Raw genomic sequence first — 42,847 nt, forward strand, 5'->3', positions numbered from 1 at the left:
GGCTGTTTCAGGCTAATTCCGGTGGAAAAAAGCCTGATGCCGCAATATGTTTAATTCGAGGTCCTGAATGATGACTTGTTCAGGGCTTCCTTAGCTGCTTTATCGCGTAACCCAACAAACCTAATTTTCCTTGAAAATATTGGTTTCGCCTGGAGGCGCCTACTTTTGGTGAAGCTTGGGTTTGTTGGGTTACGGCGCAAAAAACCGCGCCTAACCCAACCTACATTTCAGGACTTATTTCCCTCGCCCCTCGCCCCACAAGTGTTTATGCAGCTGGATTTGCAGCCGAACCGGCAAGTTGTCACGCAGTATCCAGTCCGCCAGCCTGGCTGGCTCGAGTTGGCCTTGGGAGACTGAAAGCAGCACCGGACAGCGGTCAGCGACACGCTTCTCACTCAGCACTTGTTTCGCCCACCGATAATCTTCTTCGCCGCATAGCACGAATTTGACTTCGTCCTGCGGTGTCAGCAGTTCCAGATTTTTCCAGCGATTTTTTTCAGCCTCACCTGAATCTGGTGTTTTGATATCCAGGATCCGGGAAACACGGGCATCGACTTTGGAAATATCCATCGCCCCCCCGGTTTCCAGCGACACCGAATAGCCCACATCGCAAAGCTGCTGCAATAGCGGCAGGCAATTCTTCTGGGCCAGCGGTTCGCCACCGGTCACGGTGACATAGCGGGTGTGAAACTGCGCCACCTTGTCGAGGATTTCCGGCAGTGTCAGGGTTTCCCCTTCATGAAAAGCGTAAGAGGTATCGCAGTAGGTACAGCGTAGCGGACAGCCGGTCAGCCGGATGAATACCGTAGGCAATCCGGCGCGACTGGTTTCGCCTTGAAGAGAATGGAATATCTCATTGATCCGCAGGCTGAGCTGCGGTACTGCGCTATTTGGTACTGGCAAGACGCTTCTTCGCCAGCTCTGCGGCATTACTGAGCGGATATTTCGACACGATATTTTTGAGTGTCTTTTTCGCTTCAGATGCATCGCCCAAGCCTTGCTGGCAACTGGCGATATTCAACATAGCATCCGGCACCTTGGTGCTGCCTGGATACTGGCTGACCAGTTTCTGTTGATTAGCGATGGCGCTCTTGTAATCGCGCAGATTAAAGTAGGAATTACCGATCCAGTAGTAGGCACTGGGGGCAAGCTGACTGTTGGGGTGCACGCCGACAAAGCTCTGAAAGCTGTCGATGGCCCCTTGATAATTGCCCGACTTGAATAAACCCAAGGCGGCGTCATACGCACTGGATTCATCAGCAGTAACCGTGCCAACCGGTGCCGGGTCGGAGGAAGCCGGCTTGGCGGAATCCACCTGTCCCGGAGCATCCGCGGCAACTCCGCCAACATTCTCCAGCTTGCGCAGGCGGCTGTCGAGATCGACATAAAGATCGCGCTGCCGCTTTTGTGTGGTTTCAATATCGTGGGTATGGACCTCGATCTGCCCGCGCAATGCGGCCAAGTCGGACTTGAGCGCGTCCAGTTGGGACAGCACCCCCACCCCTTGAGAGCGCGTGGTGTTTTCCATTTGCGCGACGCGCTCCTCCATTCCCTGAATTTGCTGCTGCAGCGCCGCAATTTTATGGTGGGCTTCGTCGTCCGAAAACAGACCAGCGGTACTCAACGAAGCCCACCCCAAAGACAAGGTCAGGAAAAGCGCAATTCGAAGCATTATTACTCGCCCTGGTAAACGATATCTGAGCGACGGTTTTCCTTCCAGCAGGATTCGTCATGGCAGGTAGTGCGGGGTTTCTCTTCGCCAAAGCTGATGACCTCGATCTGGCTGTCGGACGCGCCCATCACATTCATCACTTTCCTTACGCTGTCGGCACGACGATTGCCCAGGGCAATGTTGTACTCGCGGCTGCCGCGTTCGTCGCAATTGCCCTGTACTGCAACCTTGGCGGCCTTATTGCCGGTCAAATACTTGGCATGCGCCTCGACCATCGGCTTGTATTCATCCTTCACGTCAGACTTATCGAAATCGTAATACACGCTGCGCTTGGAGAGGATGTTGTTGGGATCTTTCAGGGGATTGGCCGCCACCGTCTGCTGACCAGCAGGCTTGGTATCCGCACCCGCCTGAGTCGCCGTTCTGTCCTCGACCGCCGCCTTGGGCTGGTCCTTCACGTCCTGGCCGGCGCAGCCTGCCAACAAGCTAACCAACAAAGTGCTGAACAATATCTTTTTCATCTTTTCTACTCTCCCGATTTAGTCAACTTAACTTGAGAAATTTACTGATTCTTCAACAACGGGCCCCACTCTGGCTCGCGCACATCGCCAGCCTGGGTGGACAGCCTCTGCTTCACCCGACCATCGCTCGAAACCGCAGCAAGTATCCCGCGCCCTCCAATTTCAGTGGCGTATAGTAGCATTTTGCCGTTCGGCGCGAAACTGGGGGATTCGTCCATGCGCGTATCCGTCAGCAATTGCATCTGTCCAGACGCCAAGTCCTGCAGGGCCACATGAAAGGAAGAACCGCTGACGCGCTGGATAAAGGTGAAACTCTTGCCATCCGGGCTGAAGTGGGGAGAAACATTGTAATTGCCCTCGAAAGTCAGGCGCTGCGCACCGCTGCCGCTAACCGACATGCGGTAGATCTGCGGGCTGCCGCCCCGGTCCGAAGTGAATATGATAGAGGTGCCGTCCGGCGAAAATGACGGCTCGGTATCGATGCCTGAGCTGTAGCTCACGCGTTTAACACCGCTACCGTCGGCATTGATCAGATAAATCTGCGAACTGCCTTCCTTGGTCAGCACAATGGCAAGCTGCTTGCCGTCCGGCGACCATGCCGGCGCACTGTTGTTGCCCTTGAATTGGGCTAGCACCTGACGTTGGCCGCTGACCAGCGATTGAACGTAAATGATCGGTTTTTTCCGCTCGAACGAAACATAAGCCAGCTTGGTGCCGTCCGGCGACCATGAGGGGGAAATAATCGGCTCTTTGGAAGCCAGCACCGTCTGCGCGCCGTAGCCGTCAGCATCCGCCACTTGCAACTCGTAACGCGGGCCACTCTTGACAATATAGGCAATACGGGTGCTGAACACACCGACATCACCGGTGAGTTTCTCGTAAATCAGGTCGGCAATCTTGTGCGCAGTGGCGCGCACCAGGGTGCGATCAATCACATAGCTGTAAGCGTCGAGCTGCGCCTGTTTCACCGCATCGAGCAGGCGGAAGCGCACCTCCAGTTTGCCGTCGGGTCGCGACAATACGCTGCCGATCGCCAATGCATCAGCGCCGCGCGTGCGCCAGTCCGGGTAATTCACCTCCGCCAGTTCGTGCGGCTCGGGCTTCACCCCGGCGGCATCGACAATTTTGAACAGACCGCTACGCTGCAAATCCGCTGCAATCACAGCAGTAATGCCCTGCGGCAGGGCGCTTTCGCCGGCAAATGGCACGACCGAAATCGGTATCTGGTTGGCACCGCTGCCGACGATTTCGATGGTAAGAGCCGCATGGGCGAATGGTGCAAGCAACAGCCACGCTGCGCCTATCAGTAACTTTCTTAATATCATTCCAATTCCCTTAAATTCGGTGAGGGGTAAGAAGGTGAAGTGAGAGGCGGAAGGTAAAAACCTTCATGCTCTACGCCTCACGCCTCACCATTTTTTATTCGTTCGGTCGAAATTTTAACTTCAACTCCCTGAACCGCCCGATCAGCGAAGGATCGGTGGGCAGAGGCAAAGGCGAAGCTTTGCGTATGGCTCGCTCCACTGCGTTATCGTAGGCCGGGTTGCCGCTGCTACGCGTCAACTTCACATTTAACACCTCGCCCGTCGGTATCAAAGAGACTTCGAACTCGGCCTGCGGGTTCCCAACTATATCCGGCGGCATCACAATGAAGCGCCGGATATGACTGCTGATCCGGCCAATCGCGTCGTTCATCAGGCGCTGGGATGCTGCCTGGGCAGCCGCCTGCTGGCGCGCCGCCTCTGCTGCCTCCCGCTGCTTGTTCAATGTTATCTGTTCGGCTTCGAGCATGGCATGTTGTACCTTCAGCGCCTGCTCTTTCAGCTTTTTCTCTGCTTCGGCCTTTTTTTTCTCTGCTTCGGCCTTTTTCTTCTCTTCTTCCTTACGCTTTTTTTCCTTCTCTTTTTCTTTATCTTTAAGCTCGATGTCGGCCTTGACCGGCTTGGGTTGCTCCAACTTGGGAACAGGCTTGGGTTGAGGCTTAGGCTCCGGCCGCGTTACAGGTTCGGGTTCGGGTTTGGGCACCACTTTGGGGGCGGGAGCAGACACGCTGCTCCACAGCTCGGCCATCACCGGAGAGGCCTCCTTCGTCTGCCAGTTAACGCCGAACACCAGCACAGCGGCAAATATCAGATGCACCAGGACAGCCAGTGCAATCGCCCATTTCCGGCCTGGATCCTTACGTTCGGCTGGTGGCATTATCCCGCCCTGGGCTTGGCCAGGAGCCCGACTTTTTTCACCTGATTACTCTGCAGCACGTCCATCACCTTCAGCACTTCCTCGTAACGTACACTTTTATCCGCCGAGATCACCACCGCCTGCTCGGGATTGCGCCCCTGCTGTTCCCGAACCGCATCGACCAGATCTTCCCGACTGATTTTGTGCGCTGTATTCGATTTTTCCAGGTCGCGCAGGTACAGGCTGTTGTCCTTGCGAATCTCCACTTCCAGCGGCGCCACCGGGGGCTTGAGCGACTGCCCGACCGAGGGCAGTTCGATCTGCCCCGGATTGATCAGGGGCGCCGTGACCATAAAAATGATCAGCAGCACCAGCATCACGTCGATGTAAGGCACGACGTTGATCTGGTTCATGAAACGGCGGGGGCGGCGGCTCATCAAGGGTTGGGCTGCCTTTGCAGGATATTGGAGAATTCCTCCATGAAGCTGTCGTAACGGGTCGCCAGCCGATCCACGTCATGGGAATAGCTATTGTAGGCGAGCACCGCCGGAATCGCCGCAAACAGGCCCATCGCCGTGGCGACCAGCGCTTCGGCGATGCCTGGCGCAACGTGCGCCAGAGTCGCCTGCACCACGTTAGAGAGGCCGCGGAAGGCATTCATGATGCCCCACACCGTACCGAACAGCCCGATGTAGGGGCTGACCGAACCGACCGAGGCAAGGAAGGCGAGGTGCCGTTCCAGCGCATCCAGCTCGCGCTGGCAGGCCGCGCGCATGGCGCGACGCGTGCCCTCCATGACGACGCTGATATCCATCCGCCCCTGGCGCTTGAGCTTGAGAAATTCTCTGTAGCCCGCCTCGAAGATTTTCTCCATGCCCACCACCGGCGTCCTGCCGGAATTGCTGCGCTGGTACAGGTTGTTGATGTCCGATCCGCTCCAGAAATCGTTCTCGAAATTATCCGCCTCACGGATTGCGGCTCGAATGGCAAACATTTTGCCGAAAATAAAATACCAGGATAAGCCCGAAGCCAGCAGCAGGATCAACAGAACCAGCTGCACCACGATACTGGCGTTGGTAATCAGACTCAAAAAAGACAGGTCTTGCGTAACGTTCACGATATCCTTTCAATTCTCTCTCTGACCGGGGCGGGAATTTGCACCGGCTTGAATGTTTGCCCATTGACGCAAACCACCTTGACGCGCGCCTTGACCAGCACGCCGTTTTCCGGATGCTCAGCCGTCTGATCAAGCTCGATCCAGCTGCGGCCTGCCTGATGAAAATTCACTGTCACCGTCAGCAGATCGTTAAACATCGCGGGGCGCAGGTATTCTATATGCACTTCGCGCACCACAAAAATGATTGAATGGTCACGCAACAACTCCGTCTGCTCAAAACCCTGGTCCCGCAACCATTCGGTACGGGCACGCTCCATGAACTTGAGGTAATTGGCGTAATACACCACGCCACCGGAATCGGTATCCTCGTAATAGACGCGCACCGGCCAGCGGAACATCACTGCTCCCACAGCTCGCCGTTCGGGTTCTTTGACGGCACCGCCAGCCCGAAATGCAGATAGGCTATCTGCGTTGCCACCCGACCGCGCGGCGTGCGCATCAAATAGCCCTGCTGAATCAGGTAGGGTTCGAGCACATCCTCGATGGTGTCGCGCTCCTCGCCGATGGCTGCCGCCAGGTTTTCCACCCCGACCGGGCCACCGCCGAACTTCTCCAGCACGGCCTGCAGCAGCTTGCGATCCATCATATCGAGACCAGCTTTGTCCACATCCAGCATAAAAAGCGCGGCATCAGCCACATCCCGCGTCACCTTGCCATCCGCCTTGACCTCGGCAAAATCGCGCACCCGGCGCAACAGGCGGTTGGCGATGCGCGGCGTACCACGTGAGCGCTTCGCGACTTCTACCGCACCATCGTCGGAAAGCTCGACATTCATCAACCGTGCTGAACGAGCCACGATCTGTTTCAGCTCGCCGTGAGTATAAAATTCCAGCCGCGCCACAATGCCGAAACGGTCGCGCAACGGGTTGGTCAGCATGCCGGCACGAGTCGTGGCGCCGACCAGCGTAAAGGGAGGAAGATCCAGCTTGACCGACCTCGCCGCCGGACCTTCGCCGATCATGATATCGAGCTGGAAGTCCTCCAGCGCCGGGTAGAGGATTTCCTCCACCACCGGGGAAAGCCGGTGAATTTCATCGATGAATAAAACATCGTGGGGTTCGAGATTGGTCAGCAGCGCAGCCAGATCGCCTGGCCGCTCCAGCACCGGACCGCTGGTCTGGCGCAGGTTGACGCCCATTTCACGGGCGATGATGTGCGCCAGGGTGGTCTTGCCCAGACCAGGCGGTCCGAACAGCAGCACGTGGTCGAGTGATTCGCTGCGACCGCGCGCCGCCTGGATAAAAATTTCCAGTTGCTCGCGTGCCTTCTCCTGACCAACGTATTCTTCCAGCAGCTTGGGGCGCAAGGCTCGCTCGGCCGCTTCTTCATGGGAAGAAATCGGCGCAGCGGAAATAATGCGGTTGCCAGCCTTGAGGTTGTCGGTTTCGATCATGCCTTGGATAGGAATTTAAGAGCCTGACGGATGCTGTCGGACACGTCCAGGTTGGCGGGCAGTTGCTTCACTGCCCAGTTCGCTTCGCGCTCATTATAACCCAGCGCCAGTAACGCATCCAAAACGTCGTTGCGAATGGCTGGGCCGGGTTCGGTTCCGGAAGTCAGCAAAGCCGCCGCCGCGCCCGGCAGTTTATCGCGCAGCTCCAGTAGCAGGCGCTCGGCGGTTTTCTTGCCGATACCCGGAATCTTGGTCAGCCGGCCCACTTCCTGGGCGGCGACGACATGGGACAACTCCGCGACCGACATACCACTCAGAATAGTCAGCGCCAACTTCGGTCCGACTCCACTAATTTTAAGCAGCTGCCTGAAAGCGGCGCGCTCGTCGTGGGTGGAGAATCCATAGAGCTGATGGGCATCCTCGCGTACGATCAGCTGGGTGTGCAGTGCGATTTTTTCGCCGATGGCGGGAAGATTGTAGAAGGTGCTCATTGGCACGTCGATTTCATAACCGACCCCGCCCACATCCACCAGAACCAGAGGGGGATGCTTTTCGAGCAGGATGCCTGCGATTCTGCCTATCATTAGACCAGCCTTCCATTCTTCATCCGGAAACCGGCGGTTGCCAGCTTGCCCAACCCCTGTCCGCCATGGGCGTGGCAGATGGCACAAGCCAATGCGTCCGCCGCATCGGCCTGGGGGTCACCCTCGAGTTTCAACAAGCGTCTGACCATATCCTGCACCTGCTCCTTGGCCGCATGGCCGTTGCCGACCACGGCTTGCTTCACCTGCAGGGCGGTGTATTCCGCCACCGGCAAATCCTTGAGAATTGCGGCGCAGATCGCGGCACCGCGAGCTTGTCCCAGTAGCAGAGTGGACTGGGGATTGACGTTGACGAAGACTTTTTCCACCACCACCTGCTCAGGATTGTAAGAAGCGATCACTTCGCCCAGGCCATCAATAATCGATTTCAGCCGTTGCGGCAACTCCCCGGTCGGTGTACGTATGCAACCGCTGGCAACGTAAACCAGCTGCTGGCCAAGCTTGTCGATCACCCCAAATCCTGTCACGCGCAAACCGGGATCGATACCGAGGATACGGATGATTTATTCCTCGTCCATGACGGCAGTGGTATACACCTCCTGCACGTCATCGAGGCTCTCCAGGGCGTCGAGCAGTTTCTGCATTTTTACCGCATCGTCACCGGTGAGCTCGTTTTCGCTGGCAGGTTTCATGGTGACCTCGCCCACTTCGGGCTGCAGGCCTGCCTTGACCAGTGCTTCCTTGACGGCGGCGAACTCGTAGGGATCGGTGACCACCTCGATACTGCCATCTTCATTCGTAACCACGTCCTCGGCGCCCGCTTCCAGCGCCGCTTCCATCAGCTTGTCCTCGTCCGTACCGGGTGCGAAAAGCATCTGCCCGCAATGCTTGAACAGAAACGCTACCGAGCCGTCCGTACCGAGATTGCCGCCGTGCTTGGAGAAAGCGTGACGCACGTCAGCCACGGTGCGGGTCTTGTTGTCGGTCAGACATTCCACCATCACCGCCACGCCAGCCGGGCCATAACCCTCGTAGCGCAGTTCCTCGTAGTTCACGCCCTCGAGGTCGCCGGTGCCGCGCTTGATGGCGCGCTCGACGTTGTCCTTGGGCATGTTGTTCTCATAGGCCTTGTCCACCGCCAGGCGCAGGCGCGGATTGCAACTGATGTCGCCGCCGCCCATCTTGGCGGCAACGGTGATTTCCTTGATAAGGCGGGTGAAAATCTTGCCGCGCTTGGCGTCCGTCGCGGCTTTCTTGTGCTTGATGTTCGCCCACTTACTGTGACCGGCCATAAATCCCTCGGCATTCTTTGCAAAACACGAATATTAGCATTTCCAGCCCGCCTTTATAAAGGCATCAGGCTTCTTCATAGCGACGCGCATAGCCGGCCATGCCCATCAGGAAGCGTACCATGCCGTAGCTCACCCACGCCATGAAGCGCTGGTAATACGGCTGCTGCTTCCAGTGATCGGCCATGATCTGCTGCGCACCCTCGCTGATCGCCTGCAGCAAACTGTCCCGCAGCGTTCCGGCGAAGTCGGCGTCGAGCGCTACAACATTGGCTTCCCGCGCCAGCATCAGGCTGAAAGGGTCAATGTTCGACGAGCCCACCGTAGCCCAGCGGCCGTCGATCACCGCCACCTTGGCATGGAGAAAGCTCTTGTGATAGCTGTAGATTTCGATGCCTGCACCGAGCAGCATGCCGTACAGGGCACGCGAGGCGTAATGCAGCAGAACGTATTCCACCCGCCCCTGCAGCAGCAGCACCACCCGCACTCCCCGCGCAGCGGCTTGGGCCAGCGCCTGCCTGAAGCGGCGTCCGGGCAGGAAATAGGCATTAGCGATGATGATCTCGCCCGTGGCCGAATCGATGGCATCGAGATAAGCGTTTTCGATATCACTCCGATGGCGGATGTTGTCGCGCCGAACGAAGGCAGCCTCGACTCTGCCACGCGGCGCAATATGCAGCGGTGCCCTGTGCCTCCGACTACGGCTACGGTGGCGGCGCAACTGCAGCCAGCCGATCAGAGCCCAGAGACGCCTGGCCGATTGATGTATGTCAGCCAGCAACGGCCCCTCCACCGAGACCGCATAATCGAAGCGCGGCGGAATCTGGCCAGGCGCATTTATGTCGTCGATGATATTGATGCCGCCGACGAAGGCAATGCGCGTATCGATCACCGCTATCTTGCGGTGCAGGCGGCGCAACCGGTGGCGTTTGAAACGGAGCGTAACATCGGGCCGGTAGAACATGATCTGCATCCCTGCCGCACGCATCTCATCGACCACCGCTCCTGACAGCGTTCTCGCCCCGAAGCCATCGAGCAGCAGGTGCACGGTCACACCCCGCCTGGCCGCCCGCATCAGTGCTTTACTGATCTGCCGACCGGTTGCATCATATTCGTAGATATAGGATTCCAGGAATATTTCACGGCGCGCATGGTCAATGGCAGTTTCGAGGGCCGGAAAATATTCCGCGCCGTTCATGAGGAGTGTCAGGCGATTGCCCGGTATCAGATCCATTGGCCTAGGGTTGTGCCCTGTGAACAATGGCGGATAACGCGGCATGATCGGAAATCTTCGACCACGGCCTGCCACTGTGCACTTCAGCAGCTGTCACGCGCAGCCCTCGCACGTAAATCCGGTCGAGCCGGAACATGGGTAGCGCCGCCGGGTAACTGCAGGCGGGTTTGCCCCTGATCGCACCGAACACCTCTTTCAGATGCATCTTGTGAGCCAGGGTGTCGCAGGCCTCGCTGCGCCAGTCATTGAAATCGCCGGCGATGATCAGCGGCGCGTGGGGCGGAACCAGACTCTCGATCCTGTCGCGCAATGCCGACAGCTGCACACGGCGCCCCTTGGAAAACAATCCGAAGTGAACGCACACACAATGCAGGGTTTCGTCCCAGCCCGGCATGCTCACTTCAACATGCAACAAGCCACGCTGCTCGAAGCGGTGGGCCGAGACATCGACATTTTCCGAACTGACGATCGGGAAACGACTCAGGATCGCGTTGCCATGATGTCCTTCAGGATAGACTGCGTTCTTGCCGTAAGCGTAATCCTCCCAGATGGAGTCTGCGAGAAACTCGTATTGGGACGCTTCGGGCCAGTTCTCGTGCTTCTCCGCATGGAGTTCGTGAGCGCCCACGACTTCCTGCAAAAAAACCAGGTCGGCATGAATGCCGCGCAACTGGTCGCGCAGCTCGTGCAGCACCATGCGCTGGTTGAACTGGGAAAATCCCTTGTGGATATTGTAAGTGACGATCCGAATCGCCTGTGTCATTTTGAATCAGCGAGGAGTCAGGAGTAAGAAGTGGGGAGTAAGATCAAAAATAACGCCATCGCCCGTTTTGCTCCTCACTACCAACCCCTCACTCCTCACTGAGTTAAGAAGCGTCCAGCATGCGCTGTAACGCCACCCGTGCCAGTTCGGCTTCCTCGGGCGGCACCTTGATGCGGTTCACAACCTGGCCGGCAACCAAGTTCTCCAGACACCAGGCCAGGTGCTGCGGATCGATGCGCGCCATGGTCGAGCACATGCACACGGTCGAGGCCATGAACTGGACGGTCTTGCCCTCGGCCTTGAACTGCTCCGCCAGACGGTTGACCAGATTCAGCTCGGTGCCCACCAGCCAGCGCGTACCGGGCTTGGCTGCGGCGACGGTCTTGATGATGTATTCGGTGGAGCCGACGTAATCCGACAGCTCGCACACCTCGAAACTGCATTCCGGGTGGGAAATCACCAGGCCGTCCGGATGCTCTTGGCGAAAGCGCTGGATATTGGCCGGCGTGAACATCTGATGCACCGAGCACAGCCCTTTCCACAGGATGATCTTGGCCTTCCTGACCTGCTCTGGCGTGAGCCCGCCAAGTGGCTGGTCCCAGTCCCACAGTACCATGTCTTCCAGCGGAATGCCCATCTTGTGGCCGCTCCAGCGACCCAGGTGCTGGTCGGGAAAGAACAGCACCTTCTCGCGCCGGGAAAACGACCATTCCAGAATCTTGGTGGCGTTGCTGGAGGTGCAGACGATGCCGCCGTGCTCGCCGCAGAAGGCTTTCAGGTCGGCCGCCGAGTTGATGTAGGTGACGGGGGTGAAGGTCTCATCGGGATCGAGCACAGTTTTCAGCTCGCGCCAGGCGCGTTCGACCCGGGCCAGCGTCGCCATGTCCGCCATCGAGCATCCCGCCGCCAGATCAGGCAGGATGGAGATCTGCTCGGGCCGCGACAGGATATCCGCCACCTCGGCCATGAAATGCACGCCGCAGAATACAATGTAGTCCGCTTCCGAATTGGCCGCCAGGCGCGATAGCTTGAGCGAATCGCCGGTGAAATCCGCATGCTGGAACACATCCGAGCGCTGGTAATGGTGACCCAGGATCACCAGGCGCTTGCCCAAGCTGGCCTTGGCTGCCAGGATGCGCTCCTGGCAGGCCGCGTCGGGAAGGTTCTGATATTCGGAAAAAGGAATCGCGGAATCGTTCATTGGTCTGCTCAGTCTCGTTTCACCATCTGCGGCAGCTTTTCCAGCGCCGCTGCATTGGTCCAGGAAAACACCTTTTTTGCTGCCTCTTCCCGCGACAGCCACATGTAATTCAAGTGCTCCATTGGCGCCAGAACCACATCCAGCGGGGCCGGCACTTCCAGCCCGAACACGTGTTCGGCGTTGCGAGTCACCCCCGGTGCATAGCGGTGGCGCCATTCTTCGAAGATTTCAAATTCAAACTGCAGGTTCCAGTCGGTAAGCGCATACTTCTCGACATCCAGACCGGTTTCCTCGCGCACTTCGCGCACTGCAGTCTGATGCAGGCTCTCTCCCGGATCGCAACTCCCCGTCACCGACTGCCAGTAGCCGGGATGATCAGCCCGCTCCAGCAACAGCACCTGCTGATCTGAAGTGTAGATCACCACCAGAACCGAGACGGGGATTTTATGCGTTTTCACCAACCGCTTTCACCGCAGAGGAGGCAGAAGTTTAATCAACTTTCTCCACTTCGACCTGGGTCTGCACCTGCTGGCGCAAACGAATGTGAAGCTCGCGCAGCTGCTTCTCGTCCACCGCGTTCGGCGCCTGAGTAAGCAGGCAGGAAGCACGCTGGGTTTTGGGGAAGGCGATCACATCGCGGATCGATTCCGCACCTGCCATCAGCGTGACCAGGCGATCCAGCCCAAGCGCCAAGCCGCCGTGAGGCGGTGCGCCGTATTGCAGGGCTTCGAGCAGGAAACCGAATTTTTCCTGCGCCTCCTCGGCGCTGATGTTGAGCGCCTGGAACACCTTGGACTGGATCTCCTGGCGGTGGATACGGATCGAGCCGCCACCCAATTCCCAGCCGTTGAGCACGAAATCGTAGGCCTTGGACAGCGCCTTGCCGGGGTCACTGGACAGCAACTCCTCGTGGCCTTCTGCGGGGGCGGTAAAGGGGTGATGCAGCGCTTGCCAGCGATTACCATCCTCGTCGCGTTCGAACATCGGGAAATCCACCACCCACAGCGGCTTCCAGGCGCCTTCGGCGAAGCCGCGCTCGTGGCCGATCTTGGCACGCAACGCGCCGAGCGCCTCGTTCACTACTTTCGCCGTGTCGGCGCCAAAGAAAATCAGGTCGCCGTCGGTTGCGCCGGTGCGCTCGATGACCGCCTTGAGCGCAGCGTCCGACAGGTTTTTGACGATCGGCGACTGGAGGCCTTCGCGGCCCTTGGCGACATCGTTGACCTTGATATAAGCCAGGCCCCTGGCGCCGTAGATGGCGACGAACTGGGTGTAGGCATCGATCTCGCCGCGGGTAATCTCGCTGCCCTTGGGCACGCGCAACGCGGCAACACGGCCGGTGGGTGAGTTGGCGGGAGCACTGAAGACTTTGAAGTCGACGTCCTTCATCACGTCGGTGAGGTCGGTCAGTTCCAGCGTCACGCGCAGGTCGGGCTTGTCCGAACCATAGCGACGCATCGCCTCGGCATAAGTCATGCGCGGGAAATCTGGCAAATCGACATCGAGCACGGTCTTGAACAAACGCCGCACCATGGTCTCGACCAGTTCGGTGATCTGCTGTTCGGTCAGGAACGAGGTCTCGATATCCACCTGGGTGAATTCAGGCTGGCGGTCGGCGCGCAGATCCTCGTCACGGAAGCATTTGACGATCTGGTAGTAGCGGTCGAAGCCGGACACCATCAAGAGCTGCTTGAACAGCTGCGGCGACTGGGGCAACGCATAGAAATGGCCGGGGTGAACACGGGACGGCACCAGGTAATCGCGCGCGCCTTCCGGGGTGGAGCGGGTCAGCATCGGCGTTTCCAGCTCGATGAAGCCCTGCTCGTCGAGGGCGTGACGCAGGGTCTTGGACACCTGATAGCGCAGCATCATGTTCTTCTGCATCGCCGGGCGGCGCAGGTCGAGGTAACGGTGCGTCAGGCGCACGGTTTCGCTCAGATTCTCGTCGTCCAGCTGAAAAGGAATGGGTGCCGATGCGTTCAGTATTTCGATTTCCTGCGCCAGCACCTCAATCTCGCCGGTGGAGAGATTCGGGTTGACCGTACCTTCCGGACGGTTGCGCACCAGGCCAGTGATTTTCAGCACGAACTCGTTGCGGATGGCCTCCGCCGTGGCGAAAGTCGCTGCACGGTCAGGGTCGCACACGACTTGAACCAGACCCTCGCGGTCGCGCAGGTCGATGAAAATCACCCCGCCATGGTCACGGCGGCGATGCGCCCAGCCGCACAGGGTAACGGTTTGATCTAAGTGGCTACGGTTAACGTCGCCGCAATAATGGGTTCGCATGCTCAATCCAATTTTGACTTAAGGAAAATAAAACGGGGAAACGCGGCTTTCAATTACCCGGATAGACCTGGGCGGGAGATTTCTTGTCGGCAGATGTCACCACCCCCATCGAGATGATGTACTTCAATGCATCATCCACGCTGATTCCGATTTCGATGGTCTCGCTCTTTTTGACGAAAAAATAAAACCCGTTGACCGGGCTGGGCGTGGTCGGAACGAACACACCCACATATTCGCCGTCCAGGCTGGAACCGACATCCCGGGGCAGATTGGTCTGGAATGCCAAAGACCACGCCTCGGGGTGAGGGTAACGCACCAGCAACACCTTGCGGAAAGCCTCGCCACTGCCCGAAAACAGCGTATCACTGACCTGCTTGACGCTGTAATAGATCGACTTCACCACCGGAATGCGCGCCAGCACGCTTTCCCAGAACCGGATCAGGCGCTGTCCGACGATGTTCGTGGTCAGCATGCCGGTGAGCAGGATCACGCCTATCGTCAGGATCGTGCCCAGGCCCGGCAGGGACATACCCAGCCAGCTTTCCGGCCGAAACGAAAAAGGCAACAGCAGAAGGCTCTGATCCATACTGCCGATCAGCAGCTTCAGCACCCATACGGTAATACCGAGCGGCACCCAGATCAGCAGCCCGGTGAGAAAATATCGCTTGAGCATCTAGCTGGCGCAGCTTCCGCCAGCGCAACAGGGTGGCGCGGCAGCCTTGGTTTCTTCCTTGGGCTTGGAACCGCCCTTGAAATCGGTCTGGTACCAGCCGCTACCCTTGAGCTGGAAGCCGGCAGCGGACAACATCTTGGCGAAAGTTTCCTGCTTGCACTCTGGGCAAGCGGTGAGCGGCACATCGCTCATTTTTTGTATGTATTCCTTCTGGAAACCGCAAGAAGAACAACGATATTCGTAAATTGGCATGGTACCCTCCAAAAAACAGGATTATATCTCAAATGCTTCTACAACGACTCTGCTTAAATATGGGGTGTTCCATATTTTACAAGGGATAACCCGTGAGGTCCCGTGCGAGTTATGCCGTTTCAGGCGATAATGGCCGATCATTAGCCCTGTCGCGCACGCACAAACAATGCCCATCACCCATCGCCAAACCGCCTGGCTGCTAGCCGCCCTTTCCCTGTTCCTGATACTCAAGCTCAAGCTGCTACCCGCGCTGCTGGTCGGCCTGCTGGTTTACCACATGATCCATTTTATCGCCTCCCGGTTCGCGATTGGCAGGCTCTCCGGCAGAAATGCCAAGATCCTGTCTGTCGTCCTGGTTGCCGGGCTGGTGATCACCCTGCTCGTCGCCGGCGTCATCGGCATACTCACCCTCCTTCGTGCCGAGGGCGGCGGCCCCGCTGCCTTCATGGCAAAGCTGGCCGGAATCCTGGAATCTTCCCGCTCATCCCTGCCCGAATGGATTTACAGCGCCCTGCCACATGATGGGGACGCACTAAAAATTCATCTTGCGGAATGGCTGCGCGGGCACTCCAGCGAACTGCAGATCATGGGCAAGGAAGCAGGGCACACTCTCGCCCATGTCCTGATCGGCATGATCATCGGCGCCATGCTTTCACTGTATGAAATGGTGGCCGTCGAAGTGCGAAAACCCTTTGTTTCCGCCCTTGCAGAACGCACCATAAAATTCAGCAACGCCTTCCGCAACATCGTCTTCGCCCAGGCGAAAATCGCCGCCGTCAACGCCTTCCTCACCTGGATTTACTTGGGTGTCGTACTGCCGCAGGTCGGCATCAATCTTCCTTTCGCCAGCACCCTGGTCATCGTCACTTTCGTCGCCGGCCTGATCCCCATCCTCGGCAACATCCTGTCGAATACCGCCATCGTCATCGTCAGCCTCGGCCACTCCTTCCAGATGGCGATGTCATCACTGCTATTCCTGGTGAGCATTCACAAACTGGAATACTTTCTCAACGCCAAAATTGTCGGCTCGCAAATCAAGGCCAACGCATGGGAACTGCTGACCGCCATGCTCGTCATGGAAGCGGCATTCGGCCTGCCGGGGCTGGTTGCGGCGCCGATTTATTACGCCTATCTCAAGAGCGAGCTGAAGGAAGGCGGGATGATCTGAAGATGCCGGTAGAAAACAACACCAACAATGTAGGCGATAGCCCGGTCATATCGTGCACCTCGTGCAAAGCCTGCTGCTGCCGGCTAGAGGTGATGCTGATGGGTGACGACGACATTCCGCCTGAATTGACGGAACAGGACCGGTGGGACGGATGGGTCATGGCGCGCCTTGACGACGGCTGGTGCGCGGCCCTGGACAGGGATACCATGCTGTGCACGATTTACGAGCGCCGACCGATGATTTGCCATGACTACCAGGTAGGCGACAGCGACTGTATCGAGGAGCGACAACTACACACGAATTCGAGTCTGGAATTGCAGGAGACACTCCGCCAATTCCAGACTACGGGTTGACGCGCTCTGCGCAATTGCTAAGGTGCCGGAAGGCCGGGGGTGTCCGGAATTTTGTGTGAACGGGATGCCCAAATCAGGCTGCCAGCAAACTCAAGGCGAGTGGTTTTCCGATGACGTATCCTTGTGCATAATCTACGCCGATTTCGCGTAGCATATTAAGAATATTTTCATTTTCCACGTATTCGGCAATAATCCCTTTCCCCATGAAGTGCCCAATTTCAGTAATGGATTTCACTACCGCATAGTCATAGGGATTTGAGTCCATATCCTTGACGAATGCGCCGTCAATTTTCAAAAAATCTACCGGCAGATTCTTCAAGTAGGCATACGATGACAAACCACTGCCAAAATCATCCAATGCAAATGTACAGCCAGTTTTCTTAACCTCCAGAATAAACTCCGATGCATTGGAAAGATTCGCAATCCCTGCGGTTTCAGTCACTTCGAAACAGACCTTTTCCATTGGCACCATTAAAATCTTTGCTTGCTGAAGGACGAAATCAATAAATCCTTCTTCATTCAAGGATGCCCCGGATAAATTAATCGCCAATCCACCCATTTCATCCAGCTCACGACCATGGGTTCCCATCCAGCGGAATACATGTTGAATCACCCAGCGATCAACAGCGACCATTCGCCGGAAGCTCTCCGCAGCAAAGATAAAATCCACCGGGGACATAAGGTTTCCTTGCTCATCCGGCACGCCCAACAATATTTCAGCATGATGTAACAAAGGATTTTTTCTGGTTATTCGCGCAATCGGCTGATAGCGAAGCACCAGGGAATCATTATCCAATGCTTCATCAATTTTAGTCACCCACTCGACGGCTTGCTTGTGACGGGTCATTTCCTCATCATCCGGACTGTACACTTGGATGTAGTTGGTCCCTTTGCCGCGTGCACTGCGACAACTCGCTTCTGCCGCTTGCAAAAGCGTAGCCACACTGTCACTTTCCGGCTCTATTGAGACTAGCCCGGCACTAAAGGATATCGCAAGACTTTTTTCATCGCTTATAAAGCGGTAATTTTTAATAGCAGCCTTCTGTCGAGCAATGATTTCCAGCGCCTCTTCAACTGTGCCGTTTTCAAACAGCATGCCAAATTCATCACCCCCTATGCGGGCAACAATACCCTGATCACCCAACTCATCTTTCAGTAGCTTTGTCACCTCTACCAGCAATCTATCTCCACCCCCGTACCCAAAGGTGTTATTGACCACACTAAATTGATCCAGATCGATGTAACAGATTGCGTGACGTTGACTCAATTGATGTGCGCTTGCCAGCGCTTGCGCCAAGAACCTTTCAAATTCACGCCGGTTAATCAAGCCGGTTAGTTGATCATGTGTCGATTCATGCAAAAGCTGACGGTGCATCTTTTGTAGCATGGCTGTTTGAGCACGATCAATCAGTGGTTCCCCGCCATCATCCAGGACAACTGAAGTCCCATTCCGTAATTGCTGCGCAAGTTCTGCCTGGCTCAGGGTCAGCTCTTTCAACCCCTTCACATTCACAAAGACAAACCTTTCAGAATTTCTGGAAATCCACGCCAATCGTCGACGCTGAGGGGCAATGGCATCATCAAACAGAATCCAGTCGCCAACCTTGAGTCGACGAGCCTGTTTTTTCCACTCTGACAATCCATCATCTCCAGATGCTGACGCTCCCAGCGATTTTTCCTGTTTACCATCAGATGAATCTGCAGCCGCGTGGTTTGTCCCCTTGGTCTCACTGATCCGCTGCTCCTCTTCACAAACAGCATACACATCCTCCAGGTTTTCTTTGTAAGCCTTGTCCTGAAGTCGGATGAGCGACCTGAAGTCTTTCAGCATCTTCTCAAACAGTTGAGGCGTCACGTCTTCTGCGGATGCAACCTCAGCAATAAGATGATTGATCCTTTTTCTTACGGCGTTGTGGCCCATATCGCCGTTTTCCTCACCGTACAATTCCAGTTGCGCAAGGCTGTTGATCACTTGACGGGCAAGATGAGACTTATCAGAGAAAAGCGAATCATCCTGAAGCGCCACCTTAACCATTGGAATGGAGAATTGTTGCAGCCAAGGCCTAACATTATTCGCAACCAGCTTATCTTCCAGCACAGAATCAAACAGGTTTCCCGCAATATCCAGAATCCGTCCTTCTCGCTCTGGCAGTTGCTTGTTTTCACCATCCTCATTCCCATGTGCAAGCACAGACATCAGCTGTGATTTAACGTCCTGCTGGAAACCCCCGGCAAAAGGCTGCAGCTTTTCTGAAAAGTGAATGCGAGACAATGCTGAAAGCAGCTCATCCGGCGTGTAAAACTGATGAATCTGCGCCGTGTCTGCAACAGGGCCGCCTCCGAAAGGTTGCGGTTGCCCCATTCCAGTTGGTCGATACCCTCCCTGATGCGCTACGTTTTGCTGCAAATTTCCCAAATACTGCACCAGGCTATACCAGTCCTGTGGTGCTGGCGCACTCCGGGAAATATTATCGCTTTGGCGACGGCCAGCCGAGAAGCTGCCATCACCCGTCGTCTGACTGTCAGGAATAGGCTCAAGCTTCTCAGAAGGCGAAGGTTGTTGCGGGGAAGATTTCTCTGCCGGTTTCTGTGCTTCTGGGGTTGGTCGTGGGATGCTCTCACTAGAGGGTTTGATTTTATATTGGCGTCTTAAATCCAGCTTTACGCCATTCTCATTCAGGTATTTATTGATATCGTCGTACATCTCACCTAACGAGGCAGACAGCACTTCCTTGAATGTCGCATAGCTAACTTGAAGTGCTTTGTGATCCAGTGCAACAGTCTTCAACGTATCCTGGAAACCTTTGCCGAATGAGCCAGGTGCAAACGGATTGGTTTCCTTATCAACAGATTCATTTACCAGAATATTTAAGCGAAGATTAAGTTCATTCAATTGATCTTGAAACTCCGCCTCGAGTTTTCTTGCCATATCGGAATAAGCCAACCATTCCTCAAACTCATCCTCTTCGACAAGAGCAAGTGTAAATTCCGAAAACTCCCGCTCCGGTTGGCTTGAAGACTTGCTGGAGTGATCAACAAAAGGATCGAGTTGCCTTTTCATCTGTTCTGCAAATTCACGCTTGAACGTATTTTCCTGCTCATTGAAAATACCCAATGCCTCGTAATAAGCGTTTTTTTCAATAAAGCTCTGAACCTCTCCAGCCACTGTAACCAGACGATTGGTTACTTTCTCAAAAAAAGAATTGATTATTGGCTGAACACACTTTTCAGCCAACTGCTTACATGCAAGCAGCAAGGCGTGCCCATTTACCTTGGGTGCCTCGGCTGGCAATATACTCTTGGCTGGCTGGCTGGCTGGCTGAAGGGGCTGGGTTGGCCGGAACTGTTTTGCATAATCATGCAAGAGATGCAGTGCATCCAGGTCGGGTTCAACAAAAGCGATGCCCGCACCGGCTCCATCTGCACGGACCACACGCCCTTGAAACAATAGCGTCTTCTCGCCAGGTAGTGCAGGAACCGTACAACGAAGCTCTATGAAATTTCCATTAACAAGCTGAAATTTTTGAGCTTGCTTTGTATCAAAAGAAGGATCGTAGGACACAAACACCCCGCCGAGACTAAAGTCCCGAATTTCGACTGTGCAGTGCCCCATACCGGGTGCACTGCACACAGCGTCCAAGCTCACAACAAAACGGGTTAAGGAACGTTTTTCCATAATTTATTGCAGGAATTTTTATCCCTGGTATCTTTATTTATCTGATCAGGTTCAAACCTGTGCGGCACTAAGCGCAGTATAGCTTATTGGCATGCTGAATCCATAGGGTCAGACTCGATTGATCCATGCGGCATTGTCTGTGTGTACTACAAGTAGATGACTGAACATCCAGATATTGCAATCATGCAATGTTTGTTATTTGGGAGTATTTGAAAAGCGCGCAATTGATTGCAGGACTTCCTGACTGCTGGTGAACCCGTGACCGGCTTGAATTGGAAATTAAGCCAGACAACGGGGCGCCCGCCCGGCAAGCGAGTCCATTCCACGCTACAGCAGCTCCAGCACCTTCTCCGGCGGCCGCGCCACGATGGCTTTGTCGCCACATACCACGATGGGCCGCTCGATCAGGATCGGGTACTCCACCATGACATCCAGCCATTCCTCGTCAGTGAGTTTCCGTCCTGCATAATGCTCCTTGAAGACCGCTTCACCCTGGCGCACGAGTTCGGCCGGCTTCATGCCCAGCTTTTTCAACAAGACGCGAAGCTCCTCCCTGGTAGGCGGTGTCTGGAGGTATTCCACCACTTCGGCGGCAATACCGTTTTCGACAATCAATGCGCAGGCCGAGCGGCTCTTGGAGCAGCGGGGGTTGTGGTAGATGCGGAGGGTTGCGATGCTCATGGCTGGAGAGAAGATGGCGACAGGTCTGATTCCTGTTTTTTTTCCTGTTCTTCCTTTTTCACCGGGGCATGTGCCTTGATCATGGCGACGCGGGTTTCTGGCGTTTCCAGGCTGATGCGGCCCAACGCGCCGGTACGGTAGTCTTTCAGCAAAATGAGCGCGGCCTTTTCCAAATCCGGTTCGCCGCCCTTAAGGCGGAAGCCGCGCTTCTTGGCAACGGCTTCGATAACGCCGACGCCATCCAGCCCTTCCACCGCGCAGCCATAGCGGACAGCCAACAGGCCGGGGTAGCGCTCGAGCAGGATGTCGCCCAGGAAGGCGGCCACCTCCTCGTCGATAACGGCATTGCGGCCGATCGCGTGGCTGGCGGCCAGCATGTAGCCGTCGCTATCGTACTCGATGCGCGGCCACATCAGGCCCGGCGTGTCAGTGAGCGACATGCGCGAGTTCAGTTCCAGGCGCTGCTGGTTTTTGGTCACGGCCGGTTCGTCGCCCACTGCCGCCACCCGGCGATTCAACAGCGCATTCATCAGGGTGGATTTGCCGACGTTGGGGATGCCCATGATCATCATGCGCAGTGGCTTGAGGTTGGTGCCGCGATGGGGTGCGAGCGCCTCGCACAGGCCGGGCACCTTGGCGACGTCGCCCGGCTTCTTGCAGGACAGCGCCACGGCCTTGACGTCCTTTTGCCGGTTGTAATAGTTGAGCCAGGCCTGAGTGACTGCGGGGTCGGCCAGATCGGCCTTGTTGAGGATTTTCAGGCAGGGGCGCTGGCGGTGCACGCGCAGCTCCTTGATCATCGGGTTGCAGCTTGCCTCGGGCAGACGAGCGTCCAGCACCTCGATGACGAGATCGATTTTCTCCATGGTTTCGGCCGCCTTTTTGCGGGCGGAGACCATGTGACCGGGGAACCACTTAATAGACATACGTAATCAACTATTTATCAAAAGCTTATTTTACCCTTCGCCGACGACTACGTCATGTTTGCCGTGGCGACGCTTCCTGGCCGGCATTTTTCAGAGCCCTCGTAGGAAAAATCAGGGTCGGGTAGAATGCAAACCATCAGCACCTTCCCCAGCAGAGATTTTTCCGGAATACCCAGCATGTTGCGATTGACCGAAGTTAAGCTCCCCCTCGACCACCCCGAAGGTGCCATCAAGGCCGCCATACTCAAGCGGCTGGGCATTCCGGCCGAGGAACTGGTCAGCTATTCGATAGCCCGCCGCGGCCAAGACGCCCGCAAGCCGGAAGCGATTTTGTTTGTCTACACGCTGGATATCGAGGTAAAGAACGAGCCGGGGATACTCAAGCGCCAGAAAAAAGACCGGCATCTCTCCCTCACCCCAGATACCAGCTACCACTTCGTTGCGCAGGCGCCGGCCAATCTGTCTTCGCGTCCGGTGGTGATCGGCACGGGTCCGGCGGGGTTGTTTGCCGGGCTGGTACTGGCGCAGATGGGGTTCCGCCCGATCATTCTGGAGCGCGGGAAGGCGGTGCGCGAGCGCACCAAGGACACATTCAGCCTGTGGCGTGAAGGCAAGCTCAACCCGGAATCCAATGTGCAGTTCGGCGAGGGCGGCGCGGGCACCTTTTCCGACGGCAAGCTCCACAGCCAGATCAAGGACCCGATGCACCACGGTAAGAAAGTGCTGACGGAATTCATCAAGGCCGGCGCACCGCCGGAAATCCTCTATGTGAGCAAGCCGCACATCGGCACCTTCAGGCTGGTGTCGATGGTGGAAAAAATGCGGGCCACCATCGAAGCGCTAGGCGGGGAAATCCGTTTCCAGAGCCGGGTAGACGATCTTGAAATAGAAAACGGCCAGGTTCGTGGCGTGGCGCTCGCCAACGGCGAACGCATCAAGACCGATCATGTCGTACTGGCGGTCGGCCACAGCGCGCGCGACACTTTCCAGATGCTCTACGACCGGGGCGTTTATATCGAGGCCAAGCCCTTTTCCATCGGCTTTCGCATCGAGCATCCGCAGTCACTGATCGACACCTGCCGTTTCGGCAAGAACGCCGGCAACCCCTTGCTGGGCGCCGCCGATTACAAGCTGGTCCATCATTGCAGCAACGGCCGTTCGGTCTACAGTTTCTGCATGTGTCCGGGCGGCCAGGTGGTGGCGGCCGCATCGGAGCCGGGCCGGGTCGTGACCAACGGCATGAGCCAATATTCGCGCAGCGAACGCAACGCCAACAGCGGCATCGTAGTCGACATTACTCCAGCCGATTACCCGGGCGACCCTCTGGCGGGCATAGCCTTCCAGCGTCACTGGGAGGAGCGGGCGTTCGAGCTGGGAGGCCGCAATTACCAGGCGCCGGGGCAGCTGGTGGGCGACTTTCTGGCGGGCAAGCCTTCCACGGAGTTCGGCTCGGTGCTGCCGTCCTATACGCCCGGCGTGCATTTGTGCGATCTCAGCACCGCCCTGCCGGATTACGTCATAGCGGCGATACGCGAGGCCATCCCCGCTTTCGAGAAGCAGATCAAGGGGTTTTCCATGCACGATGCTGTATTGACCGGCGTGGAGACACGCACTTCATCCCCTGTCCGCATCAAGCGGAACGAGGACTACCAGAGCCTGAATACGCGCGGACTCTTTCCAGCAGGCGAGGGCGCAGGCTACGCCGGGGGCATTCTTTCAGCGGCGGTGGATGGCATCAAAGTGGCCGAGGCCGTGGCCTTGAGCATGGTCCGCGAGACTGCACATAGCAGCGAGTGATAATCTCAGCAGTTTCGTCACGTAAAAAAGGCCAGCATCTGCTGGCCTTTTTTACATCTTGGGTCAAAGATTTTTTAAAACGGAATATCATCCTCGAAATTATCAAAGTCGCCACCGCTTTTTGCTGCCGATTTCGCGCTGCTAGCGCTGGCAGCAGGCTTTTCCACCACTTCGAAGCTGTTGCCGCCGCCACCGCTGCGGCCACCGAGCATTTGCATCTTGTCGGCGACGATTTCGGTAGTGTACTGGTCTTGCCCTTCCTTGTTCGTCCACTTGCGGGTCTGAATACGACCTTCGACATAAACCTGGCTGCCTTTCTTCAGGTATTCCCCGGCGATTTCCGCCAGCTTGCCGAACATCGATATCCGGTGCCATTCGGTCTTTTCCTGCTTTTCGCCGTTCTTGTCTTTCCACGAGTCGGTTGTTGCAAGGCTGAAGTTGCAGATTGCATCCCCCGATGGCATGTAGCGCATTTCAGGGTCTTTCCCCAGGTTACCAATAATAATTGCCTTGTTCACTGATGCCATTTTACACTCCCCCCTCAATTAATTTAGTAACGCCCTCTTCATCCCAACCCGCCATTTCCACCTTGAGGTAGGCTGCACCTTCCTCCGGATCGACTATCGCTTCCATCACCCCGTCCAGACCGATCAACCGGCGAGACAACTCGCGAGCGGCTTCGGCGGACATCGGCTCGACATGGAACATCCGGGTGCGAACTGCGGGCGGCGTTTTCATGCTGGCGGCCAACATCAACCAAAGCGCGCTGATTGCGCCGCCAAACGCAAACACCGACCACTGGCCGGCATAATGGGAAAGCAATCCGCCCGCCACGCCACCGGCAAACAAGCCGAGCGACTGTGACGTATTATACACGCCCATGGCCGTCCCCTTGGAACGTGCCGGAGCAAGCCTGGAAATCAACGAGGGCAAGCTCGCTTCGAGAATATTGAAGGCGATGAAAAACAGCAGCAGCATCGCCACGATGCCCCAGAAGCTCTGAATCAGCACCGTCATCAACAGTTGCGACAACAGCAGCAGGGCCACGGCGAAAACAAAAATCGGCTTGTGCTTGGCTTTCTTCTCGCTGTAAATGATCGCCGGCACCATGAAAGCGAATGCGCCCAGCATCACCGGCAGGTAGATTTTCCAGTGCTGGGCTTCCGGCATGCCGCCGGTTTCCCTGAGGGCAAACGGAATCACCACGAACATCGCCATTTGAGCGGCGTGCAGGGCAAAGATGCCAAAATCAAGGCGCAACAACTGGCCATCATGCAGCACATCACGCAGGCGCGCAGGAGCGACACCGGCATCGGAATGGAAATGACTGTCCCTGGGGTCGGGAATGACCGCGTAAACCACGCCCATCGCCGCCAGCGCCAGTACGCCGGTAAGCTCGAATATGCCGGGCACGCCTATCGCCTGATACAGCAACGGCCCAAGCGCCATCGATGCGGCAAACGCCAGACCGATCGTGGCGCCGATCATCGACATGGCTTTGGTGCGATGCTCTTCCCGCGTCAGGTCGGCGAGCAGCGCAGTGATGGCGGCGGAAATTGCGCCCGCGCCCTGGATGGAACGCCCCACGATCACCATGTAAATATCAGCGGCGGAAGCGGCGACAAAGCTGCCGATAACGAACAGCAGCAGGCCGAAATAGATTACCCGCTTTCGCCCCCAGCGATCGGATGCCATGCCAAAAGGCAATTGCAGCATGGCCTGGGTCAGGCCGTAGGCGCCAAGCGCCAGGCCAATCAGGGTCTGGCTGTTGCCGCCGGGCAGCCCATGGGCATAAATGGCGAACACCGGCAGGATCAGGAACATGCCCAGCATCCGCAGACCGAATATCCCGGCCAGCCCCACGCTAGCGCGGAGTTCAGTTGGGTTCATCTTGTCGGGAACGTGCATATAAAGTTGAGGTCGAACGTTGAAGTTGCGTATAGTAGCAGGTTGCCTTTTGCTCTGCACAAACTCATGGACCTGATCAAAATCCGCGGTGCCCGCACCCATAACCTGAAAAACATCAGTCTCGACATTCCGCGCGACAAACTGGTAGTCATCACCGGCCTGTCCGGTTCAGGAAAATCCTCGCTGGCTTTCGACACGCTTTACGCCGAAGGACAGCGTCGCTACGTCGAGTCACTTTCAGCCTACGCGCGCCAGTTTCTGCAGCGTATGGAAAAGCCCGATGTGGATCTGATCGAAGGCTTGTCGCCGGCGATTTCGATCGAGCAAAAGGCCACCAGCCACAACCCGCGCTCAACTGTCGGCACCGTCACTGAAATCCATGACTACCTGCGCCTGCTCTATGCCCGCGTCGGCGATCCCTACTGCCCCGAGCACCATACCCTGCTTTCCGCCCAGAGCATTTCCCAGATGGTGGACACGGTCATGGCACTGCCCGAAGACACCAAACTGATGATCCTCTCGCCCACCGTCGTGGGCCGCAAGGGGGAGCAGGTCGACCTGTTCGACGAGTTGCGCGCACAGGGTTTCGTGCGCCTCAGGATCGACGGCATGGTGCATGAAATCGATGCGCTGCCCAAGCTGGACAAGAACAGGAAGCACACCGTCGACATCGTGGTGGACCGCCTCAAGGTTCGCGCCGATGCCAAGCAGCGTCTGGCGGAATCGTTCGAGACGGCACTGCGCCACTCGGACGGAAAGGCGCTGGCGGTGGAGATGGACTCGGGCAAGGAGCACCTGTTCTCCGCCAAATTCTCCTGCCCGGTTTGCAGCTACTCCCTGCCGGAGCTTGAGCCGAGACTGTTTTCCTTCAACAATCCGATGGGCGCCTGCCCCAAGTGCGACGGCCTGGGCCAGATCAGTTTCTTCGACCCCAAGCGCATCGCTGCCTTTCCACATCTGAGCCTGGCCTCGGGTGCAGTCAAGGGCTGGGACAAGCGCAACCAGTTCTTCTTCCAGATGCTACAAAGCCTGGCAATGCACTACGGTTTCGACCTCGATACACCCTTCGAGGAACTTCCGGAAACCATCCAGCACATCCTTCTCTATGGCAGCGGCAAAGAGCCGGTCAGTTTCAAGTACCTGGGGGAGAAAGGCGGCATGCAGCCGCGCACCCATCCGTTCGAGGGCATCATCACCAATTTCGAGCGGCGCTATCGCGAAACCGAATCGGCAACGGTGCGCGAGGAACTGGCAAAATACATCAATTTCTGCACCTGCCCCGATTGTCAGGGCACCCGGCTGCGCGCCGAAGCGCGCCACGTACTGGTAGGTGGAAAGGCGCTATTTGAAGTCGGCCGCCTGCCGCTGAAACAGACTTACGACTTTTTCGCTACGCTGGAGTTCGACGGCCAGAAGCAGGCCATCGCCGAGCGCATCATCAAGGAAATCGCGGCGCGAATACGTTTTCTCAACAATGTCGGTCTGGATTACCTGTCGCTAGACCGTTCGGCCAATACCTTGTCCGGCGGCGAGGCGCAGCGCATCCGTCTGGCGAGCCAGATCGGCTCAGGGCTGACCGGCGTGATGTACGTGCTGGATGAACCTTCGATCGGCCTGCACCAGCGCGACAACGACCGCCTGCTCACGACCCTCAAGCACCTACGCGACATGGGCAACACCGTGATCGTGGTGGAGCATGATACCGATGCCATTTTGACCGCAGACCACGTGGTAGACATCGGCCCCGGAGCAGGCGTACACGGCGGCGAAGTCGTGGCGGAAGGCACCCCGGACGAGATCAAGGCCAACCCCGCCTCGCTCACCGGACAGTACCTTAGCGGCAAGCGCTGCATCGAGGTCCCGAAAAACCGGCATAAGCCCGATCCCAAGCGCATGCTCCACCTGACAGGCGCCACTGGCAACAATCTGAAAAGTACCAGCCTTGGTCTCCCGGTGGGGCTGTTCGTGTGTGTCACCGGCGTGTCCGGCTCGGGCAAATCCACCCTGGTCAACGACACCCTGTACCGCGCCGTTGCACGCCACCTTTACGGATCGGCCACAGAGCCAGCGCCTTATGAGGATCTGCAAGGCCTGGAGTTCTACGACAAGGTAATCGACGTTGACCAAAGCCCGATCGGGCGCACCCCGCGCTCCAATCCAGCCACCTACACCGGACTGTTCACGCCGATCCGCGAGTTGTTCGCCGGCGTACCCCAGGCACGCGAGCGCGGCTACGGACCAGGACGTTTCTCTTTCAACGTCAAGGGCGGGCGCTGCGAGGCATGTGAAGGCGATGGCGTGATCAAGGTGGAAATGCACTTTCTGCCCGACATCTACGTACCCTGCGACGTCTGCCACGGCAAGCGCTACAACCGCGAGACCCTGGAAATCCAGTACAAGGGAAAGAACATCCACGAAATCCTGGCGATGACGGTGGAGCAGGCGCATGAATTTTTCAGCCCAGTGCCGGTAGTGGCCAGAAAGCTCTCCACGCTGCTCGATGTCGGACTAGGCTATATCACCTTGGGACAAAGCGCGACCACCCTGTCAGGCGGCGAGGCGCAACGGGTGAAGCTATCTCTGGAGCTAAGCAAGCGCGACACGGGTCGTACCCTGTATATCCTGGACGAACCCACCACCGGCCTGCATTACCACGATATCGAACTGCTTCTGAAGGTGCTGCATCGGCTGCGCGACAGCGGCAACACCGTTGTGGTGATCGAACATAATTTGGACGTAATCAAGACGGCCGACTGGGTTGTCGATCTCGGTCCGGAAGGCGGCGTGGGCGGCGGGCAGATCATTGCCGCGGGCACCCCGGAGCAGGTCGCTGATACTCCGGAAAGCTTCACTGGACGCTACCTGGCTGGACTGCTCGCATAGTAAGATAGTGAGCGGGTGAATAAAAAAAGCCAGGTAAAAACCTGGCTTTTTATTTGATGCAGATAACCCTGTTAGGCGCCAGTGCTCTCTGCTTCAGCAGGACGATCCATCAGTTCAACGATCGCCATCGGGGCATTGTCGCCCTGACGGAAACCACACTTCAGGATGCGCAGGTAGCCGCCGTTGCGGTTCTGGTAGCGCGGGCCAAGCGTATCAAACAGCTTGCCGACCATTTCGCGGTCACGCAACCGGTCGAAAGCCATGCGGCGGTTAGCCAGCGATGGCTTCTTGCCTAGCGTGATCATCGGCTCGGCGACACGGCGCAGTTCCTTCGCCTTGGGCAGCGTGGTGGTAATGGCTTCATGACGCAACAGCGAGTTGGTCATGTTGCGCAACATCGCCAGACGGTGGCTGCTGGTGCGATTGAGTTTTCTAAGTCCTAAACGGTGACGCATGATCTATCCTTTCCCTTGCATACAATCTTTCATGCGCATTAGCGCATAGAAAGTTGGAGTACCCTTGTGGTGTTTCGTATTCCACGAACTGACTTTATGCACGCTCACCCAGCCCGACAGGCGGCCAGTTTTCAAGCTTCATGCCCAAAGTCAGGCCCTTGGAGGCGAGTACATCCTTGATTTCGTTCAGCGACTTGCGTCCCAGATTAGGGGTCTTCAGCAACTCGTTCTCGGTGCGCTGAATCAGATCACCGATGTAATAAATGTTTTCCGCCTTCAGACAATTGGCAGAACGCACGGTGAGTTCCAGATCGTCGACCGGACGCAGCAGAATCGGGTCAACCTGCGGTGCGCGGGGTGCCTCGATCTCGGCCGGCGTGCCTTTAAGCTCGGCAAACACGGACAGCTGATCAACCAGAATACGCGCGGCATAACGAATCGCTTCTTCAGGATCGACCACGCCATTGGTTTCAATGTCGACAACCAGCTTGTCCAGGTCGGTACGCTGCTCAACGCGAGCGCTTTCGACTGCATAACTGACACGACGAACCGGGCTGAATGAAGCATCCAGCAATATCGTGCCGATGCTGCGCTCCTCTTCGGCGACACGTCGTGCAGTGACGGGCTGATAGCCACGGCCCTGCTCGATTTTGATTTCCATGTCAAGCTTGCCACCCTTGGTAATGTGAGCAATCACATGATCAGGGTTGACGATCTCTGCATCGTGACCAGTTTCGATGTCAGCCGCAGTCACCACGCCTTCACCCTTTTTCGACAGAACCAGGGTAGCTTCAGAGCGGTTGTGCAGCTTCAGTGCAATGCCTTTAAGGTTGAGCAGGATGTCGACCACGTCTTCCTGCACGCCGTCGATGGTCGAATATTCATGCACAACACCCTCGATCTTGACCTGGGTGATGGCATAGCCAGGCATCGAAGACAGCAAAATACGACGCAGGGCGTTACCCAGCGTATGGCCGTAGCCACGCTCAAACGGCTCCATGGAAATACGGGCGCGAACGGGCGACGCCGCTTCAACATCTACAACACGTGGCTTCAGAAGTTCGGTAGCACTGCTTTGCATGCTGGATCCTCTATTTAAAAGTGGTTCAGTGATTACTTCGAGTACAACTCAACCACGAGATGCTCGTTGATGGTTGAGGGCAACTCGGTACGCTGTGGCTTGGCTTTATACACGCCCTTCAGCGCCTTCACATCCACTTCGATCCATTCCGGGAAGCCGCGCTGCTCGGCGGCTTCAACCGCTGCCTTGATACGCAGTTGAGCCTTCGACTTCTCGGCAACTTCAACAACGTCGCCAGCCTTGACCTGATAAGACGGAATATTCACGCGGCGGCCGTTTACCAAAATGCCGTTGTGGCGAACAATCTGACGCGACTCTCGACGGGAAACGCCGAAGCCCATGCGATGAACGACGTTGTCCAGACGGCATTCAAGGATCTGCAGCAGGCTCTCGCCGGTCACACCCTTGCTACGGTCAGCAATAGTATAGTAACCACGGAACTGACGCTCCAGCACACCATAAATACGACGTACTTTCTGCTTCTCGCGCAACTGCACGCCGTAGTCCGACAAGCGCACCTGTTTCTGACCATGCTGGCCTGGCGCGTAGCTGCGGCGTTCAATGCCACACTTATCAGTAAAGCACTTCTCGCCTTTCAGAAACAGCTTTTCGCCTTCACGGCGGCACTGGCGGCATTTGGGATCAAGATTGACAGCCAAGGTTTATCTCCTGCTAAATATTAACGGCGCTGCGGTTAGATGCGGCGCTTCTTGGACGGACGACAACCGTTATGGGGAACGGGGGTTACGTCGGCAATAGATGTAATCTTGAAGCCGACACCATTCAGTGCGCGCACAGCTGATTCGCGCCCTGGTCCAGGTCCTTTGATTCTGACTTCAAGGTTCTTCACCCCGTATTCCTGAGCTGCTTTACCTGCTGCCTCAGCCGCAACCTGCGCAGCAAACGGCGTGCTCTTGCGCGACCCGCGGAAACCGGCACCACCCGATGTTGCCCAGCTCAAGGCATTGCCCTGACGATCGGTAATGGTGATGATGGTGTTGTTGAAGGACGCATGAACGTGGGCAATGCCTTCAGCCACATTCTTTTTAACTTTTTTGCGTACCCGGACGTTTGTCTTAGCCATAATTTATTCCTCGTGTGGCAACCAATTATTTGGTTGCACGAACAGCTTTGCGTGGACCTTTGCGAGTACGAGCATTGGTACGAGTGCGCTGACCGCGAACCGGCAAACCGCGACGATGACGCACACCACGATAGCAACCAAGATCCATCAATCTCTTGATGTTCATGGAAACCTCACGGCGCAAGTCACCTTCAACCGTAACCTTACCCACCTCGTCGCGCAGCTTTTCCATCTCGCTGTCGCTAAGATCCTTGATCTTGGTCGAGGTAATGATGCCTGCCGTCGCACAAATTTTCTGCGCGCGGGTACGGCCAATGCCGTAAATCGCAGTTAATGCAATAACGGTGTGTTGATGGTTCGGGATATTTACCCCAGCGATGCGGGCCATGCACTTACTCCCAGCAAAAGACTGATTTAGAAAAAGTCGGAAATTTTAACATTTCCGCGCGCCACAATCAACCTTGACGTTGTTTATGGCGAGGATCTGAACAAATGACGCGCAGCACGCCATGGCGTTTAACCATTTTGCAGTGGCGGCACAGCCGTTTAATTGAGGCTCGGACTCTCATCGTTTTCTCCTGATAAAGCTTTGTTACTTGGCACGGAAAGTAATCCGTGCCCGGGATAAATCATAAGGTGTGAGTTCTACAGTCACCTTATCGCCAGGCAAAATGCGAATATAGTGCATACGCATTTTTCCAGAGATATGGCCAAGTACAACGTGGCCGTTTTCCAATTTAACTCGGAAGGTTGCATTGGGAAGGGTTTCAAGAATCTCCCCCTGCATTTCAATCGTTTCTTCCTTCGACATTTCTATCCTGTTATCAACATGCTCAGCGGCCGACCATCCCGCCCTTGAAGCTCGCTTTTTTCAGCAAACTCTCGTATTGATGCGACATCAAATAAGACTGAACCTGAGCCATAAAATCCATTGTCACCACCACGATAATCAACAGCGAGGTGCCACCGAAGTAAAACGGTACATTCCACTTCACAATCAAAAACTCGGGCAGCAAACATACCGCCGTAATGTACACCGCGCCTGAAAGAGTCAGCCTAGACATGATCTTGTCAATATACCGTGCCGTCTGATCACCTGGACGGATACCCGGCACAAATGCGCCGCTCTTTTTCAGGTTATCCGCCGTCTCTTTCGGGTTGAACACCAATGCCGTATAAAAGAAGCAAAAAAACACAATCGCAAGCGCATACAACATCACATACAACGGCTGCCCAGGGGAGAGCGATGAACCGATATCCTTCAGCCATCCCATCCCTTCGCTGCTACCAAACCAACCCGCCAGTGTTGCCGGAAACAGGATGATGCTGGAGGCGAAAATCGGCGGGATCACACCCGACATATTCAACTTCAAAGGCAGATGCGAGCTCTGGCCGCCATAAATTTTGTTTCCAACTTGGCGCTTGGCGTAATTCACCAAAATCTTACGCTGACCCCGTTCAACGAAAACCACGAAGGCCGTTACTCCAATCGCGCCGACAAAAAGCAGCAGCACCAGCGGAATAGAGAATGCTCCAGTTCGAGTCAACTCTAGCGTACCACCAATCGCGTGAGGCAAACCCGCAGCAATACCCGCGAAAATAATCAGAGAAATGCCGTTGCCGATGCCACGCTCGGTGATCTGCTCACCCAACCACATCAGGAACATTGTCCCTGATACCAGTGTTGCCACGGCCGTGAGACGGAAAAGCAAGCCAGGGTCAATCACTAGCCCGGGCTGGGATTCAAGTGCAATGGAAATTCCCAAACCCTGAAACAACGCCAGAAACACAGTACCATAACGGGTATATTGTGTTATTTTCTTGCGCCCGCTTTCGCCTTCCTTCTTCAACTGCTCAAGCTGAGGCGACACTACCGTCATCAACTGCATGATAATTGAAGCCGAAATATACGGCATGATACCTAGTGCGAACACAGTAAAACGAGACAACGCGCCACCCGAGAACATGTTAAACATGCCGAGTATACCGCCCGATTGTGACTTGAAGAGTGACTCAAGCGCGACCGGATCTATGCCGGGCACAGGAATGTGAGCACCGATACGATAAACGACCAGAGCAGCGAGAACGAACAGCAACCGCTTCTTCAGATCGCCGAACTTGCCTGCCCCAGCTGCGTTGCGCAGCGAATTACCTGCAATAGCCAAGGTCTGTCCTATTCCGTGATCTTGCCGCCAGCAGCTTCAATCGCTGCACGTGCACCCTTGGTGACGAGCAGACCCTGAAGCGTTACAGCACGGGTAACTTCACCGGACAGAAACACTTTAACGCTCAGAGCAGAACCCGAAATGACATTGGCTTGCTTCAGCACCAACAAATCAATCGTGTCTACTGGCAGATTGTTGATTTCCGACAATCGCACTTCGGCTGTTTCGCCGCGGACCTTGGCCAGGGAAACGAAACCACGCTTAGGCAGACGACGCTGCAAAGGCATTTGACCGCCTTCAAAACCCACCTTGTGAAAGCCACCAGAACGCGATTTCTGTCCCTTATGACCACGACCGCAGGTTTTCCCGCTGCCAGAGCCAATACCGCGTCCAACTCGCTTCGCTGCCTTCTTGCTGCCATCGGCAGGCTTGATAGTATTAAGTTGCATTTAGCCCTCGCACTTCACCAGATAGTAAACGGTGTTGATCATGCCACGAACCGATGGCGTATCTTCAACTTCAACCGTATGACCAATGCGCTTCAAACCCAAGCCGCGCACACAAGCACGGTGAGACTCAATGGTGCCGATTACACTCTTGACCTGAGTAACCTTTACCGTGGTAGATTTTTTTGCCTTTACCATCACTTACCCCATGATCTCTTCGACAGTCTTGCCGCGCTTGGCCGCAATCTCGGACGGCGTATTCATTTGCTTCAAGCCGTTGAGGGTGGCGCGCACAATATTGTACGGGTTGGTTGAGCCGATGCACTTGGCGAGAACGTTATGCACGCCCATCACCTCGAAAATCGCACGCATTGGGCCACCGGCAATAATACCGGTACCTTCGGAAGCCGGCTGCATATAAACTTTGGCAGCGCCATGACGACCGATTACGGCGTGGTGCAAAGTACCCTTCTTCAAGTTAACTTTGACCATGTTGCGGCGCGCATCTTCCATTGCTTTTGTTACAGCGACCGGAACTTCGCGTGATTTACCCTTGCCCATGCCGACACTGCCATTACCATCGCCAACCACGGTCAATGCCGCGAAGGCCATGATCCGGCCACCCTTGACCACTTTGGTCACACGATTGACGCCAATCATTTTTTCCTGCAGGCCGTCACCGCGATCTTCTTGCTGGTTTTTCTCAAATTTAGCCATCATCAACCCCGCTTAGAATTTCAGACCGTTTTCGCGCGCAGCTTCAGCCAGCGCTTTAACACGGCCATGGTAGTGGAAGCCTGAGCGGTCAAACGCTACGGCTTCTACGCCAGCAACTTTTGCTTTTTCAGCGATTCGCTTGCCAACCAGAGCCGCCGCATCCTTGTTGCCACCTTTCGGCAGATCCTTGCGCACTTCTGGCTCGATGGTAGATGCACTAGCCAAAACCTTGCCGCCGCTCGCATCAATAATCTGGGCATAAATATGGCAATTGGTTCTATGCACCAACAAACGCACCACCTTCAGTTCTGCGATTTTGGCACGGGTTTTGCGTGACCGACGCAGACGTGACTGTTTCTTATCCATGACTATTGCCCCTATTTCTTCTTGGTCTCTTTCAGGATCACCACTTCATCGGAGTAACGCACACCCTTGCCCTTGTAAGGCTCCGGACTGCGGTACGCACGAATTTCGGCGGCAACCTGACCAACGCGCTGTTTGTCAGCGCCCTTCAAAACGATTTCAGTCTGGGTCGGTGTAGTAACCACGACGCCTTCAGGCATCTTGTGGTCGACCGGATGGGAGAACCCCAACGAAAGACCCAGCACATCACCCTTGGCAGTCGCGCGATAGCCCACGCCAACCAGGTTCAGCTTGCGCTCGAAACCTTTCGACACGCCAAGAACCATATTGGCAAGCAGCGCACGCATAGTACCGGACATTGCATTGGACTGCATCGACTCGCTAGCGGCCTTGCACTGCAACTGGTCGCCATTTTTTACCACCGACACATCGCCGTTCTGGCGCTGCTTCAGTGTGCCGAGAGGCCCCTTGACTGTGATTTCATCGGCGCTTAGTGTCACTTCCACGCCGGCCGGCACGATCACCGGATTTTTAGCTATTCTGGACATCGCTTACCTCACTATGCCACTACGCACAGCACTTCGCCGCCGATACCGGCTGCACGTGCGCTGCGGTCAGTCATAACACCCTTGGAGGTGGAAACAATCGCCACACCCAAGCCGTTCATGACTTTAGGAATTTCACCATTGCCTTTATATATACGCAGCCCAGGACGGCTTACACGATCGATTTTTTCGATCACAGGACGGCCTGCGTAGTATTTCAGGCGCACTTCCAGCGAAGGCTTGCCGGATTCGTCGCGAACCGCGAAATCATCAACATAACCCTCTTCCTTCAGCACCTTGGCAATTGCTACCTTGAGCTTGGAGGAAGGCATACTGACGCTTACTTTTGTGGCGCTTTGACCATTGCGGATACGCGTCAGCATATCGGCGATCGGATCACTCATACTCATACTATATCTCCCGCTACCAACTGGCTTTAACTACGCCGGGAATTTCACCGCGCATTGCATACTCACGCACCTTGGTACGCGCCATGCCAAACTTTCTGAACACACCGCGTGGACGTCCAGTCAGAGCGCAACGGTTACGCAAGCGCACCGGACTGGAGTCGCGTGGCAACTGCTGAAATTTGAGGCGGGCCGCATAGCGATCTTCGTCACTGAGCTTTACATTGTTCATCGCCGCAGTCAGTTCCGCACGTTTCGCGGCAAATTTCTTTACTGTCTCGCGGCGCTTCAAATCACGATTAATCAAGGATAACTTAGCCATGCCAACCTCAGTTCTTGAAGGGGAATTTAAACGCGGCGAGAAGCGCACGCGCCTCTTCGTCGGTCTTGGCGGTCGTCGTGATCGAGATATTCATGCCACGCAACGCGTCAATTTTGTCGTAATCAATTTCCGGGAAAATAATCTGCTCTTTGATACCCATGTTGTAATTGCCACGGCCATCAAATGCCTTGCCGGAAATGCCGCGGAAGTCACGAATACGCGGAATCGCAATAGATACCAGCCGATCCAGGAACTCATACATATGGGTGCGACGCAAGGTCACCATGCAGCCAACCGGGTAATTGTCACGAATCTTGAAGCCCGCAATCGACTTGCGGGACATCGTCACCACAGGCTTCTGGCCAGCGATTTTCTTCATATCGCCGACGGCGTGCTCCATCACCTTCTTGTCCGCAACTGCTTCGCCCACACCCATATTGAGAGTGATCTTTTCGATTTGCGGGACTTCCATCACCGATTTGTAGCCAAACTGATCCATCATCTGCTTGACCACGGTATCTTTGTAGTACTGCTGTAAACGAGCCATATTCATTCCTTACGCGTCCAGCACTTCGCCGTTGGATTTGAAATAGCGGACTTTACGTCCATCCTCCAGCACCTTGATGCCCACCCGGTCAGCTTTTTGCGTAGCGGGGTTAAACAGCGCGATATTGGAGATATCAAGTGGCATCTCCTTCTCGACGATGCCACCGGCCACGCCCTTAACCGGGTTCGGCTTCATGTGCTTCTTAACCTTGTTGACACCCTCAACGAGAAGGTGACCATCGTCCAGCATGCGCAGGACCAGGCCACGCCTGCCCTTGTCTTTGCCGGTGATCACAACGACATCGTCGCCTTTGCGAATTTTGCGCATCTCGATTCTCCTTACAGAACTTCTGGAGCCAGCGACACGATCTTCATGAAGCGCTCGGTACGAAGTTCGCGAGTCACCGGTCCAAAGATACGGGTGCCGATGGGTTCCAATTTGTTATTCAGCAGAACGGCAGCATTGCCGTCGAATTTAATGAGGGATCCATCAGGACGGCGCACACCCTTGGCAGTGCGTACTACAACAGCGTTGTAGACATCGCCTTTCTTGACGCGACCGCGTGGAGCGGCATCCTTGATGCTGACCTTGATGACATCGCCGATGGCGGCGTAACGACGCTTGGAGCCGCCCAGAACCTTGATGCACATAACGCGGCGTGCACCAGTATTATCTGCGACATCCAGCACAGATTGCATTTGTATCATTTTATTTCTCCAACTTAATCCGTCCGGGAGCTGCCCATCACTATAAATAGCGCAGCGAACTTCGACGGTCAGTTTTGGCTTCAGTCCGATTATTCGGACCGCTCGCCCAAAAAGAGCGAGATATTAGCGCCTCCCGGAGGGAAACGCAAGCACTTTATACCAAACGGCTCTTTTCAATCAGTGCGGTCACACGAAATGCCTTGGTTTTAGCGATTGGGCGGCATTCCTCGATAGTCACCAGATCACCCTCATGGTACTCATTTTTCTCATCGTGGGCATGGTACTTCTTGGAACGGCTAATCACTTTGCCGTACAAAGGGTGCTTAACCTTGCGCTCAACCTGCACGGTCACAGTCTTGTCCATCTTGTCGCTGACTACGCGTCCGGTCAGTGTGCGTGAAACTTTATCTTCGCTCATGCTTGCCTCGCCTTTTCACCGATCAGCGTGCGTACGCGCGCAATATCCTTGCGTACCTTTCCCAACTGATCTACTTTGGTACTCTGCTGTGTGGAAATCTGCATACGCAAGCCAAACTGGGCGCGCAGCAATTCCACCATCTCCTTGTTCAACTCTTCAGCTGACTTGGCTCTTAATTCGCTGGCTTTCATGATTAACCACCTAACTGTCTGGTTACGAAAGTGGTCTGGATCGGCAACTTGGCAGCAGCCAGGCGAAACGCCTCGCGCGCCAGTGTTTCTTCCACACCATCCATTTCATAGAGCACTTTGCCTGGCTGAATCTCGGCAACATAGTACTCCGGGTTGCCCTTACCGTTACCCATCCGCACTTCAGCAGGTTTCTGGGAAATCGGCTTGTCTGGGAATATCCTGATCCAGATACGACCACCACGTTTGATATGACGTGTCATGGCACGACGAGCCGCTTCGATCTGGCGTGCCGTCAGGCGGCCGCGGCCAATTGCCTTCAGGCCGAACTCGCCGAAGCTGACCTTGTTACCGCGAGTCGCAATGCCGGTATTGCGGCCTTTATGCTCCTTGCGGAATTTCCTTCTAGCTGGCTGTAGCATGTTTTGCTCCCGACTTTCTTGGTTTGCGTTCCGGTTCGACCGCTGCAACTACGGGTGTCTCACCCTTGCCCGGTGTCTCGCCTTTGTAGACCCAGACTTTTATCCCGATAATACCGTATGTCGTTTTCGCTTCGGCTGTGCCGTAGTCGATATCGGCGCGCAGAGTGTGCAGCGGCACACGGCCTTCGCGATACCATTCGGTACGCGCGATCTCGGCACCATTAAGGCGGCCGGCACTTTGAATTTTGATTCCTTGAGCACCCAAACGCATGGCATTCTGCATCGCACGCTTCATTGCACGACGAAACATGATGCGTTTCTCAAGCTGCTGCGCAATATTTTCAGCGATCAATTGTGAGTCGATCTCAGGCTTGCGAATTTCCTCAATATTGAGATGCACCGGCACACCCATCAGCTTCTGCAGCTGGGATTTCAATGCTTCAATATCTTCGCCCTTCTTGCCAATCACAACCCCCGGACGGGCACTGAAGATCGAGATTCTGGCGTTACGAGCCGGCCGTTCAATCACGATTTTGCCCACCGAGGCATGCGCCAGCTTCTTCTTCAGGAAGTCGCGCACCTTGATGTCATCAGCCAGCATGCCTGCAAAATTCTTGCTGTTTGCGTACCACTTAGACGTCCAGTTTTTGAGCACGCCAAGCCGAAAACCGATTGGATTAATCTTCTGTCCCATGTTCTTTCCTCTTAGTTTCCGACAGTGACTGTGATATGACAGGTAGGCTTGAGAATTCTCGCGCCTCGACCTTTCGCACGTGCACGGAAACGCTTCATCGTCGAACCCTCGTCAACCAGAATGGTCGCGACCTTGAGTTCATCAATGTCAGCACCCTCATTATGCTCGGCGTTAGCAATAGCAGACTCCAGCACTTTCTTGATAATCACTGCGCCCTTCTTCGGACTGAAGGTCAGGATGTTCAATGCGCGGTCAACGGGCAGTCCGCGAATCTGATCGGCAACCAGTCGGCCTTTTTGCGCCGACAGCCTGGTACCGCGTAATACAGCACTAACTCTCATCATAGCCTCTCTTATCTCTTGGCTTTCTTATCCGCCGCATGCCCTTTGAAGGTGCGTGTCAGCGAGAATTCGCCCAGCTTGTGGCCGACCATGTTCTCCGAAATGTACACGGGGAGGTGAATCTTGCCGTTGTGTACAGCGATCGTCAAACCAACAAAATCCGGCATCACCGTGGAGCGGCGTGACCATGTCTTGATCGGGCGCTTGTCATGGGTTGCGCGTGCAGCATCCACCTTGGTGATCAGGTGCGCATCAACAAATGGACCTTTTTTAATAGAACGTGCCATATCTGTTACCTCTTATTCGACGGACGGCGATTCACAATCATGCCGGTTGTACGCTTGTTGCTCCGCGTACGGTAGCCCTTGGTCGGCGTGCCCCATGGGCTGACCGGGTGACGACCTGCAGCAGTCTTGCCTTCGCCGCCACCGTGCGGGTGGTCAACAGGGTTCATGGCAACACCGCGAACTGTCGGGCGAACACCGCGCCAGCGCATAGCGCCAGCCTTGCCGATGGAACGCAGGTTGTGTTCGGAATTACCGACCTCACCAATGGTCGCTTTGCAATCCACATGCACCTTACGCACCTCACCGGAGCGCAAACGCACCTGGGCATAAGCACCTTCACGGGCCATCAACTGCACAGCGGCGCCGGCAGAGCGGGCCATCTGAGCACCCTTGCCGGGTTGCATTTCGATGCAGTGAATGATGGTGCCCACCGGAATGTTACGCAGGGGCAGCGTGTTGCCAGGCTTGATCGGAGAATCGGAACCGCTCACCACTTGCGTACCGACGCTCACGCCTTTAGCAGCAATAATATAGCGACGCTCACCGTCGGCGTAGCACAGCAGAGCCAGATGGGCGCTGCGATTTGGATCATACTCCAGACGCTCGACTTTAGCCGGAACACCATCCTTGTCGCGTTTAAAATCAACCACACGGTAGTGCTGCTTGTGACCGCCGCCCTGATGTCGAACGGTAATCCGGCCATGGTGGTTTCGACCTGCATTGCGCGACTGGCTTTCCAGCAGCGGTGCGTGAGGCTTGCCCTTGTGCAGTTCCGGCGTGACGATTTTTACTACAGCGCGTCGGCCCGGAGATGTCGGTTTAACTTTAATAATTGCCATCGTTGCTCTCCTACTCGCCCGCTGCGAAATTGATTTCTTGGCCAGGCTTCAGGGCGACATATGCCTTTTTCCAGTCCTTGCGACGGCCTGAAATTTTACCGAACCGCTTAACCTTGCCCTTGACGTTCATGACCTGGACACTATCCACTTCCACCTTGAACAGCAACTCCACTGCAGCCTTGATTTCAGGCTTGGTGGCATTGGTCACCACACGGAAAGCTACTTGCTCATGCTTGTCCGCAATCATGGTGCTCTTCTCGGAGATCTGGGGTGCCAGAATGACCTGCAACAGACGTTCCTGATTAAATGTGGGCGCGTTCATGCGTACATCTCCTCAAATTTCTTCACCGCACTGCGGGTCATCAGCACATTCGGATAGTGCACCATGCTCACCGGATCAGCACGATGTGCTTCCAGCACTAGCACATGCGGCAAATTCCGGGCCGACAGGTAGAGATTCTCATCCATCTCGTCGGTAATGATCAGGACCTTGTCCATCCCCATGCTCTTGATCTTTTGTGCCAATGCCTTGGTCTTCGGAGTATCGACGGAGAAGCTCTCCACCACCGAGAGACGACCCAGGCGCGCCAGCTCGGAAAGGATCGAGCTGATACCGGCGCGGAACATTTTCTTGTTGACCTTCTGGCTGAAGTTCTCATCCGGCCTATTCGGAAATATCTGACCGCCGCCACGCCACAAAGGACTGGAGGCCATACCTGCACGGGCACGACCGGTACCCTTTTGACGCCACGGCTTTTTGGTGCTGTGGGCGACTTCACTACGGTCTTTCTGGGCGCGGTTACCGCTACGGGCGTTAGCCATGTAGGCGGTTACAACCTGGTGAACCAGCGCTTCATTGAATTCGCGGCCGAACAAATCATCCGAAGCAGTTACGCTGGCGGTCGATTGTCCTTGATCATTGATTAGCTTCAATTCCATTATGCACCTGCCTTTACGCTCGGGCGCACAATCAGATCGCCGCCCTTGGAACCGGGAACAGCACCCTTGATCAGAAGCAGTTGGCGCTCGGTATCGATACGGACGATTTCAAGGTTTTGCGTAGTACGCTTCACAGCGCCGTAGTGGCCTGCCATCCTCTTGCCGGGGAACACACGACCGGGATCCTGATTCTGGCCAATCGAGCCTGCACTATTATGGGAACGTGAGTTACCGTGAGTGGCGCGGTTTGAGCTGAAGTGGTGACGCTTGATCGCGCCAGTAAAACCTTTACCTTGTGTGGTACCGGTTACATCAACCATTTGACCGACCTGGAACAGGTCAATACTAACAGCGCCGCCCAAATTCATTTTGGCAGCATCTTCGCCAGATACCGGGAACTCTCTGAGAACACGGCCAGCATCAACACCAGCCTTGGCAAAATGTCCAGCCAGTGGCTGAGTAACACGGCTCTTGCGGCGCGTACCAAAAGCCACTTGAACAGCAGTATAGCCGTCCGTTGCGGGGGTTTTAATCTGGGTCACACGATTGTTGGACACGTCCACAACGGTCACCGGCACGGAAGTTCCGTCCTCAGTAAACACGCGGGTCATGCCAATCTTGCGACCGACAAGTCCTAAGCTCATCACAATTATCCTTCTTACAAGGCCGGTTACGATTGACCGGCGGTTTTAACAGCTAGCGATCCCTCATGCGCTCTAGCGCATTGAAAGTCGGTTTACCATTTGGTGCAAAAGGCACGCTTGAAAAAACGGTGGAGTATACACAGTTTTCCCCAACGTATCAATTCTGCCTGCTCTACTACTAATTAAACAAATTACAGCTTGATTTCCACATCCACGCCAGCCGGCAAATCCAGCTTCATCAATGCATCTACAGTCTTATCAGTAGGATCGATGATGTCCATCAGTCGCAGGTGAGTACGAATCTCCAACTGGTCACGCGAGGTCTTGTTGACGTGTGGTGAACGCAGAATATCGAAACGCTCAATACGGGTAGGCAAAGGAACCGGCCCCTTAACGACAGCACCAGTGCGTTTTGCAGTTTCCACGATCTCCAGCGCGGACTGATCGATCAAACGATAATCAAACGCCTTGAGGCGGATACGAATTTTTTGACTTTGCATTATTTATCCAAAAGAGCGATGCAGCAGACCAAGGTCCGCCACGTGTTTAATTACTCAATAACCTTAGCTACAACACCAGCACCCACGGTACGACCACCTTCGCGAATCGCGAAGCGCAGACCTTCTTCCATCGCGATCGGCTGAATCAGCGCGACCGTGATCG

57 protein-coding genes and 1 pseudogene are annotated in these 42,847 nt (G+C 55.7%); 4 read left to right on the top strand and 54 right to left on the bottom strand.

What is annotated here, in order from left to right; all coding sequences use genetic code 11:
- Nucleotides 1-234: 234 nt before the first annotated feature.
- The 19 genes from queE to SCT_RS06090 form a co-directional block, all read right to left on the bottom strand.
- Nucleotides 235-903 (bottom strand): 7-carboxy-7-deazaguanine synthase QueE, encoded by a 669-nt coding sequence (queE, locus tag SCT_RS06000; RefSeq protein ID WP_237759617.1) that lies wholly within the window; start codon nucleotides 901-903, stop codon nucleotides 235-237.
- The gene (gene ybgF / locus SCT_RS06005) at nucleotides 887-1,624 is read right to left on the bottom strand and encodes a tol-pal system protein YbgF (protein ID WP_237759618.1); all 738 of its coding nucleotides are present in this window, start codon (nucleotides 1,622-1,624) and stop codon (nucleotides 887-889) included. Before ybgF ends, queE begins: the two co-directional genes overlap by 17 nt.
- A gap of 50 nt (nucleotides 1,625-1,674) precedes the next feature.
- Nucleotides 1,675-2,193, bottom strand: coding sequence for a peptidoglycan-associated lipoprotein Pal (gene pal, locus SCT_RS06010; RefSeq protein WP_059420405.1), 519 nt, complete (start codon nucleotides 2,191-2,193; stop codon nucleotides 1,675-1,677).
- A gap of 41 nt (nucleotides 2,194-2,234) precedes the next feature.
- Nucleotides 2,235-3,518: a Tol-Pal system beta propeller repeat protein TolB gene (tolB, locus tag SCT_RS06015; protein WP_059420407.1), complete on the bottom strand. Its 1,284-nt coding sequence runs from the start codon at nucleotides 3,516-3,518 to the stop codon at nucleotides 2,235-2,237.
- 94 nt (nucleotides 3,519-3,612) lie between these two features.
- Nucleotides 3,613-4,392: a cell envelope integrity protein TolA gene (tolA, locus tag SCT_RS06020; RefSeq protein WP_059420408.1), complete on the bottom strand. Its 780-nt coding sequence runs from the start codon at nucleotides 4,390-4,392 to the stop codon at nucleotides 3,613-3,615.
- Nucleotides 4,392-4,808, bottom strand: a complete 417-nt coding sequence (gene tolR, locus SCT_RS06025) for a protein TolR (protein ID WP_059420410.1) — start codon at nucleotides 4,806-4,808, stop codon at nucleotides 4,392-4,394. Before tolR ends, tolA begins: the two co-directional genes overlap by 1 nt.
- Nucleotides 4,808-5,488 (bottom strand): protein TolQ, encoded by a 681-nt coding sequence (gene tolQ / locus SCT_RS06030; RefSeq protein ID WP_059420412.1) that lies wholly within the window; start codon nucleotides 5,486-5,488, stop codon nucleotides 4,808-4,810. The genes tolR and tolQ overlap by 1 nt, the downstream gene beginning before the upstream one ends.
- Complete coding sequence (ybgC, locus tag SCT_RS06035; RefSeq protein ID WP_059420414.1) at nucleotides 5,485-5,886, bottom strand: tol-pal system-associated acyl-CoA thioesterase; 402 nt, start codon at nucleotides 5,884-5,886, stop codon at nucleotides 5,485-5,487. Before ybgC ends, tolQ begins: the two co-directional genes overlap by 4 nt.
- Complete coding sequence (gene ruvB, locus SCT_RS06040) at nucleotides 5,886-6,941, bottom strand: Holliday junction branch migration DNA helicase RuvB (RefSeq protein WP_009206539.1); 1,056 nt, start codon at nucleotides 6,939-6,941, stop codon at nucleotides 5,886-5,888. The genes ybgC and ruvB overlap by 1 nt, the downstream gene beginning before the upstream one ends.
- Nucleotides 6,938-7,525, bottom strand: a complete 588-nt coding sequence (ruvA, locus tag SCT_RS06045; protein ID WP_059420416.1) for a Holliday junction branch migration protein RuvA — start codon at nucleotides 7,523-7,525, stop codon at nucleotides 6,938-6,940. The genes ruvB and ruvA overlap by 4 nt, the downstream gene beginning before the upstream one ends.
- Nucleotides 7,525-8,043, bottom strand: a complete 519-nt coding sequence (gene ruvC / locus SCT_RS06050; protein ID WP_059420418.1) for a crossover junction endodeoxyribonuclease RuvC — start codon at nucleotides 8,041-8,043, stop codon at nucleotides 7,525-7,527. The genes ruvA and ruvC overlap by 1 nt, the downstream gene beginning before the upstream one ends.
- Before the next feature lie 3 nt (nucleotides 8,044-8,046).
- The gene (locus SCT_RS06055) at nucleotides 8,047-8,775 is read right to left on the bottom strand and encodes a YebC/PmpR family DNA-binding transcriptional regulator (protein ID WP_059420419.1); all 729 of its coding nucleotides are present in this window, start codon (nucleotides 8,773-8,775) and stop codon (nucleotides 8,047-8,049) included.
- A 64-nt stretch (nucleotides 8,776-8,839) separates the two neighbouring features.
- Nucleotides 8,840-10,006, bottom strand: coding sequence for a cardiolipin synthase ClsB (gene clsB / locus SCT_RS06060; protein WP_059420420.1), 1,167 nt, complete (start codon nucleotides 10,004-10,006; stop codon nucleotides 8,840-8,842).
- A gap of 4 nt (nucleotides 10,007-10,010) precedes the next feature.
- Nucleotides 10,011-10,769: an endonuclease/exonuclease/phosphatase family protein gene (locus SCT_RS06065; RefSeq protein ID WP_059420423.1), complete on the bottom strand. Its 759-nt coding sequence runs from the start codon at nucleotides 10,767-10,769 to the stop codon at nucleotides 10,011-10,013.
- A 103-nt stretch (nucleotides 10,770-10,872) separates the two neighbouring features.
- Nucleotides 10,873-11,970, bottom strand: coding sequence for a quinolinate synthase NadA (gene nadA, locus SCT_RS06070; protein WP_059420424.1), 1,098 nt, complete (start codon nucleotides 11,968-11,970; stop codon nucleotides 10,873-10,875).
- Between the two features lie 8 nt (nucleotides 11,971-11,978).
- Nucleotides 11,979-12,428 (bottom strand): dihydroneopterin triphosphate diphosphatase, encoded by a 450-nt coding sequence (nudB, locus tag SCT_RS06075; RefSeq protein ID WP_059420509.1) that lies wholly within the window; start codon nucleotides 12,426-12,428, stop codon nucleotides 11,979-11,981.
- 31 nt (nucleotides 12,429-12,459) lie between these two features.
- Entirely contained in the window at nucleotides 12,460-14,256 is a 1,797-nt protein-coding gene (aspS, locus tag SCT_RS06080; protein ID WP_059420430.1) for an aspartate--tRNA ligase, read from the bottom strand.
- Between the two features lie 49 nt (nucleotides 14,257-14,305).
- Nucleotides 14,306-14,929: a DUF502 domain-containing protein gene (locus tag SCT_RS06085; RefSeq protein WP_059420433.1), complete on the bottom strand. Its 624-nt coding sequence runs from the start codon at nucleotides 14,927-14,929 to the stop codon at nucleotides 14,306-14,308.
- Nucleotides 14,930-15,181, bottom strand: a complete 252-nt coding sequence (locus SCT_RS06090; RefSeq protein WP_059420435.1) for an FmdB family zinc ribbon protein — start codon at nucleotides 15,179-15,181, stop codon at nucleotides 14,930-14,932. It lies immediately after the preceding gene.
- A gap of 166 nt (nucleotides 15,182-15,347) precedes the next feature.
- Here SCT_RS06090 and SCT_RS06095 point away from each other — a divergent pair, with 166 nt between their 5' ends.
- Nucleotides 15,348-16,349, top strand: a complete 1,002-nt coding sequence (locus SCT_RS06095) for an AI-2E family transporter (RefSeq protein WP_059420438.1) — start codon at nucleotides 15,348-15,350, stop codon at nucleotides 16,347-16,349.
- Between the two features lie 2 nt (nucleotides 16,350-16,351).
- Nucleotides 16,352-16,702 (top strand): YkgJ family cysteine cluster protein, encoded by a 351-nt coding sequence (locus SCT_RS06100; RefSeq protein ID WP_059420441.1) that lies wholly within the window; start codon nucleotides 16,352-16,354, stop codon nucleotides 16,700-16,702.
- Between the two features lie 73 nt (nucleotides 16,703-16,775).
- On the opposite strand, the gene SCT_RS06105 is transcribed toward SCT_RS06100, so the two are convergent.
- The 3 genes from SCT_RS06105 to ylqF form a co-directional block, all read right to left on the bottom strand.
- Nucleotides 16,776-20,378 carry a DUF1631 family protein gene (locus SCT_RS06105; protein ID WP_082098218.1) on the bottom strand — a complete coding sequence of 1,201 codons (3,603 nt, stop codon included), beginning with the start codon at nucleotides 20,376-20,378 and terminating at the stop codon, nucleotides 16,776-16,778.
- A 327-nt stretch (nucleotides 20,379-20,705) separates the two neighbouring features.
- A complete protein-coding gene (gene arsC / locus SCT_RS06115) occupies nucleotides 20,706-21,059 on the bottom strand; it encodes an arsenate reductase (glutaredoxin) (protein WP_059420452.1) in 354 nt (117 codons plus the stop codon).
- Nucleotides 21,056-21,985 carry a ribosome biogenesis GTPase YlqF gene (ylqF, locus tag SCT_RS06120; protein WP_059420454.1) on the bottom strand — a complete coding sequence of 310 codons (930 nt, stop codon included), beginning with the start codon at nucleotides 21,983-21,985 and terminating at the stop codon, nucleotides 21,056-21,058. Before ylqF ends, arsC begins: the two co-directional genes overlap by 4 nt.
- Nucleotides 21,986-22,162: 177 nt before the next feature.
- On the opposite strand from ylqF, the gene SCT_RS06125 reads away from it, so the two are divergent.
- Complete coding sequence (locus tag SCT_RS06125) at nucleotides 22,163-23,782, top strand: NAD(P)/FAD-dependent oxidoreductase (RefSeq protein ID WP_059420511.1); 1,620 nt, start codon at nucleotides 22,163-22,165, stop codon at nucleotides 23,780-23,782.
- A 74-nt stretch (nucleotides 23,783-23,856) separates the two neighbouring features.
- Here the strand turns inward: SCT_RS06125 and ssb are convergent, their stop codons facing one another.
- The gene (gene ssb / locus SCT_RS06130; RefSeq protein ID WP_009206556.1) at nucleotides 23,857-24,309 is read right to left on the bottom strand and encodes a single-stranded DNA-binding protein; all 453 of its coding nucleotides are present in this window, start codon (nucleotides 24,307-24,309) and stop codon (nucleotides 23,857-23,859) included.
- Nucleotide 24,310: 1 nt separating this feature from the next.
- Nucleotides 24,311-25,672: an MFS transporter gene (locus tag SCT_RS06135; RefSeq protein WP_088178638.1), complete on the bottom strand. Its 1,362-nt coding sequence runs from the start codon at nucleotides 25,670-25,672 to the stop codon at nucleotides 24,311-24,313.
- 84 nt (nucleotides 25,673-25,756) lie between these two features.
- Here SCT_RS06135 and uvrA point away from each other — a divergent pair, with 84 nt between their 5' ends.
- Nucleotides 25,757-28,573 carry an excinuclease ABC subunit UvrA gene (uvrA, locus tag SCT_RS06140; RefSeq protein ID WP_059420459.1) on the top strand — a complete coding sequence of 939 codons (2,817 nt, stop codon included), beginning with the start codon at nucleotides 25,757-25,759 and terminating at the stop codon, nucleotides 28,571-28,573.
- Between the two features lie 71 nt (nucleotides 28,574-28,644).
- Here uvrA and rplQ read toward each other — a convergent pair whose 3' ends face one another.
- The 30 genes and pseudogenes from rplQ to SCT_RS16725 form a co-directional block, all read right to left on the bottom strand.
- Nucleotides 28,645-29,028: a 50S ribosomal protein L17 gene (gene rplQ / locus SCT_RS06145; protein WP_059420461.1), complete on the bottom strand. Its 384-nt coding sequence runs from the start codon at nucleotides 29,026-29,028 to the stop codon at nucleotides 28,645-28,647.
- Between the two features lie 94 nt (nucleotides 29,029-29,122).
- A complete protein-coding gene (rpoA, locus tag SCT_RS06150; protein WP_009206560.1) occupies nucleotides 29,123-30,109 on the bottom strand; it encodes a DNA-directed RNA polymerase subunit alpha in 987 nt (328 codons plus the stop codon).
- Nucleotides 30,110-30,141: 32 nt separating this feature from the next.
- Entirely contained in the window at nucleotides 30,142-30,768 is a 627-nt protein-coding gene (gene rpsD, locus SCT_RS06155) for a 30S ribosomal protein S4 (protein ID WP_059420465.1), read from the bottom strand.
- A gap of 35 nt (nucleotides 30,769-30,803) precedes the next feature.
- Nucleotides 30,804-31,193, bottom strand: a complete 390-nt coding sequence (gene rpsK / locus SCT_RS06160; RefSeq protein ID WP_009206562.1) for a 30S ribosomal protein S11 — start codon at nucleotides 31,191-31,193, stop codon at nucleotides 30,804-30,806.
- 25 nt (nucleotides 31,194-31,218) lie between these two features.
- On the bottom strand, nucleotides 31,219-31,581 hold the full coding sequence (gene rpsM, locus SCT_RS06165; protein WP_009206563.1) for a 30S ribosomal protein S13: 363 nt from the start codon (nucleotides 31,579-31,581) through the stop codon (nucleotides 31,219-31,221).
- A 67-nt stretch (nucleotides 31,582-31,648) separates the two neighbouring features.
- Nucleotides 31,649-31,762 (bottom strand): 50S ribosomal protein L36, encoded by a 114-nt coding sequence (rpmJ, locus tag SCT_RS16720; protein ID WP_082098219.1) that lies wholly within the window; start codon nucleotides 31,760-31,762, stop codon nucleotides 31,649-31,651.
- A gap of 23 nt (nucleotides 31,763-31,785) precedes the next feature.
- Nucleotides 31,786-32,004: a translation initiation factor IF-1 gene (infA, locus tag SCT_RS06170; RefSeq protein WP_009206564.1), complete on the bottom strand. Its 219-nt coding sequence runs from the start codon at nucleotides 32,002-32,004 to the stop codon at nucleotides 31,786-31,788.
- Between the two features lie 22 nt (nucleotides 32,005-32,026).
- On the bottom strand, nucleotides 32,027-33,358 hold the full coding sequence (gene secY, locus SCT_RS06175) for a preprotein translocase subunit SecY (protein WP_371257730.1): 1,332 nt from the start codon (nucleotides 33,356-33,358) through the stop codon (nucleotides 32,027-32,029).
- An 8-nt stretch (nucleotides 33,359-33,366) separates the two neighbouring features.
- Nucleotides 33,367-33,807, bottom strand: coding sequence for a 50S ribosomal protein L15 (gene rplO, locus SCT_RS06180; protein WP_059420467.1), 441 nt, complete (start codon nucleotides 33,805-33,807; stop codon nucleotides 33,367-33,369).
- Nucleotides 33,808-34,002 carry a 50S ribosomal protein L30 gene (rpmD, locus tag SCT_RS06185; RefSeq protein ID WP_059420469.1) on the bottom strand — a complete coding sequence of 65 codons (195 nt, stop codon included), beginning with the start codon at nucleotides 34,000-34,002 and terminating at the stop codon, nucleotides 33,808-33,810.
- A 3-nt stretch (nucleotides 34,003-34,005) separates the two neighbouring features.
- The gene (gene rpsE, locus SCT_RS06190) at nucleotides 34,006-34,521 is read right to left on the bottom strand and encodes a 30S ribosomal protein S5 (protein WP_059420514.1); all 516 of its coding nucleotides are present in this window, start codon (nucleotides 34,519-34,521) and stop codon (nucleotides 34,006-34,008) included.
- Between the two features lie 12 nt (nucleotides 34,522-34,533).
- Nucleotides 34,534-34,887: a 50S ribosomal protein L18 gene (rplR, locus tag SCT_RS06195; protein ID WP_059420475.1), complete on the bottom strand. Its 354-nt coding sequence runs from the start codon at nucleotides 34,885-34,887 to the stop codon at nucleotides 34,534-34,536.
- Nucleotides 34,888-34,898: 11 nt separating this feature from the next.
- Nucleotides 34,899-35,432, bottom strand: coding sequence for a 50S ribosomal protein L6 (gene rplF / locus SCT_RS06200; RefSeq protein WP_059420480.1), 534 nt, complete (start codon nucleotides 35,430-35,432; stop codon nucleotides 34,899-34,901).
- Between the two features lie 11 nt (nucleotides 35,433-35,443).
- Complete coding sequence (gene rpsH / locus SCT_RS06205) at nucleotides 35,444-35,839, bottom strand: 30S ribosomal protein S8 (RefSeq protein ID WP_059420482.1); 396 nt, start codon at nucleotides 35,837-35,839, stop codon at nucleotides 35,444-35,446.
- A 13-nt stretch (nucleotides 35,840-35,852) separates the two neighbouring features.
- A complete protein-coding gene (gene rpsN / locus SCT_RS06210; RefSeq protein ID WP_059420484.1) occupies nucleotides 35,853-36,158 on the bottom strand; it encodes a 30S ribosomal protein S14 in 306 nt (101 codons plus the stop codon).
- A gap of 7 nt (nucleotides 36,159-36,165) precedes the next feature.
- Complete coding sequence (gene rplE, locus SCT_RS06215) at nucleotides 36,166-36,705, bottom strand: 50S ribosomal protein L5 (RefSeq protein ID WP_059420512.1); 540 nt, start codon at nucleotides 36,703-36,705, stop codon at nucleotides 36,166-36,168.
- A gap of 9 nt (nucleotides 36,706-36,714) precedes the next feature.
- Nucleotides 36,715-37,032, bottom strand: a complete 318-nt coding sequence (gene rplX / locus SCT_RS06220; RefSeq protein WP_059420486.1) for a 50S ribosomal protein L24 — start codon at nucleotides 37,030-37,032, stop codon at nucleotides 36,715-36,717.
- 11 nt (nucleotides 37,033-37,043) lie between these two features.
- On the bottom strand, nucleotides 37,044-37,412 hold the full coding sequence (gene rplN, locus SCT_RS06225; RefSeq protein WP_009206575.1) for a 50S ribosomal protein L14: 369 nt from the start codon (nucleotides 37,410-37,412) through the stop codon (nucleotides 37,044-37,046).
- A 154-nt stretch (nucleotides 37,413-37,566) separates the two neighbouring features.
- Nucleotides 37,567-37,830, bottom strand: coding sequence for a 30S ribosomal protein S17 (gene rpsQ, locus SCT_RS06230; protein ID WP_059420488.1), 264 nt, complete (start codon nucleotides 37,828-37,830; stop codon nucleotides 37,567-37,569).
- Nucleotides 37,827-38,021 (bottom strand): 50S ribosomal protein L29, encoded by a 195-nt coding sequence (gene rpmC, locus SCT_RS06235; RefSeq protein ID WP_059420494.1) that lies wholly within the window; start codon nucleotides 38,019-38,021, stop codon nucleotides 37,827-37,829. The genes rpsQ and rpmC overlap by 4 nt, the downstream gene beginning before the upstream one ends.
- 2 nt (nucleotides 38,022-38,023) lie before the next feature.
- On the bottom strand, nucleotides 38,024-38,440 hold the full coding sequence (gene rplP, locus SCT_RS06240; protein ID WP_009206578.1) for a 50S ribosomal protein L16: 417 nt from the start codon (nucleotides 38,438-38,440) through the stop codon (nucleotides 38,024-38,026).
- Nucleotides 38,424-39,134, bottom strand: coding sequence for a 30S ribosomal protein S3 (gene rpsC / locus SCT_RS06245; RefSeq protein WP_059420497.1), 711 nt, complete (start codon nucleotides 39,132-39,134; stop codon nucleotides 38,424-38,426). Before rpsC ends, rplP begins: the two co-directional genes overlap by 17 nt.
- A gap of 11 nt (nucleotides 39,135-39,145) precedes the next feature.
- Complete coding sequence (gene rplV / locus SCT_RS06250; protein ID WP_041673647.1) at nucleotides 39,146-39,475, bottom strand: 50S ribosomal protein L22; 330 nt, start codon at nucleotides 39,473-39,475, stop codon at nucleotides 39,146-39,148.
- Nucleotides 39,476-39,486: 11 nt separating this feature from the next.
- A complete protein-coding gene (gene rpsS, locus SCT_RS06255) occupies nucleotides 39,487-39,762 on the bottom strand; it encodes a 30S ribosomal protein S19 (protein WP_009206581.1) in 276 nt (91 codons plus the stop codon).
- Between the two features lie 5 nt (nucleotides 39,763-39,767).
- The gene (rplB, locus tag SCT_RS06260; protein WP_059420499.1) at nucleotides 39,768-40,601 is read right to left on the bottom strand and encodes a 50S ribosomal protein L2; all 834 of its coding nucleotides are present in this window, start codon (nucleotides 40,599-40,601) and stop codon (nucleotides 39,768-39,770) included.
- A 10-nt stretch (nucleotides 40,602-40,611) separates the two neighbouring features.
- The gene (rplW, locus tag SCT_RS06265) at nucleotides 40,612-40,923 is read right to left on the bottom strand and encodes a 50S ribosomal protein L23 (RefSeq protein WP_059420501.1); all 312 of its coding nucleotides are present in this window, start codon (nucleotides 40,921-40,923) and stop codon (nucleotides 40,612-40,614) included.
- Nucleotides 40,920-41,540, bottom strand: coding sequence for a 50S ribosomal protein L4 (gene rplD / locus SCT_RS06270; RefSeq protein WP_059420503.1), 621 nt, complete (start codon nucleotides 41,538-41,540; stop codon nucleotides 40,920-40,922). The genes rplW and rplD overlap by 4 nt, the downstream gene beginning before the upstream one ends.
- Nucleotides 41,540-42,184: a 50S ribosomal protein L3 gene (gene rplC / locus SCT_RS06275; RefSeq protein WP_059420507.1), complete on the bottom strand. Its 645-nt coding sequence runs from the start codon at nucleotides 42,182-42,184 to the stop codon at nucleotides 41,540-41,542. The genes rplD and rplC overlap by 1 nt, the downstream gene beginning before the upstream one ends.
- A 191-nt stretch (nucleotides 42,185-42,375) precedes the next feature.
- Nucleotides 42,376-42,684 carry a 30S ribosomal protein S10 gene (gene rpsJ, locus SCT_RS06280; protein WP_009206586.1) on the bottom strand — a complete coding sequence of 103 codons (309 nt, stop codon included), beginning with the start codon at nucleotides 42,682-42,684 and terminating at the stop codon, nucleotides 42,376-42,378.
- 50 nt (nucleotides 42,685-42,734) lie between these two features.
- Nucleotides 42,735-42,847 (bottom strand): annotated as a pseudogene (locus SCT_RS16725) (elongation factor Tu); the annotation flags it as partial.

Source organism: Sulfuricella sp. T08, from assembly GCF_000971475.1.
Lineage (GTDB): Bacteria > Pseudomonadota > Gammaproteobacteria > Burkholderiales > Sulfuricellaceae > Sulfuricella.

Coding starts and splice junctions, on each gene's coding strand:
- pal (WP_059420405.1), bottom strand. CDS start 2,193: ATGAAAAAGATATTGTTCAGCACTTTGTTGGTTAGCTTGTTGGCAGGC.
- tolB (WP_059420407.1), bottom strand. CDS start 3,518: ATGATATTAAGAAAGTTACTGATAGGCGCAGCGTGGCTGTTGCTTGCA.
- tolA (WP_059420408.1), bottom strand. CDS start 4,392: ATGCCACCAGCCGAACGTAAGGATCCAGGCCGGAAATGGGCGATTGCA.
- tolR (WP_059420410.1), bottom strand. CDS start 4,808: ATGAGCCGCCGCCCCCGCCGTTTCATGAACCAGATCAACGTCGTGCCT.
- ybgC (WP_059420414.1), bottom strand. CDS start 5,886: ATGTTCCGCTGGCCGGTGCGCGTCTATTACGAGGATACCGATTCCGGT.
- ruvB (WP_009206539.1), bottom strand. CDS start 6,941: ATGATCGAAACCGACAACCTCAAGGCTGGCAACCGCATTATTTCCGCT.
- ruvA (WP_059420416.1), bottom strand. CDS start 7,525: ATGATAGGCAGAATCGCAGGCATCCTGCTCGAAAAGCATCCCCCTCTG.
- SCT_RS06055 (WP_059420419.1), bottom strand. CDS start 8,775: ATGGCCGGTCACAGTAAGTGGGCGAACATCAAGCACAAGAAAGCCGCG.
- clsB (WP_059420420.1), bottom strand. CDS start 10,006: ATGGATCTGATACCGGGCAATCGCCTGACACTCCTCATGAACGGCGCG.
- SCT_RS06065 (WP_059420423.1), bottom strand. CDS start 10,769: ATGACACAGGCGATTCGGATCGTCACTTACAATATCCACAAGGGATTT.
- nadA (WP_059420424.1), bottom strand. CDS start 11,970: ATGAACGATTCCGCGATTCCTTTTTCCGAATATCAGAACCTTCCCGAC.
- aspS (WP_059420430.1), bottom strand. CDS start 14,256: ATGCGAACCCATTATTGCGGCGACGTTAACCGTAGCCACTTAGATCAA.
- SCT_RS06085 (WP_059420433.1), bottom strand. CDS start 14,929: ATGCTCAAGCGATATTTTCTCACCGGGCTGCTGATCTGGGTGCCGCTC.
- SCT_RS06090 (WP_059420435.1), bottom strand. CDS start 15,181: ATGCCAATTTACGAATATCGTTGTTCTTCTTGCGGTTTCCAGAAGGAA.
- SCT_RS06095 (WP_059420438.1), top strand. CDS start 15,348: ATGCCCATCACCCATCGCCAAACCGCCTGGCTGCTAGCCGCCCTTTCC.
- SCT_RS06100 (WP_059420441.1), top strand. CDS start 16,352: ATGCCGGTAGAAAACAACACCAACAATGTAGGCGATAGCCCGGTCATA.
- SCT_RS06105 (WP_082098218.1), bottom strand. CDS start 20,378: ATGGAAAAACGTTCCTTAACCCGTTTTGTTGTGAGCTTGGACGCTGTG.
- arsC (WP_059420452.1), bottom strand. CDS start 21,059: ATGAGCATCGCAACCCTCCGCATCTACCACAACCCCCGCTGCTCCAAG.
- ylqF (WP_059420454.1), bottom strand. CDS start 21,985: ATGTCTATTAAGTGGTTCCCCGGTCACATGGTCTCCGCCCGCAAAAAG.
- SCT_RS06125 (WP_059420511.1), top strand. CDS start 22,163: ATGTTGCGATTGACCGAAGTTAAGCTCCCCCTCGACCACCCCGAAGGT.
- ssb (WP_009206556.1), bottom strand. CDS start 24,309: ATGGCATCAGTGAACAAGGCAATTATTATTGGTAACCTGGGGAAAGAC.
- SCT_RS06135 (WP_088178638.1), bottom strand. CDS start 25,672: ATGAACCCAACTGAACTCCGCGCTAGCGTGGGGCTGGCCGGGATATTC.
- uvrA (WP_059420459.1), top strand. CDS start 25,757: ATGGACCTGATCAAAATCCGCGGTGCCCGCACCCATAACCTGAAAAAC.
- rplQ (WP_059420461.1), bottom strand. CDS start 29,028: ATGCGTCACCGTTTAGGACTTAGAAAACTCAATCGCACCAGCAGCCAC.
- rpoA (WP_009206560.1), bottom strand. CDS start 30,109: ATGCAAAGCAGTGCTACCGAACTTCTGAAGCCACGTGTTGTAGATGTT.
- rpsK (WP_009206562.1), bottom strand. CDS start 31,193: ATGGCTAAGACAAACGTCCGGGTACGCAAAAAAGTTAAAAAGAATGTG.
- rpsM (WP_009206563.1), bottom strand. CDS start 31,581: ATGGCCCGCATCGCTGGGGTAAATATCCCGAACCATCAACACACCGTT.
- rpmJ (WP_082098219.1), bottom strand. CDS start 31,762: ATGAGAGTCCGAGCCTCAATTAAACGGCTGTGCCGCCACTGCAAAATG.
- infA (WP_009206564.1), bottom strand. CDS start 32,004: ATGTCGAAGGAAGAAACGATTGAAATGCAGGGGGAGATTCTTGAAACC.
- rplO (WP_059420467.1), bottom strand. CDS start 33,807: ATGCAACTTAATACTATCAAGCCTGCCGATGGCAGCAAGAAGGCAGCG.
- rpmD (WP_059420469.1), bottom strand. CDS start 34,002: ATGGTAAAGGCAAAAAAATCTACCACGGTAAAGGTTACTCAGGTCAAG.
- rpsE (WP_059420514.1), bottom strand. CDS start 34,521: ATGGCTAAATTTGAGAAAAACCAGCAAGAAGATCGCGGTGACGGCCTG.
- rplR (WP_059420475.1), bottom strand. CDS start 34,887: ATGGATAAGAAACAGTCACGTCTGCGTCGGTCACGCAAAACCCGTGCC.
- rplF (WP_059420480.1), bottom strand. CDS start 35,432: ATGTCCAGAATAGCTAAAAATCCGGTGATCGTGCCGGCCGGCGTGGAA.
- rpsH (WP_059420482.1), bottom strand. CDS start 35,839: ATGAGTATGAGTGATCCGATCGCCGATATGCTGACGCGTATCCGCAAT.
- rpsN (WP_059420484.1), bottom strand. CDS start 36,158: ATGGCTAAGTTATCCTTGATTAATCGTGATTTGAAGCGCCGCGAGACA.
- rplE (WP_059420512.1), bottom strand. CDS start 36,705: ATGGCTCGTTTACAGCAGTACTACAAAGATACCGTGGTCAAGCAGATG.
- rplX (WP_059420486.1), bottom strand. CDS start 37,032: ATGCGCAAAATTCGCAAAGGCGACGATGTCGTTGTGATCACCGGCAAA.
- rplN (WP_009206575.1), bottom strand. CDS start 37,412: ATGATACAAATGCAATCTGTGCTGGATGTCGCAGATAATACTGGTGCA.
- rpsQ (WP_059420488.1), bottom strand. CDS start 37,830: ATGAGCGAAGATAAAGTTTCACGCACACTGACCGGACGCGTAGTCAGC.
- rpmC (WP_059420494.1), bottom strand. CDS start 38,021: ATGAAAGCCAGCGAATTAAGAGCCAAGTCAGCTGAAGAGTTGAACAAG.
- rplP (WP_009206578.1), bottom strand. CDS start 38,440: ATGCTACAGCCAGCTAGAAGGAAATTCCGCAAGGAGCATAAAGGCCGC.
- rpsC (WP_059420497.1), bottom strand. CDS start 39,134: ATGGGACAGAAGATTAATCCAATCGGTTTTCGGCTTGGCGTGCTCAAA.
- rplV (WP_041673647.1), bottom strand. CDS start 39,475: ATGAGAGTTAGTGCTGTATTACGCGGTACCAGGCTGTCGGCGCAAAAA.
- rpsS (WP_009206581.1), bottom strand. CDS start 39,762: ATGGCACGTTCTATTAAAAAAGGTCCATTTGTTGATGCGCACCTGATC.
- rplB (WP_059420499.1), bottom strand. CDS start 40,601: ATGGCAATTATTAAAGTTAAACCGACATCTCCGGGCCGACGCGCTGTA.
- rplW (WP_059420501.1), bottom strand. CDS start 40,923: ATGAACGCGCCCACATTTAATCAGGAACGTCTGTTGCAGGTCATTCTG.
- rplD (WP_059420503.1), bottom strand. CDS start 41,540: ATGGAATTGAAGCTAATCAATGATCAAGGACAATCGACCGCCAGCGTA.
- rplC (WP_059420507.1), bottom strand. CDS start 42,184: ATGAGCTTAGGACTTGTCGGTCGCAAGATTGGCATGACCCGCGTGTTT.
- rpsJ (WP_009206586.1), bottom strand. CDS start 42,684: ATGCAAAGTCAAAAAATTCGTATCCGCCTCAAGGCGTTTGATTATCGT.